General features: G+C 68.0%; 60 protein-coding genes and 1 riboswitch (1 of these 61 running past the window's edge). Of the genes, 36 read left to right on the plus strand and 24 right to left on the minus strand.

Annotated elements, in window-relative coordinates:
• Positions 1–126: 126 nt before the first annotated feature.
• Together EV650_RS30825 and EV650_RS30830 are read left to right on the plus strand one after the other, a co-directional pair.
• The gene (locus EV650_RS30825) at positions 127–1,176 is read left to right on the plus strand and encodes a LacI family DNA-binding transcriptional regulator (protein WP_238174547.1); all 1,050 of its coding nucleotides are present in this window, start codon (positions 127–129) and stop codon (positions 1,174–1,176) included.
• A 29-nt stretch (positions 1,177–1,205) separates the two neighbouring features.
• The gene (locus tag EV650_RS30830) at positions 1,206–1,943 is read left to right on the plus strand and encodes an alpha/beta fold hydrolase (RefSeq protein WP_134122460.1); all 738 of its coding nucleotides are present in this window, start codon (positions 1,206–1,208) and stop codon (positions 1,941–1,943) included.
• A 30-nt stretch (positions 1,944–1,973) separates the two neighbouring features.
• On the opposite strand, the gene EV650_RS30835 is transcribed toward EV650_RS30830, so the two are convergent.
• Positions 1,974–2,657 carry a CHAP domain-containing protein gene (locus EV650_RS30835; RefSeq protein WP_134122461.1) on the minus strand — a complete coding sequence of 228 codons (684 nt, stop codon included), beginning with the start codon at positions 2,655–2,657 and terminating at the stop codon, positions 1,974–1,976.
• A gap of 110 nt (positions 2,658–2,767) precedes the next feature.
• On the opposite strand from EV650_RS30835, the gene EV650_RS30840 reads away from it, so the two are divergent.
• A complete protein-coding gene (locus tag EV650_RS30840; RefSeq protein WP_134122462.1) occupies positions 2,768–3,451 on the plus strand; it encodes an NBR1-Ig-like domain-containing protein in 684 nt (227 codons plus the stop codon).
• A 110-nt stretch (positions 3,452–3,561) separates the two neighbouring features.
• On the opposite strand, the gene EV650_RS30845 is transcribed toward EV650_RS30840, so the two are convergent.
• Together EV650_RS30845 and EV650_RS30850 are read right to left on the minus strand one after the other, a co-directional pair.
• Positions 3,562–4,482, minus strand: a complete 921-nt coding sequence (locus EV650_RS30845; protein WP_166678322.1) for a type IV toxin-antitoxin system AbiEi family antitoxin domain-containing protein — start codon at positions 4,480–4,482, stop codon at positions 3,562–3,564.
• Between the two features lie 170 nt (positions 4,483–4,652).
• Positions 4,653–5,156, minus strand: a complete 504-nt coding sequence (locus tag EV650_RS30850) for a GbsR/MarR family transcriptional regulator (RefSeq protein WP_238174548.1) — start codon at positions 5,154–5,156, stop codon at positions 4,653–4,655.
• A gap of 97 nt (positions 5,157–5,253) precedes the next feature.
• Here EV650_RS30850 and EV650_RS30855 point away from each other — a divergent pair, with 97 nt between their 5' ends.
• The 7 genes from EV650_RS30855 (at position 5,254) to rpe (ending at position 11,608) form a co-directional block, all read left to right on the plus strand.
• Positions 5,254–6,168, plus strand: a complete 915-nt coding sequence (locus EV650_RS30855; protein ID WP_134122464.1) for an ABC transporter ATP-binding protein — start codon at positions 5,254–5,256, stop codon at positions 6,166–6,168.
• The gene (locus tag EV650_RS30860) at positions 6,165–7,763 is read left to right on the plus strand and encodes an ABC transporter permease (RefSeq protein WP_134122465.1); all 1,599 of its coding nucleotides are present in this window, start codon (positions 6,165–6,167) and stop codon (positions 7,761–7,763) included. Before EV650_RS30855 ends, EV650_RS30860 begins: the two co-directional genes overlap by 4 nt.
• Positions 7,764–7,879: 116 nt before the next feature.
• Positions 7,880–8,245: a TIGR03618 family F420-dependent PPOX class oxidoreductase gene (locus tag EV650_RS30865; RefSeq protein WP_134122466.1), complete on the plus strand. Its 366-nt coding sequence runs from the start codon at positions 7,880–7,882 to the stop codon at positions 8,243–8,245.
• A complete protein-coding gene (gene cbiE, locus EV650_RS30870; RefSeq protein WP_134122467.1) occupies positions 8,235–9,431 on the plus strand; it encodes a precorrin-6y C5,15-methyltransferase (decarboxylating) subunit CbiE in 1,197 nt (398 codons plus the stop codon). Before EV650_RS30865 ends, cbiE begins: the two co-directional genes overlap by 11 nt.
• Entirely contained in the window at positions 9,428–10,168 is a 741-nt protein-coding gene (gene cobM, locus EV650_RS30875; RefSeq protein WP_134122468.1) for a precorrin-4 C(11)-methyltransferase, read from the plus strand. The genes cbiE and cobM overlap by 4 nt, the downstream gene beginning before the upstream one ends.
• Complete coding sequence (locus tag EV650_RS30880) at positions 10,165–10,908, plus strand: cobalt-precorrin-6A reductase (RefSeq protein ID WP_134122469.1); 744 nt, start codon at positions 10,165–10,167, stop codon at positions 10,906–10,908. The genes cobM and EV650_RS30880 overlap by 4 nt, the downstream gene beginning before the upstream one ends.
• 34 nt (positions 10,909–10,942) lie before the next feature.
• Positions 10,943–11,608, plus strand: a complete 666-nt coding sequence (gene rpe, locus EV650_RS30885; protein WP_134122470.1) for a ribulose-phosphate 3-epimerase — start codon at positions 10,943–10,945, stop codon at positions 11,606–11,608.
• Here the strand turns inward: rpe and EV650_RS30890 are convergent.
• Positions 11,573–12,769, minus strand: coding sequence for an MFS transporter (locus EV650_RS30890; RefSeq protein ID WP_238174549.1), 1,197 nt, complete (start codon positions 12,767–12,769; stop codon positions 11,573–11,575). The two genes, rpe and EV650_RS30890, sit on opposite strands and share 36 nt — an antisense overlap.
• A 105-nt stretch (positions 12,770–12,874) precedes the next feature.
• On the opposite strand from EV650_RS30890, the gene EV650_RS30895 reads away from it, so the two are divergent.
• Positions 12,875–13,675 (plus strand): HAD-IIA family hydrolase, encoded by an 801-nt coding sequence (locus EV650_RS30895; protein ID WP_134122472.1) that lies wholly within the window; start codon positions 12,875–12,877, stop codon positions 13,673–13,675.
• Here the strand turns inward: EV650_RS30895 and EV650_RS30900 are convergent.
• From EV650_RS30900 to EV650_RS40765, 6 genes are all read right to left on the minus strand, one after another.
• Positions 13,672–14,406 carry a polysaccharide deacetylase family protein gene (locus EV650_RS30900; RefSeq protein ID WP_238174550.1) on the minus strand — a complete coding sequence of 245 codons (735 nt, stop codon included), beginning with the start codon at positions 14,404–14,406 and terminating at the stop codon, positions 13,672–13,674. The genes EV650_RS30895 and EV650_RS30900 overlap by 4 nt on opposite strands.
• A gap of 114 nt (positions 14,407–14,520) precedes the next feature.
• A complete protein-coding gene (locus tag EV650_RS30905; protein WP_134122473.1) occupies positions 14,521–15,216 on the minus strand; it encodes a polysaccharide deacetylase family protein in 696 nt (231 codons plus the stop codon).
• A gap of 67 nt (positions 15,217–15,283) precedes the next feature.
• A complete protein-coding gene (locus EV650_RS30910; RefSeq protein WP_134122474.1) occupies positions 15,284–16,021 on the minus strand; it encodes an amino acid ABC transporter ATP-binding protein in 738 nt (245 codons plus the stop codon).
• Positions 16,008–16,763 (minus strand): amino acid ABC transporter permease, encoded by a 756-nt coding sequence (locus tag EV650_RS30915; protein WP_134122475.1) that lies wholly within the window; start codon positions 16,761–16,763, stop codon positions 16,008–16,010. Before EV650_RS30915 ends, EV650_RS30910 begins: the two co-directional genes overlap by 14 nt.
• 2 nt (positions 16,764–16,765) lie before the next feature.
• The gene (locus tag EV650_RS30920) at positions 16,766–17,617 is read right to left on the minus strand and encodes a substrate-binding periplasmic protein (RefSeq protein ID WP_134122476.1); all 852 of its coding nucleotides are present in this window, start codon (positions 17,615–17,617) and stop codon (positions 16,766–16,768) included.
• Between the two features lie 166 nt (positions 17,618–17,783).
• The gene (locus EV650_RS40765; RefSeq protein WP_202875001.1) at positions 17,784–18,506 is read right to left on the minus strand and encodes a DNA-binding protein; all 723 of its coding nucleotides are present in this window, start codon (positions 18,504–18,506) and stop codon (positions 17,784–17,786) included.
• Positions 18,507–18,676: 170 nt separating this feature from the next.
• On the opposite strand from EV650_RS40765, the gene EV650_RS30930 reads away from it, so the two are divergent.
• From EV650_RS30930 to ribH, 7 genes are all read left to right on the plus strand, one after another.
• A complete protein-coding gene (locus tag EV650_RS30930) occupies positions 18,677–20,767 on the plus strand; it encodes a vWA domain-containing protein (RefSeq protein ID WP_134122477.1) in 2,091 nt (696 codons plus the stop codon).
• 176 nt (positions 20,768–20,943) lie between these two features.
• The gene (locus EV650_RS30935; RefSeq protein ID WP_238174551.1) at positions 20,944–21,993 is read left to right on the plus strand and encodes a serine/threonine-protein kinase; all 1,050 of its coding nucleotides are present in this window, start codon (positions 20,944–20,946) and stop codon (positions 21,991–21,993) included.
• A gap of 81 nt (positions 21,994–22,074) precedes the next feature.
• Positions 22,075–22,206: riboswitch (FMN riboswitch) on the plus strand.
• A 138-nt stretch (positions 22,207–22,344) separates the two neighbouring features.
• Complete coding sequence (ribD, locus tag EV650_RS30940) at positions 22,345–23,373, plus strand: bifunctional diaminohydroxyphosphoribosylaminopyrimidine deaminase/5-amino-6-(5-phosphoribosylamino)uracil reductase RibD (RefSeq protein ID WP_134122478.1); 1,029 nt, start codon at positions 22,345–22,347, stop codon at positions 23,371–23,373.
• Positions 23,374–24,000: a riboflavin synthase gene (locus EV650_RS30945; RefSeq protein WP_134122479.1), complete on the plus strand. Its 627-nt coding sequence runs from the start codon at positions 23,374–23,376 to the stop codon at positions 23,998–24,000. It begins immediately after the preceding gene.
• The gene (gene pnuC, locus EV650_RS30950; RefSeq protein ID WP_134122480.1) at positions 23,997–24,671 is read left to right on the plus strand and encodes a nicotinamide riboside transporter PnuC; all 675 of its coding nucleotides are present in this window, start codon (positions 23,997–23,999) and stop codon (positions 24,669–24,671) included. Before EV650_RS30945 ends, pnuC begins: the two co-directional genes overlap by 4 nt.
• Position 24,672: 1 nt before the next feature.
• On the plus strand, positions 24,673–25,899 hold the full coding sequence (locus EV650_RS30955) for a bifunctional 3,4-dihydroxy-2-butanone-4-phosphate synthase/GTP cyclohydrolase II (protein WP_134122481.1): 1,227 nt from the start codon (positions 24,673–24,675) through the stop codon (positions 25,897–25,899).
• Positions 25,899–26,369 (plus strand): 6,7-dimethyl-8-ribityllumazine synthase, encoded by a 471-nt coding sequence (gene ribH, locus EV650_RS30960; protein ID WP_134122482.1) that lies wholly within the window; start codon positions 25,899–25,901, stop codon positions 26,367–26,369. Before EV650_RS30955 ends, ribH begins: the two co-directional genes overlap by 1 nt.
• Here ribH and EV650_RS30965 read toward each other — a convergent pair.
• The gene (locus tag EV650_RS30965) at positions 26,349–27,227 is read right to left on the minus strand and encodes an NAD-dependent epimerase/dehydratase family protein (protein WP_134122483.1); all 879 of its coding nucleotides are present in this window, start codon (positions 27,225–27,227) and stop codon (positions 26,349–26,351) included. The genes ribH and EV650_RS30965 overlap by 21 nt on opposite strands.
• An 86-nt stretch (positions 27,228–27,313) precedes the next feature.
• Entirely contained in the window at positions 27,314–28,273 is a 960-nt protein-coding gene (locus EV650_RS40770; RefSeq protein ID WP_202875003.1) for a hypothetical protein, read from the minus strand.
• A gap of 62 nt (positions 28,274–28,335) precedes the next feature.
• On the opposite strand from EV650_RS40770, the gene EV650_RS30975 reads away from it, so the two are divergent.
• From EV650_RS30975 to EV650_RS30985, 3 genes are all read left to right on the plus strand, one after another.
• The gene (locus EV650_RS30975; RefSeq protein WP_134122484.1) at positions 28,336–29,301 is read left to right on the plus strand and encodes a helix-turn-helix transcriptional regulator; all 966 of its coding nucleotides are present in this window, start codon (positions 28,336–28,338) and stop codon (positions 29,299–29,301) included.
• Positions 29,302–29,370: 69 nt separating this feature from the next.
• Positions 29,371–30,009 carry an NAD(P)-dependent oxidoreductase gene (locus EV650_RS30980; protein WP_134122485.1) on the plus strand — a complete coding sequence of 213 codons (639 nt, stop codon included), beginning with the start codon at positions 29,371–29,373 and terminating at the stop codon, positions 30,007–30,009.
• On the plus strand, positions 30,009–30,497 hold the full coding sequence (locus EV650_RS30985) for an anthrone oxygenase family protein (RefSeq protein ID WP_134122486.1): 489 nt from the start codon (positions 30,009–30,011) through the stop codon (positions 30,495–30,497). The genes EV650_RS30980 and EV650_RS30985 overlap by 1 nt, the downstream gene beginning before the upstream one ends.
• Here the strand turns inward: EV650_RS30985 and EV650_RS30990 are convergent.
• Positions 30,457–31,440, minus strand: a complete 984-nt coding sequence (locus EV650_RS30990) for a P1 family peptidase (RefSeq protein ID WP_134122487.1) — start codon at positions 31,438–31,440, stop codon at positions 30,457–30,459. The two genes, EV650_RS30985 and EV650_RS30990, sit on opposite strands and share 41 nt — an antisense overlap.
• Before the next feature lie 18 nt (positions 31,441–31,458).
• On the opposite strand from EV650_RS30990, the gene EV650_RS30995 reads away from it, so the two are divergent.
• The 4 genes from EV650_RS30995 to EV650_RS31010 all read left to right on the plus strand — a co-directional run bounded on the left by EV650_RS30995 (position 31,459) and on the right by EV650_RS31010 (position 33,987).
• Positions 31,459–32,151, plus strand: a complete 693-nt coding sequence (locus tag EV650_RS30995; protein ID WP_134122488.1) for an MBL fold metallo-hydrolase — start codon at positions 31,459–31,461, stop codon at positions 32,149–32,151.
• 50 nt (positions 32,152–32,201) lie between these two features.
• Entirely contained in the window at positions 32,202–32,465 is a 264-nt protein-coding gene (locus tag EV650_RS31000) for a phosphoribosyl-ATP diphosphatase (protein ID WP_134122489.1), read from the plus strand.
• Positions 32,466–32,514: 49 nt separating this feature from the next.
• A complete protein-coding gene (hisG, locus tag EV650_RS31005) occupies positions 32,515–33,363 on the plus strand; it encodes an ATP phosphoribosyltransferase (protein ID WP_134122490.1) in 849 nt (282 codons plus the stop codon).
• Between the two features lie 165 nt (positions 33,364–33,528).
• Positions 33,529–33,987 (plus strand): PH domain-containing protein, encoded by a 459-nt coding sequence (locus EV650_RS31010; protein ID WP_134122491.1) that lies wholly within the window; start codon positions 33,529–33,531, stop codon positions 33,985–33,987.
• Here the strand turns inward: EV650_RS31010 and EV650_RS31015 are convergent.
• Positions 33,965–34,849: an aldose 1-epimerase family protein gene (locus EV650_RS31015; RefSeq protein WP_134122492.1), complete on the minus strand. Its 885-nt coding sequence runs from the start codon at positions 34,847–34,849 to the stop codon at positions 33,965–33,967. The two genes, EV650_RS31010 and EV650_RS31015, sit on opposite strands and share 23 nt — an antisense overlap.
• Positions 34,850–34,929: 80 nt before the next feature.
• Between EV650_RS31015 and EV650_RS31020 the strand changes: the two genes are divergently transcribed.
• Together EV650_RS31020 and EV650_RS31025 are read left to right on the plus strand one after the other, a co-directional pair.
• On the plus strand, positions 34,930–35,283 hold the full coding sequence (locus tag EV650_RS31020) for a YciI family protein (protein ID WP_134122493.1): 354 nt from the start codon (positions 34,930–34,932) through the stop codon (positions 35,281–35,283).
• 2 nt (positions 35,284–35,285) lie between these two features.
• Entirely contained in the window at positions 35,286–36,965 is a 1,680-nt protein-coding gene (locus EV650_RS31025) for a DUF6596 domain-containing protein (protein ID WP_369409969.1), read from the plus strand.
• Here the strand turns inward: EV650_RS31025 and EV650_RS31030 are convergent.
• Both EV650_RS31030 and EV650_RS31035 read right to left on the minus strand, forming a co-directional pair.
• The gene (locus EV650_RS31030; protein ID WP_134122495.1) at positions 36,944–37,615 is read right to left on the minus strand and encodes a uridine kinase family protein; all 672 of its coding nucleotides are present in this window, start codon (positions 37,613–37,615) and stop codon (positions 36,944–36,946) included. The two genes, EV650_RS31025 and EV650_RS31030, sit on opposite strands and share 22 nt — an antisense overlap.
• Positions 37,602–38,096: a hypothetical protein gene (locus EV650_RS31035; RefSeq protein ID WP_134122496.1), complete on the minus strand. Its 495-nt coding sequence runs from the start codon at positions 38,094–38,096 to the stop codon at positions 37,602–37,604. The genes EV650_RS31030 and EV650_RS31035 overlap by 14 nt, the downstream gene beginning before the upstream one ends.
• Before the next feature lie 179 nt (positions 38,097–38,275).
• Between EV650_RS31035 and EV650_RS31040 the strand changes: the two genes are divergently transcribed.
• Entirely contained in the window at positions 38,276–38,779 is a 504-nt protein-coding gene (locus tag EV650_RS31040; RefSeq protein WP_134122497.1) for an SseB family protein, read from the plus strand.
• Here EV650_RS31040 and EV650_RS31045 read toward each other — a convergent pair.
• The 3 genes from EV650_RS31045 to EV650_RS31055 are packed head-to-tail and all read right to left on the minus strand — an operon-like array spanning position 38,765 to position 42,426.
• Positions 38,765–41,251, minus strand: coding sequence for an FtsX-like permease family protein (locus tag EV650_RS31045; protein ID WP_134122498.1), 2,487 nt, complete (start codon positions 41,249–41,251; stop codon positions 38,765–38,767). The two genes, EV650_RS31040 and EV650_RS31045, sit on opposite strands and share 15 nt — an antisense overlap.
• Positions 41,252–41,254: 3 nt before the next feature.
• Positions 41,255–42,004, minus strand: a complete 750-nt coding sequence (locus EV650_RS31050) for an ABC transporter ATP-binding protein (protein ID WP_134122499.1) — start codon at positions 42,002–42,004, stop codon at positions 41,255–41,257.
• Positions 42,001–42,426, minus strand: coding sequence for a DUF1707 domain-containing protein (locus EV650_RS31055; RefSeq protein ID WP_134122500.1), 426 nt, complete (start codon positions 42,424–42,426; stop codon positions 42,001–42,003). Before EV650_RS31055 ends, EV650_RS31050 begins: the two co-directional genes overlap by 4 nt.
• A gap of 140 nt (positions 42,427–42,566) precedes the next feature.
• Here EV650_RS31055 and EV650_RS31060 point away from each other — a divergent pair, with 140 nt between their 5' ends.
• Both EV650_RS31060 and EV650_RS31065 read left to right on the plus strand, forming a co-directional pair.
• The gene (locus EV650_RS31060; RefSeq protein WP_202875005.1) at positions 42,567–43,280 is read left to right on the plus strand and encodes a TetR/AcrR family transcriptional regulator; all 714 of its coding nucleotides are present in this window, start codon (positions 42,567–42,569) and stop codon (positions 43,278–43,280) included.
• Between the two features lie 63 nt (positions 43,281–43,343).
• Positions 43,344–44,528 (plus strand): serine hydrolase domain-containing protein, encoded by a 1,185-nt coding sequence (locus EV650_RS31065; protein ID WP_166678323.1) that lies wholly within the window; start codon positions 43,344–43,346, stop codon positions 44,526–44,528.
• A gap of 4 nt (positions 44,529–44,532) precedes the next feature.
• Here the strand turns inward: EV650_RS31065 and EV650_RS31070 are convergent, their stop codons facing one another.
• Together EV650_RS31070 and EV650_RS31075 are read right to left on the minus strand one after the other, a co-directional pair.
• Positions 44,533–45,690: a glycoside hydrolase 5 family protein gene (locus EV650_RS31070; protein WP_134122503.1), complete on the minus strand. Its 1,158-nt coding sequence runs from the start codon at positions 45,688–45,690 to the stop codon at positions 44,533–44,535.
• 45 nt (positions 45,691–45,735) lie between these two features.
• Entirely contained in the window at positions 45,736–46,752 is a 1,017-nt protein-coding gene (locus tag EV650_RS31075) for a LacI family DNA-binding transcriptional regulator (protein ID WP_134122504.1), read from the minus strand.
• An 85-nt stretch (positions 46,753–46,837) separates the two neighbouring features.
• Between EV650_RS31075 and EV650_RS31080 the strand changes: the two genes are divergently transcribed.
• From EV650_RS31080 to EV650_RS31090, 3 genes are read left to right on the plus strand one after another with little or no spacing between them, the layout of a single operon-like run.
• A complete protein-coding gene (locus EV650_RS31080) occupies positions 46,838–48,130 on the plus strand; it encodes an ABC transporter substrate-binding protein (protein ID WP_134122505.1) in 1,293 nt (430 codons plus the stop codon).
• Positions 48,130–49,008, plus strand: coding sequence for a carbohydrate ABC transporter permease (locus tag EV650_RS31085; protein WP_134122506.1), 879 nt, complete (start codon positions 48,130–48,132; stop codon positions 49,006–49,008). Before EV650_RS31080 ends, EV650_RS31085 begins: the two co-directional genes overlap by 1 nt.
• Entirely contained in the window at positions 49,005–49,910 is a 906-nt protein-coding gene (locus tag EV650_RS31090; RefSeq protein WP_134122507.1) for a carbohydrate ABC transporter permease, read from the plus strand. Before EV650_RS31085 ends, EV650_RS31090 begins: the two co-directional genes overlap by 4 nt.
• 51 nt (positions 49,911–49,961) lie before the next feature.
• On the opposite strand, the gene EV650_RS31095 is transcribed toward EV650_RS31090, so the two are convergent.
• A complete protein-coding gene (locus EV650_RS31095) occupies positions 49,962–50,324 on the minus strand; it encodes a hypothetical protein (RefSeq protein ID WP_134122508.1) in 363 nt (120 codons plus the stop codon).
• A gap of 121 nt (positions 50,325–50,445) precedes the next feature.
• Positions 50,446–51,306: a phosphotransferase gene (locus EV650_RS31100; RefSeq protein WP_238174552.1), complete on the minus strand. Its 861-nt coding sequence runs from the start codon at positions 51,304–51,306 to the stop codon at positions 50,446–50,448.
• A gap of 88 nt (positions 51,307–51,394) precedes the next feature.
• On the opposite strand from EV650_RS31100, the gene EV650_RS31105 reads away from it, so the two are divergent.
• Positions 51,395–52,075 carry a TetR/AcrR family transcriptional regulator gene (locus EV650_RS31105; protein ID WP_202875014.1) on the plus strand — a complete coding sequence of 227 codons (681 nt, stop codon included), beginning with the start codon at positions 51,395–51,397 and terminating at the stop codon, positions 52,073–52,075.
• The gene (locus EV650_RS31110) at positions 52,072–53,166 is read left to right on the plus strand and encodes an FAD-dependent oxidoreductase (RefSeq protein ID WP_134122511.1); all 1,095 of its coding nucleotides are present in this window, start codon (positions 52,072–52,074) and stop codon (positions 53,164–53,166) included. Before EV650_RS31105 ends, EV650_RS31110 begins: the two co-directional genes overlap by 4 nt.
• Before the next feature lie 58 nt (positions 53,167–53,224).
• Here the strand turns inward: EV650_RS31110 and EV650_RS31115 are convergent, their stop codons facing one another.
• Positions 53,225–53,623: a DUF1844 domain-containing protein gene (locus tag EV650_RS31115; protein ID WP_134122512.1), complete on the minus strand. Its 399-nt coding sequence runs from the start codon at positions 53,621–53,623 to the stop codon at positions 53,225–53,227.
• A 371-nt stretch (positions 53,624–53,994) separates the two neighbouring features.
• Here EV650_RS31115 and infC point away from each other — a divergent pair, with 371 nt between their 5' ends.
• On the plus strand, positions 53,995–54,086 hold the beginning of the coding sequence (infC, locus tag EV650_RS31120) for a translation initiation factor IF-3 (RefSeq protein ID WP_238174553.1). The gene runs 553 nt beyond the window's last position; the window shows 92 of its 645 coding nt (coding positions 1–92); it begins with the start codon at positions 53,995–53,997; its stop codon lies off the right edge, out of view.

The raw sequence follows: 54,086 nt of genomic DNA on the forward strand, positions 1-54,086 counted from the left end.
CTGCTTGACTGGAGAAGTCCCTACAATCCGCTCGGGAGAAGAAGTCATCCGGCCTCCTGGACGGTAACGTTTCCAACGCTTTACTGTTGGGTGACGATGCCGTGTCCCGAAAAGGAAGTCAACCCCGTGCCCGAAACGTTTCCAACCAAGCCAGAGGTCGCCCGGCCGACGATGATCGACGTCGCTCGCCGGGCCGGCGTCGGCCTCGGCACGGTGTCGCGCGTGGTGAACGGCGGCCACGGTGTCCGGGACGAGACCGCGCAGCGGGTCCGGGCCGCGATCGACGAGCTCGGGTTCCAGCGCAACGAGGTCGCCCGGGCACTCCGGCCGGGCAAGAAGTCGACCAGTCTGGCCCTGGTGCTGGGCGACCTGACGAACCCGTTCTACGCGACGATCGCGAAGTCCTCGCTCGAGGTCGCCGGGCAGTCGGGCTTCGCCGTCGTACTGGGTAGCGTCGACGAGGATCCCGAGGGCGAGAAGCGAGCGATCCAGGAGTTGGTGAGTCGGCAGGTGGCCGGGCTGATGATCGTGCCAGACCAGGGCGATCACGCGTTCCTGCAGGGCGCCGGCGTACCGGTGGTGTTCGTCGACCGACCGGCGACCGGTATCGACGCGGACATCGTGATGGTCGACAACGAGGGCGGCGGGAAGCTGGCCACCGATCACCTGCTGGCACAGGGACATGAGCGGATTGCGATCCTGCTCGCGCCGTCGTACTACACGATCGGACGGCGGCTGCGCGGGTTCCGCCGGGCGCACCGGGCCGCGGGGATCGACGTCGACGAGTCGCTGGTCATCCAGCTGCCCGAGGGCAACGCGGAGGCCGCCGAGAAGGCGACCCGTGAGGTGATGCTGCGAGCCGATCCGCCGACCGCGATCTTTGCCTCGACCAACTTCCTCACCGAAGGTGTACTGCGGGCTCTGGGCGAGCTCGGTCAGGAGCCGGCCGTGGTCGGGTTCGACGACTTCCGGCTGGCCGACATGCTGCCGACGCCGGTCACGGTCGTTGCCTCTGACATCGCCGAGCTCGGTCGCAGCGCGGCGCGGTTGCTGCTCGACCGCGCGTCGGGTGCGGACACTCGCCCGCCGCAGCGGATCGTGCTGCCGTGCGGCCTGATCGAGCGCGGTTCCGGCGAACGCCCGCCGCGTTCTGCCGGCGAGAGAAACCCTCGCTGACTCGTCCGTCCGTCGCTAGGGTCGGTCGTATGTACTACGAGTCCTTCGGTGACGGACGGCCGATCGTCTTCCTGCCTGGCTGGGGTGGCGCCAACGGAGAAGGTCAAGACGTCCACGAGCCGCTGTTCGAGAGTCGTCCCGGCTGGCGGCGGATCTACGTCGACCCGCCGGGCACCGGGAAGACGCCGGCGGTGCCGTCGATCGTCGACCAGGACGGCATGCTTGAGGCGATCCTCGAACTGGTGGACGAGCTCGTCGGTTCCGAGCGGTTCGCTTTGGCGGGTACGTCGGCCGGCGGCCTGCACGCCCGCGGCATCGTGAAGCGCGATCCGTCCCGGGTCCTCGGTCTGCTGCTACGTGTGCCTGGCATCATCGTCGACCGCAGCAAGCGAACGTTGCCGACGGACGAGCACCTGATCAACTCCCCGGCGTACCAGGAAGCCTGGCAGGACAAGCAGCGCCGGTACTACGACCCGGCCGAGGCGCAGGCTGATCTTGAGTTCCTGGGCCGGATCCAGGGCGACGTCGCGACCTATTCGCTCCGCGAGGATCCGGCCGTACGTTTCGAAGGACCGACGCTGATCGTGACCGGCCGGCAGGACACGATGACGGGCTATGCCGATGCCTGGCCGATCCTCGACGACTATCCGCGGGCGACGTACGCCGTACTGGACCAGGAAGGTCATGACCTGCCGGTCCAGCGGATGGCTCTGTATCGCGCGTTGGTCAGCGACTGGCTGGACAGGGTCGAGCACCCGGACGCGTGAGGGGCGGGACGCGCGTCCGGGTGCTCGCGTTCAGAAGTTGGGCCAGGCCCAACCGAGGTAGCTGTTGAAGTACGGCAGCGTGCGGGTACCGATGGCGCCGCTGACGCTGGTGGCCCAGAAGGTGCCGTCTCCCTTGGCGACTCCGACGTGGCCGTACGGTGCGGCGAGGTCCCAGAAGACCAGGGCGCCCTTCGGCGGGTGCAGGTCGCCGGGATGCGCGACCCCGCGGGCGACGGCGTCGTTCCAGTCGGCCTTGGCGGAGGCCCAGATCGCGGTCTTGCCGTACGAGTTCTCGGCGGCCATCTCGCAGTATCCCTGGAAGGCGGTCGATCCGCTGCGGGCGGCGTACCAGGCGATGGCATTGTCGGCGCGCGGGTTGCTGGTGCAGAGCGGAGCGATCAGGCCGCTGCTGCCGGTGTTGACGTAGGAGTCGGTGATGTAGCCCTTGCCGGGGATGTGGTCCCAGACCAGGCTGCGGCCGTACTTGCCGGTGACCGGCTCGCCGTAGATCTGGCAGTCGATCTCGACCGGTCCGTTGGGCTGGGTGCCGACCGAGCCGAAGCCGGTGGCGTTGCCGGACCGGATGGCGACGCCTTGGCCGCTGTCGGTGACGACTGTTCCGGTGGCGGCGCTGGCGGTCAGGGTTCCGGTGCCTAGGGCGGCGGTGGTGGCCAGCAGGGTGGTGAGGGTGATGCGCATGAGGGCGGTACGCATGATGTTGGTCCTTTTCGCTGGGCGACTGGCGAAGTGACACTTATTTACAGAGAATCAGAGGGTTACGCCGTTGTCGCAGTGGGCAACGGCGTTGGACCGAGGAGTCCGCCATGAGGCCAGCACAGGCTCGCTTTGTGATCGGCTCCCGGATGCGCGAGCTCCGGGAAGCGGCCGGTGTGCCCTTGAGCCGCGCCGCCGCGGAGTCCGGCTGGGACAAGGGCCACCTGTCCCGGGTCGAGCGCGGCCACACCAAACCCAGTCGTGAACTGACCGAGTGGTACGACGCCTCGTTCGGCGCCGGCCAGTCCCTGGTGAACCAGTTGACGGAGCTGGACGCCGCCGTACGCGCCGGCCGCGACACCTCACAACGCGACCTACGCCGTCACATCCAACCGGTCCTGCTGGGCGGATCCGTCCCCATCGACCACCACCCCGACGACCGCGCCGAACTGGTGGGGGAGACCATCCCGGACGGCACCCGCGTCTGCCGGGATCAGTCCTTCGAGAAGACCTGGGAGATCCACAACAGCGGCGAACGCCCGTGGCGCGACCGCTGGCTAACCCGCCAAGGCGCCGCCGGCACCCCCGGCTGGCTCCGCTCCCCACCCCGAGCCCCAGTCCCCGACGCCGACCCCGGCGACATCGTCACGGTCACCATGTCCCTCCAAGCCCCCGCCCAGGTAGGCGCCTCCACCGCCTACTTCAAACTCACCGACCCCGCCGGCCGCCTGTACTACCCCGGCCTAGAATCCCCACCCCTCTACTGCACAATCTTCACCATCTACGAGCCCTAGCCGCCGCCCGCCGGCCAGCTCCCGTGGCCGTGAACAGGCTGTGGGGGCGGAGCACAGGAAATAACCTGTTCAAGGCCCCCAGATGGTGGTGCACGTCCCGAGATCTGTCCTCAGATCGCCGCGAGGATCCGGTCGGCGAGGGCGTCCGGCTCGGCGAGATCGGCCCAACTCACCCGGATGACGCGGTAGCCGCAGGCGCGGAGCCGGTCCTCGCGCCACTTCTCAGCCATCACGACGTCACCGACTCCGCCGTACTTCTGTGCGCCGTCGAACTCGACGATCAGCCGGCCCGCCACCAGGAAGTCGACCCGGCCGATCAACCGCCCGGTCTCGTCGCGGATCTCTGCCTGCAACAACGGCGCCGGTACGCCGTGGTTGGCCATGAGCACCCGCAGCCGCGATTCGCCGACCGACTCGCTCAGCCCGTTGGCGAACCGCGCCGCCTCTCGCGCCGCCGGCGAGCCCGGCCAGAAGGGGTGGCGATCCGCCGTTGTCACGAGCGCCTCCGGAGTAACCAGACGTTGGTGAAGTGCCGCGTCTCCGAGGACAACCCCAACTTCGTACGACGACGTGCAGGTCGTCTCGGCAATGGCACGGGCCGGTGAGACCACTCGAAGGCCGTCGACCACTGTCACCTCACCAGGCTCGAACCGGGACCGGTGCACGTCCGTCACCAGGTCGGATCGCGCCCGGCCGAGCGCTTTGGTCACCTGAACCTTGCTCAGATCAAGGCCCCAGCTGGGAAGGCCGTGCAGTACGGCGGCGGACTGATGGCTGACGACCACTCCGTCGCCCATCCTGTCCACGACTGCGCGAGTCCGCAGTACATGCAATCGTCTGGCCCGGTCCCATGACTGTTCGCCGACGGGCCAGGTATCAGGTTCGACGTACACGTCCCGGCACAGGCGCGACCACTGCCCAGCCCGCAATCGGCGCCGTAGCTCGCTGTCGCTGTAGCCGGCCGCTAGCGCGTCGGCCCGGCTGAACCAGCCACGCCTGGCGGCGGCGAGCACACTCAACTTCGGATTCATATCCGTGAACATGCCGCTGATCCGGCCCCCGGACGGACGCGAATTTCCTACCTGTGGACAGCCACAACTCGGGGCTGTGCACACCAACCGGGGGCGCAGAACAGGAAATAGCCTGTGGCCACCCCCCAAACCCTGTTCAAGCCCGCAACGGCGGGCAGGCGCGGGCGGGTTCAGGTGGGGTAGTCGGTTTGGATTTCGGCGTCTAGTTCGGCTTTGCGTTTGATCCAGCGTTCGCTGAGGCCTTTGACTTCGGAGCCGATGAAGTCGATGAAGCCCAGCGAGATGCGGATCCGGTGGTGGGCGTCGGTGCCTTCGCCGGAGGCGTCGAGGACCTTGCGGAGGGATTCCGACCAGCGGACCAGGGAGGCATCCTCGCTCATCATGGTCTGGTACCACGCGTCGTCCTGTACGACGTACACGTCGCGGCGGGTGCCAGGCTCGCGTTCGCGGGTGGCGAGGCGGAGCTGGAGCAGGTAGTTGACTGCGCCGGAGACCGCAGCGGGGCTGGCCTGCAGCTGGTCGGACAGCTCGGCGGCGGTCATCCGTCCGTCCACGCTGGACAGGATCGCGGCGAAGACCCGGCCGGCCATCCGCGGCCAGCCTGTCTCGGCGAGCAGGTTGCCGAACTGCTCGGTGTACCGCTTGACGGCGTCGTCGTCTCGGTGTGCACTCACCGCCCCATCATCTCCTCTGGGTGACCCGATTACCTGACAGGTGAACATCGTGTTAGGAAGATTCACAAACTTCTGAATGAAGTGTACGTTATGAATCATGACTTCAGCCATCGTGGTCTCTGGACTGCACAAGTCGTACGGAAGTACGCACGCCCTCGATGGTCTCGACCTGGAGGTCGCGACCGGTGAGGTGCACGGATTCCTCGGGCCGAACGGCGCCGGGAAGTCCACCGCCATCCGCGTGCTGCTCGGGCTGCTGCGGGGTGACGCCGGCGAGGTCTCACTGCTCGGCGGCGACCCGTGGCACGACGCGGCGAAGCTGCACCGGCGGCTGGCCTATGTCCCCGGCGACGTCAATCTCTGGCCGAACCTGACCGGCGGCGAGGTGATCGACCTGCTCGGCCGCCTGCGTGGCGGGCTGGACGAGAAGCGGCGCGACGACCTGCTCCGCCGGTTCGACCTGGACCCGACCAAGAAGGGCCGCACCTACTCCAAGGGCAACCGGCAAAAGGTCGCGCTGGTCGCGGCGCTGGCGTCTGACGTCGAGCTGCTGATCCTGGACGAGCCGACCTCCGGTCTGGACCCGCTGATGGAGGAGGTGTTCCGGCAGTGCATCGAGGACGAGAGCCAGCGCGACCGGACCGTGCTGCTGTCGAGCCACATCCTGTCCGAGGTCGAGGCCCTCTGCGACCGGGTCAGCATCATCCGTCGCGGCAAGGTGGTCGAGACCGGCACGCTGTCCGAGCTGCGCCATCTGACGCGTACGTCGATCCACGCCGAGCTGGCCGGAGCGCCGAACGGTATCGCCCAGCTCCCAGGCGTCCACGACCTCGATGTCGAGGGCAACCGGGTCCGCTGCGAGGTGGACACCGCCCAGCTCGACGCGGTGATGCGCCAGCTGTCGGCGAGTGGGATCAAGAGCCTGGTCGCGCAGCCCCCGACGCTGGAGGAGCTGTTCCTGCGTCACTACGAGGACGACGTGGCAGCAGAGCCCGAGGTGGCTGTGCGATGAACGACTTCGTCGGTACCGGGACCTTGGTGCGGCTCGCGCTGCGCCGGGACCGGGTCCTGATCCCGATCTGGATCGTTGTGTTCGTGATCTCGGCGGCCGGGTCGGCCAAGGCGTCGATCGACCTCTACTCGGACAAGGCGGCCCTGGTCGAGGCCGCGCGTACGTCGAACGCGTCGCCGGCCCTGGTCTCGCTGTACGGGCGCATCTTCGACGAGTCCTCGCTCGGAGAGGTCTCGTTGTTCAAGTTGACCGCGTTCGGTGCCCTGCTGGTCGGATTGCTCGCCGCGATGCTCGTCGTACGGCATACCCGCAGCGAAGAGGAGTCCGGCCGGCTGGAGTTGCTCAGCGCCGGCGTCCTCGGCCGGTACGCCGCTTTGACCGCCGCGCTGATCGTCTCGGCGTCGACCGTCATCGTGATCGGTCTGGTGACCGCACTGTCGTTGGTGGGGAGCGGACTTGACACAAAGGGCTCATTCGCGTTCGGGCTGATGTGGGCGGCGACCGGTCTCGCGTTCGCGGGTGTCGGTGCGGTGACCGCACAGGTCACCGAAAGCGCGCGGGCAGCAAATGGGCTGACCGCGATCGTCCTCGGCGTGGCGTACGTACTGCGGGCCATCGGTGACTCCTCGTCCGACGGCAGCACCCAGTGGGTGTCGTGGCTCTCGCCGATCGGGTGGGGACAGCAAGTCCGTCCGTACGCCGGTGACCGGTTCGTCGTACTGCTGGTTCCGTTGGTGTTCCTGGCGGTGCTGATCGCTGCCGCGACCGCGTTGATCCGGCGGCGTGACCTCGGGGCCGGTCTGGTGCGGCCGCGTCCCGGACCGCCACGGGCGGCCAAGTCACTGCGCTCGCCGCTCGCGCTGGCCTGGCGGCTGCACCGGGGCTCGTTCATCGCGTGGGGGTTCGCATTCCTGCTGCTCGGGCTGCTGGTCGGCAACATCGCTAGCAACGTCGACGGGTTCGTCACCAGCGACAGCGCCAAGGAGATGGTGCAGAAGCTCGGTGGCGTGGAGGGCATCACCGATGCGTTCCTGGCGACGGAGATGGGCGTGATGGGGCTGCTCGCCTCGGCGTTCGGCATCCAGGCGGCGCTCCGGCTCCGCTCGGAGGAGAGCGCGCTCCGCGCCGAGCCGTTGCTCGCGACCGGCGTCACCCGGTCGCGCTGGCTGGCCAGCCATGTGCTGATAGCGCTGCTCGGCACCGGTGCACTGATTCTGGTAGCCGGACTCGGCTCCGGGATCTCGAGTGGTGCGTCGCTGGGCAACATGGGTCGCCAGGTCCCGCGGATGCTCGCGGCGTCCGCAGTACAACTCCCGGCGATCTGGTTGGTGACCGCACTCGTCGTCGTCCTCTTCGGCTTCGCGCCGAGGCTGGTCACCGGCGGCTGGGTTCTGTACGGCGTGTTCCTGCTGATCGGCCAGTTCGGCGAGATCTTCAACCTGCCGCAGTGGATGATCAACCTCAGCCCGTACGGCCACACCCCGCGCCTGCCCGGCGGCGACTTCTCCGTCACCCCGGTCATCTGGCTGACCGCGATCGCCGCCGCGCTCACCCTGGCCGGCTTCGCCACCTTCCGCCGCCGCGACATCGGCTGACCGAGACATCGGCTGACCCGGACCGCGCTGGTCAGAGGGGTCCAGCGCCTACCGCCCGCCCGGCACGTCGCCGGGCGGGGCGGCTTGTCTACGATCGCTGGGTGTTGAGTGAGCCGATGGCTGAGTTCTGGACCGAGCGGCATCTGTGCGTGTTGAGTACTGTCCGGGCGGACGGGACCGTGCACGCGACGCCGGTCGGGGCGATGCTGGACGTCGAGGCCGGGGTGGTGCGGGTGATTTGCTCGGGTACGTCGTACAAGGCCCGGACGATCCGTCGGCTCGGGGAGGCGGCCGTTGCGGTCACGCAGGTGGACGGGCGGCGGTGGAGCACGATCGAGGGGCGGGCCGTGGTGATCGATGACCCCGACCGGGTGCGCGATGCTGAGCGGCGGTACGCGAAGCGCTACAAGGAGCCGCGGCCGAATCCGCAGCGCGTCGTCATCGAGATCGCTATCACGAAGGTCCTCGGCCATGCCGGTTGAACTCGTCACGGTTGTAGGCGTGGGCGCCGACGGGTGGGACGGCCTGTCACCGGCTGCCCGAGCAGCCGTCGAGGCGGCCGAGGTCCTGATGGGCAGCACTCGCCAGCTCGCATTGGTCCCGTCAGTCGGTGCCGTGCGAGTCGCGTGGCCATCGCCGCTGTCCGAGGCGCTTCCTGGGCTTCTGTCGCAGCACTCCGGCCGACAGATCTGTGTTCTCGCGAGTGGGGACCCGACCTTCCACGGCATCGGTACGACGCTGGTGCGCATGCTCGGCGCGGATGCGGTGAAGGTGATCCCGCATCCGTCGAGCGTGTCGCTGGCGTGTGCGCGACTCGGCTGGCCGCAGGACCAGGTACAGGTGGTCAGCCTGGTGAGCAATCCGGTCGAGCGGCTGCATCCACACCTCCAGCCTGGTCGGCGGTTGATCATCCTGAGCCGAGGTAGCCAAACGCCGGCCGAGGTCGCTGAACTGTTGGTTGCCCGCGGCTACGGTTCCAGCTCGTTCACCGTCCTCGAACAGCTCGGCGGGCCGGCCGAACGCGTCCGCACCGCGCAACCGGCCGACTGGTCACACGACGTCGACGCTCTCAACGTCATCGGGCTTCTCTGCCAGACCGATGCTCCGGTGATGTCGACCGTGCCTGGTCTGCCCGATGATTTGTACGAGAACGACGGTCAGCTGACCAAGCGCGAAGTACGCGCAGTTACGTTGTCTCGACTCGCGCCCGCGCCGGGGCACCTGTTGTGGGATATCGGTGGTGGGGCCGGCAGCATCGCGATCGAGTGGTCGCGGCACCATCCGTCCTGCCGAGCGATCGCGATCGAACGCGATCCGGACCGGGCGAAACGCCTCGAGCGCAACGTGTCGAACCTCGGCGCGGCAGTCACCACTGTCCTTGGTTCTGCACCGGCCGCTCTGGCAGGGCTCGAGTCGCCGGACGCGATCTTCATCGGTGGGGGAGCGACGGCGGCGGGCATGTTCGATGCCTGTTGGGATGCGTTGAAGCCCGGCGGCCGGTTGGTGGCCAACGGTGTCACGTTGGAAACTGAGTCGCTTATCGCCCAGTGGTACAAAGCCCGTGGCGGCGATCTCGTCCGTCTCGAGGTGCAGCGCGCCTCGGCCGTCGGCACGATGACCGGCTGGCGTCCGGCGATGCCGGTCACGATCTGGAGCCTGACGAAGTGACTGTCCACTTCATCGGCGCCGGCCCTGGTGCTGCTGATCTGATCACCGTCCGCGGCCGCGACCTGATCGCTGCCTCACCGGTCTGCCTGTACGCCGGTGCGCTCGTCCCGGTCGAACTCCTCGACCACTGCCCACTCGGCGCCCGCAAGATCGACACCGCGAACCTGAACCTCGACGAGATCATCGCCGAACTCGCGGCCGCTCACGCCGAAGGCCACGACGTCGCCCGACTCCACTCCGGCGACCCGTCCGTCTTCAGCGCGATGGCCGAACAGATGCGCCGCCTCGACACGCTGAACATCCCGTACGACGTGACTCCCGGAGTCCCCGCGTACGCCGCCGCGGCGGCAACCCTCGGCCGCGAATTGACCGTCCCCGAGGTCGGCCAGACCGTCATCCTGACCCGCATCAGCGGCAGCGCGAGCGCAATGCCCGCCGGCGAGGACCTTGGGACCCTTGGTGTCAGCCGCGCGACTCTCGTGCTGCATCTCGCGGTGCAGCAGATCGATCGCGTTGTCGCGGAGCTCGTGTCGAACTACGGCTCGGACTGCCCGGTCGCGGTTGTCGCGCGTGCCTCCCGCGACGACGAGGTGATTCTGCGCGGGACGTTGGCCGACATCGCCGACCAGGTGAAGTCCGCCGGCATCCGCCGCACCGCCGTCATCATCGTCGGAAAGGTGCTCTCAGCAACGACCTTCCGAGACAGCCACCTCTACTCAATCGACCGCCCGCGATGAAGGTTCTGCTCCTCGGCGGTACTGGTGAGGCGCGGACGCTCGCGGAGCTCCTCGTCGCTGCGGGGATCGATGTCGTCTCGTCACTGGCGGGGCGTACGACTAATGCACGCGTGCCGGTTGGCGAGGTGCGGACGGGTGGGTTCGGCGGCGCCGACGGTCTTGCGGACTGGCTCCGCGCTCATCCGGTCGACGCTGTGATCGATGCGACGCATCCATTCGCCGCGACCATGACCGCGCATATAGTCGCAGCGAGCCGCGTGACCGACGTGCCGCTGCTCGTACTTCGCCGTCCGGGCTGGACTCCTGGTCGTGGCGACAACTGGCATTGGGCGGACTCGCCGTCCGCGGCTGCCGAGCTGCTGCCGAGCCTCGGGTCGCGCGTGTTCTTGACGATCGGGCGTCAAGGCCTCGACGCTTTCGCTCGCCCTGGGAAGTCGAGGCCGGGGCTCTGGACGCTCGCCCGCTGCGTCGATCCGCCCGAACCTCGCCCGTCGTGGTGCACCCTGGTCCTCGCCCGCGGCCCGTTCGCCCTCGCCGACGAGCTGGCTCTTCTCCGCGAACACCGCATCGACGTCATGGTCACCAAGGACAGCGGCGGCCAAGCCACCTCGGCCAAACTCGATGCCGCGCGCCAACTCCACCTCCCGGTCCTCGTGATCCGCCGCCCACCCGTTCCCACCGACGTCAGAACCGTTGAGTCCGTGGACCAGGCCGTTCAGTGGGTCATGCGGACCACCTAGCGGCAGCTGGGTTGAGGCTCGATAGATTGGCTCCATGGGGATTCAGATCGCGCCTAGCATCCTGTCTGCCGACTTTGCGCGGTTGGCTGAGGAGGCGGCGGCCGTTTCGAACGCGGACTGGCTGCATGTCGACGTGATGGACAACCACTTCGTGCCGAATCTGACCCTCGGGATGCCCGTGGTCGAGTCCCTCGCCAAGGCGACCGACACGCCGCTCGACTGTCACCTGATGATCGAGGACCCGGATCGCTGGGCACCTGGGTACGTCGAGGCGGGGGCGTCGAGTGTCACGTTCCACGTCGAGGCCTGCCGGGCGCCGATCCGGACCGCGCGGGAGATCCGGGCGAAGGGTGCGCGCGCCGCGATGGCACTCAAGCCCGCCACCGCGATCGAGCCGTACGAGGACCTGCTGTCCGAGCTCGACATGATCCTGATCATGACGGTGGAGCCGGGCTTCGGCGGGCAGAAGTTCCTCGAGGTCTGCGTGCCGAAGATCCGCCGTACCCGCCAGTTGCTCGACAAGCACGGCCTCGACCTGTGGATCGAGATCGACGGCGGCGTCTCGGCCGACACCATCGAGCAGTGCGCCGAGGCCGGCGCCGACGTGTTCGTGGCCGGCTCAGCCGTGTACGCCGCCGACGACCCGAACGCGATGGTCGAGCAACTACGCATCCTCGCCGACCAGGCTGCCGCCAGCTAACCCGGGCCCAACTTCAGACTCCGTCGACGACTCAGCACCTCGTTCAGGCGGCACTCTAAGCAGCAGCAACGTCGACGCACCCGCGAGTACGGCGGCCAGCAGCCAGACGTACCGCACGCCGTACACCTCGATGATCGCGCCCGACAAAGCCGCCCCGATCGCAGCACCACCCGTCGCCGCGCTGCCCATCCACCCGAACACCTCGGTCCGCGCGACATCCGGCGTCAACGCCCCCAGCCGCCCGTACAGCGCGCCGATCGCCGGCGCCAACGTCAGCCCCGACAGCATCAACGCGACGCCCAGCGACACCGACGACCAGGTCGCGAACACGCACAGCAGCATCCCGGCCGCGACCAGAGCAGCCCGCCGCCACAAGTACGACGTACGCCGACCAGGCAACGCGCCCGCGACGGCACCTCCGACCAGGCTGCCGAACGCCCAGACGGCTTCGAAGATCCCGGCGATCAGCCGTTGACCGTGCTCGTCGGCGAACGCGACGATGCCCAGCGAGATCCCGTTGAACGACATCACCCAGAGGCCGAACGCGAGAATCAACGGCAACCGGTGCCGATGCCAGAGCAGTTGCCGCGCGGTCAGCGGCACCTCGGTGCGCTGGTCGCGCGGGAGCGGCTTGGGTTGTCGGAGCACATACCACCAGATGAAGACCGCTGACATCGCCGCCGCGAGCAGGACGCCGAGTCGTGGGCTGGCCACGCTCACCGCGGTTGCCCCGAGCATCGGCCCGACCATGAAGAGCAACTCCTGCGCGGTCGCATCCACGGAGTACGCCGTCCGCAGCGCCGGACCCTGGACCACTCGAGGCCAGGCAGCCCGCAACGTCTGCATCACCGGAGGCACGAGCGCACCGGCGATCACCGCCAAGGCCGGGAGTAATCGATGCTGAGATGCGGGCAGGAGAGCGATGGCGAGAAGCGCGACGCTCCAGGCGAGCCCGGTCACCAGCAGGACGCCCCGAGGACCACGGCGATCGGCCGTCCGCGACCAGAGCGGCCCGGCAATCGCCGTACCGATCGAATACGCACCGGCGACGACGCCCGCCCAGCGGAAGGAGCCGCTCGCGTCCTTCGCGAGGAAGGCGATCGGCACCATCGTGGCGAGCATCGGCAGCCGCGCCAGCAGCGATGACACGAGCAGCGTCATCACTCCGTGCGTTCGCCATAACTCTCGGTACCCGGACAACTCCATGGCCGCATTCTTGCGGCCGCCACCGACAGTTTCCGCGTTCTCGCGGGGCTGGCCACTACGATGAGCCGCGTGACCGAGCACAAACCGGTGGAGAGCTGGCTGACCGACATGGACGGCGTGCTGGTGCACGAGGAGCGCGCCATCCCCGGAGCCGGTGAGTTCATCACGGCGCTGCAGTCGTCCGGCAAGAAGTTCCTTGTCCTCACGAACAACTCGATCTTCACGCCGCGCGACCTCCGGGCCCGCCTGCTTGCCGCGGGCATCGACATCCCGGAGACGGCGATCTGGACCAGTGCGCTCGCCACCGCCCAGTTCCTGGACGACCAGCGCCCGGGCGGGACCGCGTACGTGATCGGCGAGGCGGGGCTGACCACGGCGCTGCACGAGATCGGGTACGTGCTGACCGAGCGGGAGCCGGACTACGTGGTGCTCGGCGAGACCCGCACGTACTCGTTCGAGGCGATCACCAAGGCGATCCGGCTGATCACCGACGGAGCACGCTTCCTCGCGACCAACCCGGATCCGACCGGTCCGTCACAAGAAGGCCCGCTGCCGGCGACCGGCTCGGTGGCCGCGCTGATCACTCGAGCCACCGGCGTCGCGCCGTACTTCGTCGGCAAGCCGAACCCGCTCATGATGCGCAGCGCGCTGAACCGAATCGAAGCGCACTCTGAAACCACAGTGATGATCGGCGACAGAATGGACACCGACATCATCAGCGGTCTCGAGGCCGGTCTCCGCAGCGTGCTCGTCCTGTCCGGCTCGACAGGTGAGCACGAGGTCGACCGATTCCCTTATCGTCCGACGCGGATCGTCGAGTCGATCGCCGACGTCGTACCGCTGGTCAGTGCGATGTCCTAGCAGGTCAGAGTGCGGAAGCCGTAGCCCTGCGCCTTCAGCGCCTTGAGGATGGTCGGCAGCGCGGCCACCGTCTGACTCCGGTTGCCGCCGCCGTCGTGCATCAGGATCACCGAACCGCTGTGCACGTTCTTTAGCACGCGTTGCACGATGGCGGTCGTGCCCGGTTTGGTCCAGTCGCGCGAGTCGACGGTCCACACGACCAGGTCCTTACCCAACGCCTTCGCCCGTTGACGGACGGTCGCGCTCACCCCGCCGTACGGCGGACGCAGGCAGGCCGGCGTACTCCCGATCTGCGCCCGGATCGCCTGGTCCGTCGACGTGACCTCCTGCCGGAACGCGGCCGCACTGAGCTTGCGGAGATCGGCGTGGGTCCAGGTGTGGTTCTCCACGCTGTGGCCGGCGTCGTGGATGCGCTTGGTGAGCTCAGGGTGCTTGCGGACGTTCTGACCGACCTCGAAGAAGGTCGCCTTCGCGTCGTACGCAGCCAGGACCTGCAGCACCTTCGGCGTGTACTCGACATCGGGTCCGTCGTCGAAGGTCAGTACGACGTACTTGGTGGGCAGTGGCGTCTTGGTCGGCGCAGCGGCAGCCGGTGCGGAGAGGGCAGGCGTAGGCGGCTTGGCGGGTGATTTCGCGGCCGCGACCACGACAGTGCCGATCACCGCACTCACCAGCATCATCATGGCCAGACCGACCATTCGGTTGCCGGTGCGCGTCAAGCGAACATCCATGCGTCCCCCAGGGCGGTGGGTGGCTCACTTCCTCCCGACCACCCTGTGCACGCCGACGCGGAAAGCCAGCACCCACGCCGCTTCCGCCTCAACAAGTCACGGATACCGGACGCTTTAGGTGCAGGACATCGTGGTGAAGCTGTACCCCCTGGCTTTGAGGGTCTTCAGGATGGTCGGCAGCGCGGCCACCGTCTGGCTGCGGTTGCCGCCGCCGTCATGCATCAGGATCACCGAGCCGCTATGCACGTTCGCAAGCGCTCGGCGCACGATCACGGAGGTTCCGGGCCGAGACCAGTCGCGGGTGTCGATGGTCCAGACGCGGACCTTCTTGCCGAGCGCAGCGGCCCGCCGGGAGACCAGCTTGTTCGTCGAGCCGTACGGCGGTCGGAGACAGCGCGGGGTGTACCCCGTCTGGGCCCGGATGTATCGGTCCGTCGTCAGGACCTGGGCCCTGAACGTCGCCGCGGAGACGTTCCGTAGGTCCGGGTGCGACCAGGTGTGGTTCTGCACGCTGTTGCCCATTTGGTAGACGCGGCGGGTCTGGGCCGGGTAGCTCTTGACGTTCTTGCCGATCTCGAAGAACGTTGCCCTCGCCCCGTAGGCGCGAAGAATCTTCAGTATCTGCGCGGTGTACGGCGAACTCGGGCCGTCGTCAAAGGTGAGATAGACGTACTTCGCCCTTGTGACGACAGCAGCTGTTTGAGGCCTCGCAGTCGCCGCAGGACCGGGCAGGGCGATCAATCCGATCGCGACTGCCCCGATCACGAGTCGGCGAATCCAGCGTGCCGCGGAACGACGGTAGATCGACATGGCTACCCCCAGGTGTAGCTGTGACCTCCATCGTGCGCCCAGGCCGACCTTTCCACCAGCGCTCTCCTCAGAGGACCTGAGCGAGGAACTGCCGCAGCCGTGGCGAATCCGCGTCGGTGAAGATCTGCTCCGGTACGCCGGACTCCACCACGACACCCTGGTCCATGAACGCGACCTGGTCGGCGACCTCGCGCGCGAACCCCATCTCGTGGGTGACCACGACCATCGTCATCCCGGTCTGAGCGAGGTCAGCCATCAATGCGAGCACGCCCTTGACCAGCTCAGGATCGAGTGCGGACGTCGCCTCGTCGAACAGCATCACCTCGGGCTTCATCGCAAGCGCCCGCGCGATCGCGACCCGCTGCTGCTGCCCGCCGGACAGTGTCCCGGGCCGCGCTCCGGCCTTGTGTGCAAGGCCGACGAGCTCGAGCTGCGCGCGAGCCGCGGACTGTGCGGCCTCGATGTCGAGCTGCTTGATCTTGCGGAGCGGAAGCGTGATGTTGTCGAGCACGCTCTTGTGCGGGAACAGGTTGAAGTGCTGGAACACCATCCCGATACGGCGCCGCAGTACGTCGGCGTCACCCCGCAGTACCGACTCTCCACCCAGCAACACGTCACCGGCATCCGGCTCGAGAAGGCGGTTGATTGCACGCAGCAACGTCGACTTCCCGGATCCCGACGGCCCGATCACACAGGCGGTGTGCCCGGCTGGTACGGCGAGGTTCACGCCGCGCAGGACCTTGTTGTTGCCGAAAGCGAGCTCGACACCGGTCACCTCCAGGCTCGTGGCCTCAATGGTTCGCATGCGCGAGCTCCTCCAGCTTCACATCTTCGGGCTCGGCCGGTCGGCCTTCGCGCAGCCGCTTGTCGAAGTGGTTCACCAAGTGAGTCAGCGGCACCGTGATGATCAGGTAGAAGATGCCGGCGAGCAGCAACGGCGAAAGGTTGCCGTTGGTCGCGGCAGCGTCCTGGCCGATCCGGAACAGTTCGCGCTGACTCGCCAGCAGGCCGAGGAAGTAGACCAGACTGGACTCCTTCACCAGCGCGATGAACTGATTCACGAGCGCCGGCAGCACCCGCCGTACACCCTGCGGGATGACGACCAACCGCATCCCATCGGTGTAGCTGAACCCGAGCGCGCGGGCCGCCTCGAGTTGCCCCTTCTCGATGCTCTGGATGCCAGACCGGAAGATCTCGCCGATGTACGCCGCCGCGATCAGGGAGAGCGCGAGGATGCCGAGCGGGTACGGGTTCGGGCCCCACCAGTGCCGGGTGATGGGGGACAGGCCCTGGCCGATCAACAGGATGGTCAGGATCGCGGGCAGGCCGCGGAAGATGTCGGTGTAGATCTTCGCCGGCCAGCGCAGCCACGGTTTGGTGGACAGGGCGAGGACCGCCACGATCATGCCGAGCACAGTGCCCAGCACGACCGAGGCGGCCGCCAGGATGAGGGTGTTGACCAGCCCGACCTTCAGCATCTCGGGCAGGACTTCCTTCATCGACCCCCAGTCGAGGAAGGTGTCGTTCAGCGTGGACCAGATGTCCATGCTCAGGCCTTGGGCGCGGTGAACTTCACGGTCCCGCTGCCTGGCTTGAAGTTCGCCGGTACGGCGCGACCCGGGTAGTACTGCTCGACCAGCTTGGTCCAGGTGCCGTCGGCGATCACCTCGTCGAGCGCCTTGTTCACCGCGTCCCGAAGCTTGTCGTTGCTCTTGGCCACCGCGAACGCCATCGGCGCGTCGCTCAGCTCCTTAGCGGCCAGGACCACGGTGCCGCCACCCTGCTCCTTGGCCATCTTCTCGCCGATCTCGGCCGGGCTCACCCACGCGTCCGCCGTACCGGCCTTGAGCTGACCGAGGGCGGCGTTGTAGTTCGGTACTCGGACCGGGTTCAGGTTCTTGCCGGTCGCGTAGTCGTCCTGGACGGTGCCCTGTACGACGACCACTCGCTTGCCCTGGAGCTGGTCGAACGACGTGATACCGGAATCCTTGGTCGTGTTCAGCCCGAGGTAGCCGAAGTCGTACCCATTGCTGAAGGCAACCGTCTTCTTGCGCGCCTCCGTGACCGTGATCGACGAGCTACCGAGGTCGAACTGGCCACCGTTCACCTGCGAGAGCAACGCGGAGAAGTCGGTCCCGACGAACTCGGGCTTCAGATTCAGCTTGGCCGCGACCGCGGTGATCAGGTCGTTGTCGAACCCGGTGAACTTGCCGTCCTTCACATACACGTTCGGCGGGGCGTCGGTCAGTGTCCCGATCCTCAGGGTGCCGGCCTTCATCAGCCCCAGATCCGGGCCGGCCGCGGCATCCTTCTGATCGCTGCCGCAGGCAACCATCGACACCGCCAGAGTGATCGCCCCAGCCACCGCAACAACCCGCCGAAAAGCGCCGAACGCGCGCACAAGCCTCTCCTCACAACGTCAACAAACGCAGGACACCCCGCCCCACAGACGCAACCCAACAGCAGGTGCGCAGGCGGAATTCCACGTCGACAAAGGATGAGACAGCAGAGAATGTCTACTCGGCTCGTGCTATATGAAGGCGTCGCCGGGCACGCCGCTCCGCCAGTCAGCCGTGGTGTTTTTCGTAGTGGGCTAGGGCTTCGGCGGTGCGGCCGGTGCCGTAGGCGAGGAGTAAGTCGGCGATCGCGGGGGATTCGGTGGCGGCTGCAGCGGCGGCTCGCTGGATCTCCTCGGCGGACGCGACTTCCCGGAACAGGTCCTGGATCTCTCGTACGACGACCCGCGCGGATGGGGGCGTGGTCACCGGGACTTCATGCCGGACCGCGGACGGCCAGGCCTGACCCGTTGGCAGGCCGGCTGACAGCTCCGCGGGCGTCGCGAACGTGACGGCCGGGACGGCGGGCTGACCGGGCTGACCGGGCTGACCGGGCTGACCGGGCTGACCGGGCTGTCCAAGTTGTCCGGGCTGACCGGCGGTCTGGGCGGCTGCTCGTGGCATTTGGGCGGTGGTGGGGTGGGTGTTGTAGGCACCAGTGGCGGCACGGATCCGGTCGAGCTCGTGGGGGATCTCGTGTTCGGCGATCTCGTTGGCGATGGCCAGGTCCGCGAGATCGGAGACGGCTCGCAGGCGTGACACCACCGCGGGGTTGCCGATCTTGACCCGTTGCGCGCTCATCAGTTGCGACAGCATCGGCGCCGACATTCCGATCACCTGCGCGAGACCGCCTTGGGTCAGGCTCAGCGGCCCGGTCACCCGCCGGACGACTTCACCCAGCGTCTCGCCGTACATCTCGATCTGCTGCTGCAGGTTGTGCGCTGTCTGGTCCATCTCGTGTCCCCTTTCGCCGGCCGCCGTGCGTGGCCAACTGCAAACATCTTCGCAGTTGCGATCGCAAATATCCAGTCGACCCGACGGCCAATCGAGATCCCAAAACTGGGTTGACATTTGCTATCGCAAACTGGGAGTGTTTGCGACAGCGAATCTCACTGGAGGAAACGATGACGGCTCTGCAGGGACACCGCCGCCCCGGAGCGTGGGCGATTGTGACGCTCGTGCTGACCGGGTTGCTGGCCGGCCTGACCGCTGGAACCGCCCAGGCCGACCCCGATCCGGGCAGCGGCAAACTGGTACTGGTGCTCGACTCGTCCGGCTCGATGAAGGAGCCGGCCGGCGACGGCCAGACCAAGATCGCGGCGGCTAGGACCGCGCTCAAGAGCGTGGTGACCAAGCTGCCCGCGGAGGCCGAGGTCGGCCTGCGGGTGTACGGCGCGACCGTGTTCAAACGCACTCAGGCCGGTGCATGCACCGATACGCAGTTGACCGTCCCGATCGGCACGAACAACCGCCCGCAGTTGCAAGCCGCGATCGCCAAGTACAAGCCGTACGGCGAGACCCCGATCGCGTACTCGCTACAGCAGGCGGCCAAAGACCTCGGCGCGAGCGGCCAGCGCACCATCGTGCTGGTGTCCGACGGCGAAGAGACCTGCACTCCAGACCCGTGTGTGGTGGCGAAGTCGATCGCCAAGCAAGGCATCGACCTGAAGATCGACGTGGTTGGCTTCCGGGTCGCAGGCAAGGCCCGTAGCGACCTGCAGTGCATCGCCCGCGAAGGCCGTGGCGACTACTACGACGCGGACTCCACAATCGACCTCGAGGCCGGTCTGGACAGACTGTCCACTCGCGCGTTCCGCCCGTTCCGCATCTCCGGTACGCCGGTCCACGGCGAACCGCAGTCGGCCGGTGCGCCTGTAGTTGCCCCAGGCCACTACTCGGACACGTTCGACCTGGCTGACAAGGTGAAGCACTACCTGATCAAGCGGACGATCGCAGGCTCGACGGTGCGGGCCGGGGTCAGCTTCCGGCGGCCTGAGGGTGCCACCAGCCTGGTGATCCAGACAGAGGTCCACTTGTCGACGCCTGACGGTGAGGACTGCGGCCGCGCGTACCCGAGGATCCAGGAGGGTGACCTTGGGTTCGCGACGGGTTCGGCGTCGAGTTGGTCGAAGTACAAGCAGGAGGCGTGCGCAGCGGCCGACCAGTTGGTGCTGACGATCGACCCGGGGAAGGACTTCCGGGAGATCGCGAACGTTCCGTTCGAGCTTCGGGTCGACGAGGAGCCGCCGGTCACCTCGACGACGACCCTGCCGGCTCGGGCCGGCAACCCGGTCTGGGCGCCGATGGCAGGCTCCACCCCACGCGAGATCGTTCCTGGTTCGAGCTTCCCGGATGCGCCGCTGCTGCAGCCTGGCAGCTACAAAACGACGCTGATGCCGGGGGAGCTGCAGCTGTACAAGATCAAGGCGGACTGGGGGCAGCGGATTCAGGCTCAGGTGACGGTGCCTGCGCTGTCCGGTGCTACCGCCGAGGCGTTGGGGATCGTCCGCTATCTCGACACCGCGGTGATCTCGCCGACCGGTGAGGAGTCGTTCTCGGTCTTCCCGAAGCAGGTGCCGGGGCAGCCTGGCGGCAAGCGCGGCGTGCTGACGAAGCGGGGTGTCAACCAGGCGGTCACGATGAAAGAGATTCGGTACATGAATCGTGAGGGCCCGAACAACGAGGACACCGGTACAGCCACGCCCGGGGAGTACTACCTCGCGGTGTCCTTGTCCAGGAAGGCGGAGGACACGGCGTTCACCGTCCCGATGACGCTGACGGTCGGCGTGCAGGGAACGGCCGGTACAGGCAAGCCGGAGTACGTCGACGGCGCGGCGCCGGTCTCGGGCGACTCGGTGACGCCGTCGCCGACCGCGGAGCCCTCGGAGTCCGCCAGCCCTGGCAGCGGCGGTGACAAGACTGAGGCCGGCGGGCCGGTCCAGGGCAACGACGACTCGGACGATGGCACTCCGATCGGGCTGATCGCGGGCCTTGGTGGAGGTGGCGCGCTGCTTCTGCTGATCGGTGTGTTCGCGGTGCTCCGCCTCCGCAGGAAGCCTGCCGTCATCCAGCCGAGCGCCGGAGGTTGGCAGCAGCACCCGAACCAGGCCGGCCCGCAGCACCCGAACCACGGTGGCCCGCAGCACCCGAACCAGGGTCGCCCGCAGTACCCGAACCAGGGCGGCCAACAGCCGCCACAGCAGCCCTACCAGTAACCAACAGTTCGCAACCCTGCGCCGGTGAGCCACCGGCGCAGGGTAAGCGAACGACCACGAAGGCCCCGGGCACCAGTCGGCTGCCCGGGGCCTTCACCCACTAGGAACCCGTGGCGGTGTCTGCAGATGCTGTGGCGTTTGGGTTGGTGGATGGGTGGGGCGGTAGTTTCTTGCGGGTGGAGGCGTTTGCAGGGCGGTATCGGCTGATCGATCTCGTCGGGACCGGCGGGATGGGGTCGGTCTGGCGGGCGTGGGATCTGCGGCGGTCGGCGTACGTGGCGGCGAAGGTGCTCGGGCAGCATGATGCGGCGGCGCTGCTGCGGTTCGTTCGGGAGCAGTCGTTGCGGATCGAGCACCCGCACGTGGTGGCGCCACACGGGTGGGCGGCGGATGACGACAAGGTCGTGTTCGCGATGGAGTTGGTGCGGGGCGGGTCGGTCGCGACGTTGCTCGGTGATCACGGGCCATTGCCCGAGTCGTACGTCGCCGTTCTGCTCGATCAACTGCTCCATGGACTGTCCGCTGTTCACGCTGCGGGCGTTGTGCATCGGGATGTGAAACCGGCCAACCTCTTGCTCGACGTGACGGGTACGGCGCAACCGCATCTGCGGCTGTCCGACTTCGGTGTCGCGGGTCTGGTCGACGAGCCGCGGATGACTCGGAACAGCACGGTCCTCGGTACGCCGGGATACCTCGCCCCTGAGCAGTTGGCCGGTGCCGACCCGGATCCACGCCAGGACCTGTACGCCGTCGGAGCCGTCGCGGCCGAACTGCTGACCGGCGAACGTCCTGGCGTGGACGGCAAGGTCCCAGCCGTCGACGGGCCGCTCGGCGAATTCATCCGCCGGAGTACGGCGGCTGACCCGGCCGATCGTCCCGGATCCGCGAGTGAGGCCGGGCGCCTGCTCGCCAGCGTCGGCGTACTCCCGCCCGCAGGCATCGCTCCCTGGGCCGACGAGCCCGACCCGCCAGAGGTGTTCGACCAGCTCCCGCCGCTGCCGCCCACCTGGTCCCCGACCGGCCCAACCAGCTCGCCCAGCCCAGTCCGCCCGACCAGCCAGGCCGGGCCGACCCGCCCAACGGGCCTGATCGGGCCGGCCGACTCAACCAAAGCTTCGCGAGCGGATCGGGTTCCCACGGGACGGGTGTTGCGCTGGACGGCTGGTGTGAGCTTCGCCGGGGCGGTTGGACTGCTTGGCGCCGCCGCTTGGCTCCTGCTCCGCTGACCCACGAGGTGACCAGGATGTGACCTGGGTCGTGGTGGGGGTTGCGGGGGAGGGCATACTTGGGGCACGAGTGAACCCACTCGCGTGCTCCGGGGTCGGTGTAATTCCGAGCCGGCGGTAATAGTCCGCGACCCGGCCGTTGCGGTTTGGCGGCTGGTTGACCTGGTGGAATTCCGGGACCGACGGTGAAAGTCCGGATGGGAGGCGCACGCGGTCGGCGGGTGCGCTCTGACGTCCGGTCGGGCGTGCGCGCGTCATGCGGCGTACGGCGAGGCCCGGACGGCGGAGCGTGGGCGTCGGTCGTCACGAGACCCCGGTAGTGCGTCCGTGACGATGAGGGACCAGTGAGCTGTGAGCGACGCGTCGCCGATTGATGTCGCCTGGATGCGACGTGCGGTCGAGTTGGCCGCCAGAGGTGTCGGCAGCACCCATCCGAACCCGGTGGTCGGTTGTGTCGTCACCGGCCGGGACGGGCATCCGGTCGGCGAAGGCTTCCATGCCGTTGCCGGTGGCCCGCATGCCGAGGTCGAGGCGCTCCGGATGGCGGGAGCACGAGCCCGTGGCGGTACGGCGTACGTCACGCTGGAGCCCTGCAATCACACCGGCCGGACCGGTCCGTGTGCTGATGCGCTGATCGAGGCGGGGATCGCCCGCGTCGTGTACGCCGTTCCGGACCCGAACAGGACCGCCGCGGGCGGTGCCGAGAAGCTGGCCAGCAAGAACATCGAGGTCGTCGAAGGCGTACTGCGGACCGAGGCCGAAGCGGTCAACAACGTCTGGCTGCACAGCGTCCGGGTCGGCCGGCCGTTCGTCACGTGGAAGTTCGCGACCACGTTGGACGGACGTTCCGCGGCGCCGGACGGGACCAGCAAGTGGATCACCGGTCCGATCGCGCGCGCCGACGTACACCGGCTGCGCGCGGAGTGCGATGCGATTGCCGTCGGCACCCAGACCGTGCTGGACGACGACCCCGAGCTGACGGTCCGCGACGAGGACGACGTACCCGCGGCGCGGCAGCCGCTCCGGGTTGTCGTCGGCGACCGGGAGATCCCGCCGACCGCGCGGGTACGCAACGACCGCGCGGAGACGTTGCTGCTGCCGACTCATGATCCCGCCGAGGTTCTCCGGCAGCTGGACGACCGGCAGATCCGGCACCTCTGGCTCGAGGGCGGCCCGACGCTGGCCGCCGCGTTCCTGCGTGCCGGGCTGGTCGACCAGATTGTCGCGTACGTGGCGCCGGCAGTGCTCGGCTCCGGGTACGGCGCGGTCGGCGATCTCGGCGCGGAATCTATCGACCACCTTCGGCGGTTCAAGCTAGCGGACGTCACCCGGTTGGGCGATGACGTCCGGTTGACCCTGGTTCCTCTGGGAGGAAAGTAGATGTTCACCGGCATCATCGAAGAACTCGGCACGGTCGAGTCCCTTGACCTGCTCGACGGCGACGCCGCGCGGCTCACCATTCGCGGGCCGAAGGTGACCGGGGACGCCGGCCACGGCGACTCGATCGCGGTCAACGGCTGTTGCCTGACGGTGGTCGAGTACGGCGATGGCTTGTTCACCGCCGACGTCATGCGCGAGACCTTGCAGCGCACAAGCCTCGGCGGCCTGGAGAAGGGCTCAACAGTCAACCTGGAGCGTGCTGTCACCGCGCACGCCCGCCTCGGCGGGCACATCGTCCAGGGGCACGTCGACGGCACCGGCACGATCGCCTCGCGCAGCCCGGGTGAGCACTGGGAAGACGTCCGCGTCGCGACGACGCCGGAAATCCTCAGGTACGTCGCCGAGAAGGGTTCGATCGCGGTCGACGGGGTCTCGCTGACCGTGACCGATGTCGACGACGCGACCGGCTCGTTCGGGATCAGCCTGATCCCGACCACGCTGGAACTGACGGTTCTCGGCCGCAACAAGGTCGGCGACACCGTCAACCTCGAGGTCGACGTGATCGCCAAATACGTAGAGAGACTACTTGCCGGAGGCAACGTGAGGGACAACGGAGGCGTGCAGTGAACCCGATCGACTGGCTGTTGCACTCCCAGGTGACGATCGCCGGGTCGCCGGTGCTCGTCCGGGAGATCGTCGGCAACGTGTTCGGTCTGGCCAGCGCCCTGTTCGGCATGCGCCGGCTGGTGTCCGCGTGGCCGGTCGGCATCGTCGGCAACGTCTTGCTGTTCACGGTGTTCGTCGGTGGGATCTTCGACACCCCCCAGGACAAGGACCTCTGGGGCCAGGCCGGCCGGCAGGTGTTCTTCGCGATCGTCAGCCTGTACGGCTGGTACCGCTGGTACCAGACCCGTCACCACGGCGCCGCGAAGGGCGTCCAGCCGCGGTGGGCGACCACGCGCGAGCGGATCGAGCTGCTCGGGATCGGTGTCGTGCTCTACGCGATCGCGTACTTCGTCCTGAAGGGCCTCGGATCCTGGGGTCCGCAGTGGGACGCGTGGATCCTGACCGGTTCGATCCTGGCGACGTACGGGATGGCGCGTGGGTTCGTCGAGTTCTGGCTGATCTGGGTGGCTGTCGACGTTGTCGGCGTACCGCTGCTGGTGCAGGCGAAGTTCTATCCGTCGGCGACGATGTACGTCGTCTACGGGCTGTTCTGCGTGATCGGATTCGCTTCCTGGTGGAAGATCCAGAACGAGGAGCGGGTCGACACGCCCGAATCAGTGGTGGTGGGTTGACATGGGTGACGTGCTGAAGCTCGACACGATCGAGCACGCGATCGACGAGATCCGGGCCGGGCGGCCGGTGATCGTGGTCGACGACGAAGACCGCGAGAACGAGGGCGACCTGATCTTCGCCGCGTCCAAGGCGACGCCGGACCTGCTGGCGTTCTTGATCCGCTACAGCTCGGGCGTGGTGTGTGTGCCGATGGAGGGTGCGGAGCTGGACCGGCTCGGCATCCCGCTGATGACGCCGCACAACCGGGAGCGGATGCGGACGGCGTACACGATCTCGGTCGATGCGCGGGACGGGATCAGCACCGGCATCTCCGCGGCCGACCGGACCCGGACCATTCGGGTGCTGGCGGACTCGGCCTCGGAGTCGTACGACCTGGTGCAGCCAGGGCACGTGTTCCCGCTGCGCGGGCGTGAGGGCGGCGTACTCGTCCGGCCCGGGCACACCGAGGCGTCGATCGACCTGGCCCGGCTGGCCGGGTTGACACCGACCGCGGTGATTTCCGAGCTGGTGAACGACGACGGCACGATGAAGCGTGGTGTCGAGCTGCGGACGTTCGCCGACGAGCACGGGTTGGTACTCGTGTCGATCGACGACCTGATCCGCTACAGGCGTCGTACCGAGTCCCAGATCGAGCGGGTCGCGACGACCACATTGCCCACGCAGTATGGCGATTTTGTTGCCCACGGCTACCGGAACACGGTGGACGGGTCGGAGCAGCTGGCGCTGGTTCGCGGCGAGATCGGGGACGGGCCGACGTTGGTCCGGCTGCACTCCGAATGCCTGACCGGGGACGTGTTCGGATCGCTGCGCTGCGACTGCGGACCGCAGCTGGACGAGGCGATGCGGCAGGTCGCGGCTGAAGGCGGTGTGGTGGTGTACCTGCGCGGTCACGAGGGCCGCGGGATCGGGCTGCTGCACAAGCTGCAGGCGTACGAGCTACAGGACGCCGGCCGGGACACGGTCGACGCGAACCTCGATCTCGGGCTGCCCGCGGACGCTCGCGACTACGGCACCGGCGCGCAGATCCTGGCCGATCTGGGCGTTAAGGAGGTGCGCCTGCTGACGAACAACCCGGACAAGCTGGCCGGCGTCCAGGGCTACGGCATCGACGTGGTCGAGCGGCGCGGCATCTCCATCGACCCGACCGAACACAACCTGCGGTACCTGCGGACCAAACGAGACCGCATGGGTCACGCCGTCCTGGCTGAAGAGAACGGAGCCGGCTGATGTCCGGTAGCGGAGCACCCACCATCGAGGTCCCCCGGGTCGAAGGCGCGCGCGTCGCGATCGTCGTCGCCCAGTGGCACCCCAAGGTCACCGACGGCCTGCTGGCCGGTGCCCTCCGCGCGCTCGACGACTCCGGCGTCACCGAGCACACCGTCGTACGCGTGCCTGGATCCTTCGAGCTCCCGGTGGCCTCGTTGCATGCGGCAAAGTCCGGGTACGACGCGGTGGTGGCCCTCGGCGTGGTCATCCGGGGCGACACACCGCACTTCGAGTACGTCTGCCAGGCCGCGACCGAGGGGCTGATGCAGGTCGGCGTCACGACCGGCGTCCCGGTCGGCTTCGGCGTACTCACCTGCGACAACGACCCCCAGGCCCTCGACCGCGCCGGCCTCCCCGACAGCCGCGAAGACAAGGGCTATGAGGCAACCCAGGCCGCCCTGTCCACCCTCCTAGCGATCCGCGAGTTGTAGACCTCCTGGGGCCCAGAGTGCGGCGACGTCTTCGCCTGCTGCGTCGCGGCGCTTCAGGTCGGCGAGGAATTCGATGAAGTCGTGCTCCGGGCGCCAGCCGAGCAGGTCGGCCGCCTCGCTGAGGTCGTGCTGCTCGACGCTGTCCGGTAGCGCGATCCCGTGGCGTTCGATCAATGCCGCTGCGCCCGGCAGCCGCGATTCCGACCACTCGGCACCGCGCTTGGCGAAGTCGGCGCGGACCTCCTCCGGCATGCCGTGGTCGCTGTGCACGATCGTGCGGAACAGGTCGAAGCGGTGCGCGAGCGCGGCCTCGGTCGCGGCAGCCGTTGCGGTCGCAATGTCGCGGACGTCGACGCCGTTGCGCAGGAGCCGCTCGCCCCAGCGCAGGTAGGGCTCGGGCACGAAGCCGTGGTAGCGCAGGAGCGCGACCGAGGCCCCGGTGGTCTCCTGGTACATCTTCCACAGGTCCTCGCCGAGGACCTTGGTGACGCTGTAGACGCTGCCCCAGCCGTACGCCATCGAGGACGCGAAGACGACGCTCTGGATGCCGGCCGCACGGCACGCCTGTACGACGTTGAACGTGCCGTCGACGTTGACCGCGAAGATCGTCGCGTCGCTGACGCCGGGGCGGTGGGCGTTGTGCCAGGCCGCGAGGTGCACGACCGCATCGCAACCTTCCACCGCCTCGAGCACGTCGGTCGGCGTGCGGGTGTCGCAGCGCACGAACTCGCCGAGGTCCGCGGGATCAGGCGAGGGGATAACGTCCGCCCGGCGCACGTGGTGGCCCGCCGCGGCGAGCCGTCGGGAGACCTCCCGTCCGGCGATGCCTGATGCTCCGGTGACCAGGACGGTGCTCATGCGGATCCTCCACGTGGCGTCGGGAAGCGCGGACGGGGGCGACCCTACTCGCCCCCGCCGAGGAGCCCGTTCCTAGGAGATGCGGCCTAGGAGATGCGCGTGTGGTTCATGTGCCAGTTCGGCAGCCAGGTCTTGCCGCCGTCGGTGGAGAAGGACTGTTCCCAGGAGGCTTTGTCGGTGCCGGGCGTCCAGAGGAAGCGGACGTCAACAGGCTGGCCTTCGATGAAGTCGGGGCCTTCGAAGGTGCCGACGCCGTCGCGGAAGGAGCCGATGACGGGAGTCTCCAGGTTGCCGCGGAGGCTGTTGATCCAGTGGATCGCCCAGGTCTTCGTGTCCGGGCTGTAGATCCGGAAGGTGGCGCCGCGGAACCCCTCGGTCGGGAACCAGCCCTCGTCGAAGCTGATGGCGCCGTCGAAGTACGTCGTGACCTCCACCGTCGCGTCCATTTCGTACCACTCGGCCGGCTCGCCGAGCATCGGCCGCCGGCGGAGGTTGTGGAAGGACCAGCGGCCGACGAGGAAGTCGAAGTCGTCGGTGACCTTCGGTACGTCGAGAGCCGGCGGCGGAGTGTCTCGCCGGGTGAAGTCCATGGTCCAGTTGGTTTCCCAGGTCTTGCCGCCGTCGCTCGAGTAGGCCTGCTCCCAGTGCGCGGTCTGCTCGGTGATGTCCGACCATTCGTAGCTGCACAGGATCGGGAACCCGTCCAGCGAGTCCTCGCCGACCAGCCGGCAGGTCTTGCCGTCCTCCGACCAGCCACCCCGCACCGGCGGGTACAGCTGCATCGTCGTGCTGTTGATCCACCAGATGCTCCACTCTTCGGCCACCGGGTCGAACAGTCGCAGCGACAGGCCGTACGACCCCTTCGTCGGGAACCGCATCTCGTCGATGCTGATCTGCCCGTCGAAGTACGTGCGCGCGGTCGTGGTGCCGTCGTACTCCAGCCACTCGTCGCAGCCGGCGAAGGCCTGCTTCAGGGTCCGGTGCCGGACGTCGAAGTACCCGTTGAGGAAGTCGAAGTCGCCGGTCGCCTTGGTCCAAGTCGTCATACCGGCAAGCTTCGCCGGTATACCTGACAGTCCATGGCAGTGTTTCGGGCTAACCTCGGACCATGCGTTCGAGCCGGCTGTTGTCGATCCTGCTGTTGCTGCAGACGCGCCGGCAGTTGACCGCGCGTGAGCTCGCCGACGAGCTCGAGGTCTCGCTGCGGACCATCTACCGCGACGTCGAGGCGCTCGCGGCCGCCGGCGTCCCGGTGTACGCCGATCAGGGCCGGGCCGGCGGTTATCGACTGGTGGAGGGCTACCGGACCAGGCTGACCGGACTGACCGAGCAGGAGTCGGCCGCTCTCTTCCTGGTCGGCCTGCCGGGTGCGGCCGCGGCCTTCGGGCTGACCGCCGAGACGAGCGGGGCCGAGCTCAAGCTGCTCGCCGCTCTCGCTCCGGACCAGCGGGATCGGGCCGGTCGGCTGAAGAACCGCTTCCACCTCGACCTGCCCGCCTGGTACCAGGACGCCGAGGACTCACCGCATCTCGCGGCCGTCGCCGACGCTGTCCTCCACGACCGTCGGGTCAACGTGCTGTATCGCCGCTGGGAGGAGCCGCGCGAGGTCGAGCGCGTCCTGGAGCCGTACGGTCTCGTCCTCAAGAACGGCAGCTGGTACGTCGTCGGCGCGACCCCCGGCGGACTGCGCACGTACCGCGTGTCGAACATCCTCGAGTTGACGCCGACCGAGGACGAGTTCGAGCGGGCCGCGGACTTCAACCTGTCGGACTACTGGCGCGAGCACCTGGACGGATTCGACCGGGTCCGTCTCACCGCCGAGGCAGTCGTACGGGTCTCGGCGGGGCTGGCCGCGCGGATGTACGACGTCTCGTTCCCGAGCCTGGTCAAGGCGGTGGCGGCGGCCGAGCCGGAGCCCGACGGGAGCGTCGTGGTGACGATCCCGATCGAGTCGGTCCCGAACGCGGCGGCCACGCTGAGCCGGTTCGGAGCGGCTTTGGAGGTGCTGGAACCCACTGAACTGCGGGCTGAACTGGCCGATCTCGGCCGTGCCCTGCTCGATCTCTACACCTGAAGCCATCTGTTCTTGTCTCATATATTATGATTCTCGTACTATATGAGAATCAGATCAGGAGGCGGGCGGATGAGGATCACGGTGTTCGGCGCGACGGGCGGGATCGGCGGCCACGTCGTACGGCAGGCACTCGATGCGGGGCACAAGGTGACGGCGGTGGTTCGGACGTCGTCGACGTTCGAGGTCGAGCATCCGTCGCTGGACGTGGTTCGGGTGCCCGGTTTGGACGCCGAGGAGCCGCTCAGAGAAGCGATGGACGGCAGTACGGCGGTCATCTCCGCGGTGGGAGCGCGCGGCCGCAAGGACGGTCCGGTCGCGTCGAGCAGCACGCGGTCGATCCTGGCCGCAATGAAGGCGTCCGGTGTACGGCGGTTTGTCGCGGTAAGCGCGGCGCCGCTCGGACCGGTCCCACCGGACGAGAGCTTCCTCAACCGGCGGGTGGTCTACCCGATGATCAACGCCTTCGCGGCCGACGTGTACGCCGACCTTCGCCTGATGGAAGCCGAGATCATGAGCAGCGGCCTGGACTGGCGGATCGTCCGGCCGCCGAAGCTCAACAACAAGCGGCTGACCGGTCACTACCGCACATTCGTCGGGGGCACCGTCCCGAAGGGGTACCTCGTCTCGCGTGCGGACGTGGCGCACCTGATGCTCGCGGTCATCGACGACCCGGCGACCGTCGGTCAGCCGGTCGGGGTGGCGTACTGATGACGCGGTTCGTGCGCTCCGTGAGCCTGCTCTTCAGCGGACTGTTCGCCGGATTTCTGCTGGCTGTGTTGGTGCTCGAGAACTCGCTGCGAGGGTTCAACGGGACTGTCTACACGCAAGTGCGGTTGGTGGAGCTGGACTCGTTGGACAAGTTGGCGTCGGCAACGTTGATCCCGGCAATGATCACTGCGGTGGTGCTCGCGTTCCGGGTCAAGGGGATCGATCGGCAGATTGTGCTGTCGGCTGTTGCATTGCTGGTGGTCGTGTTCGTGACGACCTTCGTGATCAACCTGCCGATCAACTCCGACCAGACGTCCTGGTCAGTGCAGAATCCGCCGAGCGACTGGTCCTCCGTCCGGGACCGGTGGCAGTTGGCCCACGCTGTCCGGACCGTGGTGGCTTTGCTCGCCTTCGGCGTACTGATCGTCGGCAGTCAGCGGCGGCAGATCAAGGCAGTCTCGAAGGTGCCTGCTGAGGTCCACGGCTGATCAGGTCGTGGGGTACGGCGCGGACGGTGCGGTTCTCGTAGCCGGTCGTGGTTTGCGCCATCGTGAGGGAGTTGAGGAGAGCCTCTTCGACGGACTCGGTGACGGCTTGGAACGGCGTACGAAGGTCGTGGTCCTGGTAGGTCGGCGTACGGCTGGTGGTGAAGGCGATCGCGTAGTCGCCGCTGCCGGGGGCGAAGTCGGAGCCGACGCGGCCCATCGCGAAGATCGCGCGCCGGGCGAGGCGACCGAGCTGGCGGGAGTCGAGGGGGAGATCGGTCGCGACCACGATCATGCAGGAGTTGCCGTCGGCATCGATCGGCTGAGCGGGGATCGGATTGCCCAGCACTGTGAGTAGTCCGGAGAAGTTCGCTTGCACGATCGCTCCGACAGTTCCGGCGGGGAGAGTACGGGAAGCGGTGCCGATGCCGGCCTTGAAGCCCAGGGCGCCCGTGCCGGTGCCGGCTCCGACGCATCCCTCGGCCGGGAGGTCGGACGAGGCTGTGTCCAGGGCTGCGTAGACGTGGTCGGGGGTGATCGGGCGGCGGCGGATGTCGGAGAGGTAGCCGTCGTTGGTTTCGCCGACGATCGGGTTGAGGCTGGTGGCGGTTGGGTTGCGTTCGAGCAGCCAACTCAGCAGGGCGTCCGCGACGCGGAACGTGCTGAGCGTGCCGGTGAGCAGGATCGGCGTCTCGATCACCCCGAGCTCGTCGACCTGCGTCGTGCCGATCAGCTTGCCGTACCCGTTGCCGACAGCAACAGCTGCCGGAAGCGTGCCGGCGTACCCCTCGGGCACGATCGCGGTGACGCCGGTGTTCAGGCCGTCGCCGGTGATCGTGGTCTGGCCGACCAGCACCCCGGGTACGTCGGTGATCGCGTTGAGCGGACCGGTGGGCAGGGTGCCGACGACGACGCCGAGGTCGCGGACTCTCCGGGGATTCTGCATGCGGATATCGTCGGCCACATGCTCGAGCACCTGACCGGCCGGGTCTGGCTCTACCCGCACGACCCCGACCCGGACGCGATCCGCCCGTCCGTCGCGGTGATCGCCGACGACCGCGGCTCCGTACTCGTCGACGCCGGCAACAGCCCCGAGCACGCGCGAGCGATCCGGACGGCGATCGCCGCGGCCGGGCTGCCCGCGCCGAAGTGGCTCGTCTACACCCACCACCACTGGGACCACACCTGGGGCGCCTGCGCCTGGCCCGACCTCACGGTCGTCGCCCATTCGGCGGCCACCGACATCCTCACAACCGAGGCCCAGCGTCCCTGGAGCCACCGCTATCTGCACGACCAGGTCGAGGCCAACCCCAAGCTCGGTCCGAGCTTCCGCGCTCGCGCCCTCGCCGTACCCGACTGGACCGACTTCCGGATCGTCCTCCCGGACCAGACCTTCGACGACCAGCTCACGCTGCCCACAGGCGTCGTACTGCGTCATGTCGGCGGGAAGCACGCGCCTGACTCCCTGATCGCAGTCTCCGATGGTGTCGCTCTGCTCGGCGACGCGTTCTACCCGCCGCCGTACCACCTCCGCACCGCAGACGACGGCATCGACTACGCCATGGTCAAGCAGCTCCTGTCCGAGCGGCACGCGTACTACGTGGACGCCCACTCGCCGCCGCGCCGGCTGTCCGAGGCGCTGGCGGAGTCCGGGTAGCGGACCTGGGGATGGGGACGGCGGGCAGGCCCCGTAGGCTGGGGCGCGCGATGAAGAGTTTTGAGGAGCTGTTTGCCGAGCTGGGTGAGAAGGCGCGGACGCGGCCGGAGGGTTCCGGCACCGTGGCGGCGCTGGACGCCGGCGTGCACACGATCGGCAAGAAGCTGGTCGAAGAGGCCGCCGAGTCCTGGATGGCAGCCGAGTACGAGGGCAAGGAGCGGGCTGCGGAGGAGCTGTCGCAGCTCTTCTACCATGCTCAGGTGATGATGCACGCGCTCGGCCTGGAGCTCGACGACGTGTACCGACATCTGTAGGAGCGCATCCACAGATCACCGGTTCACACCCCCAGAAAGGGCAGTCGCCATGCTGCGCGTCGCAGTACCGAACAAGGGCTCGCTGAGCGAAGCCGCCACCGAGATGCTGGTCGAGGCCGGCTACAAACAGCGCCGGACCACGAAGGACCTCACCCTCACCGACTCGGCCAACGAGGTCGAGTTCTACTACCTCCGCCCGCGTGACATCGCCGTGTACGTCGGCGAGGGCACGCTCGACGTCGGCATCTCCGGCCGTGATCTGGTGCTCGACTCGCACGCGGACGCGGACGTGATCATGGGCCTCGGGTTCGGCTCGTCCACGTTCCGGTTCGCTGGGCGGCCCGGGGTCGCGGACTCGGTGAAGGACCTGGCGGGCAAGCGCATTGCCACGTCGTACGCCGGGGTGCTGCAGGACCACCTGGCCGAGAACGGGATCGACGCCGCCGTGGTCCGCCTGGACGGCGCGGTCGAGTCGGCCGTCCAGCTGGGTGTCGCAGACGTGATCGCCGATGTGGTGGAGACCGGTACGACGCTGCGCCAGGCCGGACTCGAGGTGTTCGGGGAGCCGATCCTCCAGTCGGAGGCGGTGCTGATCAAGCGGCACGGCGTCGACACCCCGGCGAACGGCATGCACCAGCTGGTCCGCCGGCTCGAGGGCGTCCTGATCGCGCGGAACTACGTGATGATGGACTACGACATCCGCGCCGAGGCCGTCGACGCCGCGACCGCGGTCGCACCCGGCCTGGAGTCGCCGACGATCTCCCCGCTGCACCGGCAGGGCTGGGTCGCCGTCCGGGTGATGGTCAAGCGCGCCGAGGCGCAGCGCCTGATGGACCAGCTGTGGGAGGTGGGCGCCCGTGCCATCCTCACAACGGACATCCACGCCTGTCGGATTTAGAGGGCATCGTGAACCCCTGCGCCTACTGCGCGGCACTCGGCGGGCACCTCGCCGCACTGGAGCGAGGGTCACGATGCTCCGCATCGAAACCCTCCCTCCAGCGCACCGAGGCACTCCGCCGAGCACCTGCTCGCGACGGCGCAGGGGTTCACGATGCCCTCTGAAATGACCGACCGGCTCTTCACCTTCTATCCGCGGGTCCTCCCGCTGATGGCGGGGGTGATGGGCCTGTCGCTGATCGCGGTGTTCGGGGTGATCTGGTTCCGGTTGCCGGCGGACTCCAGGGACACGTTCAGCTGGTTCCAGCGGCTCACCTTGCTGGCCTTCTTCGGGGCGATCCTGTGGATCCTGTACCGGATGATCACCTTGCGAGTGACGGCGTACGCCGACGGGTTGCAGGTGCGGAACGTGTTCAAGTCGTACTCGCTGAAGTGGTCGGAGATCAGCGGACTGCGGTTCCGCTCGGGCGACGCGTGGCTGCAGCTGTTCGATGCCGATGGCAACCGGATCGGCATCCTCGCGATCCAGGCCGCGGAGGGATCCCGGGCGAGCCGCGCCGCGAAGGAACTCGCGGCGGTGGCTCGCGACCACGGCGCCGGAGCTAAACGGCCACCGCAAAGCTAGTCGTGTGGGACTCGCCGGGCTTCAGGACGACCAGGTCCTGACCCGTGATGAACGCGTCCGGTGGGCACGTCATCGGCTCGACGGCCAGCGCCGTACGCCCGACGGCCTCACCGGTGAACAGCTGCATCCACGGGGTGTCGCTGGTCAGGACCGACCGGGCGCCGCTGTCGGGATCGGTCAGCGAGACCGACCACGCGCCGTCCAACCCGGTGAAGGCGTGGTCGATCGAGGTCGATCCGATCAGTCGGCCGGTGCTGAAGTCGTACGGCGAGTCGGCGACCGGCGTGAGGCCGATCGGTTGCATGCGGTCTGCGGACACTTCAAGGCGGTCGGAGGCGGTGAACTCGAGCACGCACTCGTCGATGGCGCGTCCGACGGACAGGTAGGGGTGAGCGCCGTAGCCGTACGGCGCGTTGTCAGCGCCGACGTTGGTCGCGGTCGCCGTCACGGTGAGCCCGTCGTCCAACCGGTAGTCCAGCCGGAGATCGAGCTGGTGCAGGTACCCGGGCTGGCCGTGGAGGCGGTTCCCGACCACGAGCGCGGCCGGATCCGAGCCGTCGTCCACCCGCAGCCAGTTCGCCCACCGGGTCAGCCCGTGGATCGCGTTCTGCCGGGCCGGTTCGGTCAGGTACAGCTGCTGCGCGACGCCCTCGAACGTGTACTTCCCGTCGGTGATCCGGTTCGGCCACGGGAACAGGTGCTGCCCGATGCCCGCATGCGCCGCCTCGTCCTCGCCGTACCCGAGCAGGACCGGGCGGCCGTCGTACGTGAGCCCGCGCAGCCCACCGCCGACGCTGACCACGGTCGCCTCGTACCCGCCGCCGCGGATCGTCCACTGCTCGCCTGATGGCAAAACATTCATGGTCCAATCCTGACGGACCCTGTCCATCCCGGGCGAACCCATTCGTGGTGATGCTGTAAACACGCTGACAGGAGGCACCGATGAAATACCTGCTGCTGATCAACGCCGGAGAGCTCGACCCGGAGAACGCGCCGGTCGGATGTGAGCCGGAGGACTGGATGCGGTTCGACAAGGAGATCACCGAGTCCGGGGTGGTGGTCGCGTCCGAGTCGCTCGCCGACTTGGTGACCGCGACCCGGGTCCAGGTGGCCAACGACGGCAAGCGGACCGTGACCGATGGACCGTTCGCCGAGACCCGAGAGGTGCTCGGTGGGATCTACGTGATCGACGTACCGGATCTGGACGTCGCGCTGGACTGGGCGGCGAAGTGCCCGGGTTCGCGCGGCGGTGGGTCGGTCGTGGTGCGGCCGGTCGCGGAGTTCCCGGGGGCGTGACGATGGACCAGGTCGAGGCGGTGTTCCGGGAGGAGCGGGGCCGGTTGCTGGCTGCGCTCGCCCGGCGGTTCGGGGACCTCGACCTGGCTGAGGAGGTCACTTCGGAGGCGATCGAGGCGGCGCTGGTCCGCTGGCCGGTCGACGGTGTGCCGCCGAACCCGGGCGGCTGGCTGATGACCACAGCCCGACGGAAGGCGGTCGATCGGCTCCGACGCGACCAGGTGTACGCCGCGAAGCTCGCCGTACTGCAGGTCGACATGGACCGCGAGGCACCGCAGTCGACCGGGGACGAGTTGCCGGACGAACGGTTGCAGCTGTTCTTCACCTGCGCCCATCCCGCGCTCGCCGCCGAAGACCGGGGTGCGCTGACGCTGCGCTGTCTGGCCGGTCTGACCACGCCGGAGGTCGCGCGGGCGTTCCTGGTCCCGGCCGCGACGATGGCCAAACGGATCGTCCGGGCGAAGAAGAAGATCCGGGAGGCACGGATCCCGTTCCGCGTCCCCGGCCCGGACGAGCTGCCGGAGCGACTGCCCGGCGTACTGCAGGTCATCTACTCCGTCTTCACCGAGGGGTACGCCGCCAGCTCCGGACCGTACCTGCAGCGGCTCGACCTGGCCGAGGAAGCGATCCGGCTGGCCCGAATCCTGCACCGACTGCTCCCCGCCGAGCACGAGGTCACCGGCCTACTCGCCCTGATGCTGCTGATCCACGCCCGCCGCGACGCCCGCACCGGGCCGGACGGCTCGGTGATCCTGCTCGAGGATCAGGACCGCCGCCGCTGGGACCACTCGATGATCGAAGAGGGCCGCGAGCTGGTGGTCACCGCACTCACCGGCGGCCCCGCCGGACCGTACTCCGTCCAGGCCGCGATCGCCGCCCTCCACGACGAGGCCGTCGACTTCACCGGCACCGACTGGCCGCAGATCGTCGCGCTGTACGACGTACTGCTCGAGCTGGACCCGTCGCCGGTGGTCGCGCTCAACCGTGCGGCCGCGGTCGCGATGCGGGACGGCTTCGAGGCCGGACTGGCCTTGTTCGACGAGCTGGCCGACGAGCCGCGGCTGCGGGACTATCACCCGTTCGCCCTGGCCCGGGCCGACCTGCTGCACCGGCTCGGACGTTTGCCCGAGGCAACCGCGGCGTACGAACGTGCTCTGACGCTGGCCGGATCCGAACCGGAACGCGCTCACGCCCGTGACCGGCTGGCGTCGATGCAGCAGACTGAGCCCATGGAGACCGTTTACGAAGCGGCGGGTGGGTCCGAGGGCATGCTGGCGCTGGCGCGAGCCTGGCACGAGCGGGTGATGGCCGACGAGATCGTCAGCCACGCGTTCCACCCACCGATCGAGCCTGATCATGTCGAGCGGCTGGCGGCGTACTGGACCGAGGCCCTCGGCGGACCGCAGGCCTACACCGGGGTGTACGGCGACGAGGCGTCGGTGGAGCGCCGGCACAGCGGGAACGGCGAACACGACGAGATGAACCGGCTCGCGATCGCCTGCTTCGACCAGGCGATGACCGATATCGACCTCACCGATCCCCGGCTTCGCCAGGTCCTGCACGACTACTTCGCCTGGGCCACCTTCACGCCGATGTACCAGCACAACGACGAGGTCATCCCGGACGACCTCGCCATCCCGCGCTGGTCCTGGGACGGGATTCAGGAAGCGGCGGAGTCGTGAGGCGGTAGCGCCACCGACTTCGTGACGAGCTCGATAGCCGGGTTGAACGGGACGGTCGGGTCGCCGTCGATGATCACGTGGGCGCGCGAACGGGTCGCCTGCTCGGCGAAATGGTCGCGCTCCCAGCGCATCCACTCCAGCCAGTGGTCCCGGAGAGCCTCGCCGTCGCGGTCGATGCCGCGATCCAGGCGGACCTCGTTCGAGGTCTCGACCCACAGTCGCAACGACTGCCAGTGGGCCGCGTCCCGGTCGCAGGATGTGACGCCTTCGACGATCAGCAGGTCCACAGTGTTCGGTACGACGTGGAGCTCGGCGTACGCACCGGCGTACCAGTCGTAGCGGCGGTACCGGCCTTCACGACCGTCCGCGAGCCGTTGCAGCACGTGGTCGCGGAGCAGACCGAATCCACGCTCGGCTCCGGTCCAGCCGTCGTACAGGTCGTCCATGTGGATGACGTAGGTGTTCAGGTCGCGGGCTTCCGCCCGGGCCTGCAGGTGTGCGGCGACGGTGGTCTTGCCGGAACCGGCAGGTCCGTCGATGCCGATCAGTCTGGTCCGGCCCAGTTGAGGCGAGCCGGCCTGGACGTTGTCCAGCAGCGAGTCGATGGTCAGGGGCGATCCGTGGTCAGCGGACGTGTCAGTTGATTCCATGGCGCTTCAGAATGTCCTCGATCTCGTCGAACTCCGACGAATCCTGCTGCTTCGCCTTCCCCTTTGACGGCTTGGCAGCTTTGGCCGCATTTGATGTGGTGGCCGAGGCAGGTGCGGGACCTGTCGCGGTCAGCTCACCCGCGGGCTTCGATTTCTGTGCCTTCGGGGTGTCGCCACGACGGCTGCGGGCCAGGCCGGAGACGACGTACAGCACCACCGAGACGCCGAACAGCGCAGCGCCTGCCCAGACGGTGGGCGAGAAGATCAGGTGCGTGACCCAGCTCACCGTCGAGCGGACCACATCCCAGACCAGCTCCAGCAGACCGGTCAGATACAGCGAGACCGGCAGCAGGGACCAGGCCACACCGCGCGTGCCGGCCGCCACCCCGCGTCGCCGCCAGGCGAACCACGAGCCGATCAGACCGAGCAGCGTGAGGCCAACGCAGAACGGCAGCAGCGTCAAATCGTTGAAGTCAGGCACATACCCAGGCTCGCACAGTCCCGCCCGGAACCAAGAGGGGAACAGCCCTGACAGGACCCTGAAAGCTCGATTGCGGACCGCCAGGCCATCACAACCGGGACCCTGACCCCCGGCTCAGGCGTGGCGGGGCCGATGGGGCGCGATTGTGATGGTTTGGCAGTCCGGACAATGATGTGGCTATGGAACCAGAGAAGCGCTTGGCCTTCACCGGGTTCGACAACGACGACGGGTCGGCGGATCCTGCGCTGGCGACCGCCCTGGCGGAGAGTAACGGGGGAGCGGTACTCGCGGCGCTGACGCAGGCCCGACTGCTGGTTCCGGTGGTGGCGGTGCTCGGCGAGGTCGAGCACGACGACAAGGGGCTGGCGCACGACAAGACGTCGGACATGGCCGTCGCGCTGCTCCAGGGACAGGACGGGCGGAACGCGTTGCTCGCGTTCACCAGCACCGAGAGCCTGGCCGCGTGGAGCCCCGATGCTCGCCCGATGCCGGCCCAGACGCAGCTGATCGCGACCGCGGCGATCCAGGAAGGCGCGGCCGCGATCGTCGTGGACATCGCCGGCCCGGCCGCGGGTGTGGTCGAGACCGACGACGTCCGCCACCTCGCCGCCGGTCATCAGGTGATCCGCCTCGAGGACGGCAACTACGCCTGGGTCGAGCCGGGCGAGTCAGCCGACGGCTGAGCTGAGGGCGTCCATCGGCTTGGGTCGCATCGCGATCCGGCCTGCGATGGCGACCGTCGGGACGACCAGGAGCAGTACGACGGCGATCCAGGCGAGCAGGATCCAGACCGGGCCGGACGGGATCGGCCAGCCGCGGGTCGCCAGCGCGATCGGCAGCACGGTGAACGCGGCCGTGATCAAGCCGGTCACCAGACCCAACCCCGCGATCAGCAGGCCCTCCAGCCCCAGCATCCGCAACACGTCACGCCTCGTCGACCCGGTCAACCTCTGCAGCCCGAACTCCCGGCGTCGGTCCAGCACTGCGACAGCGATCGTATTGACCGAGGCGATCGCCGTGTACGCGACCGCGATCGCTGCCAGCAGGTACGCGATCCACGCGTCCACTCCGAGCCCGGTGTCCAACCCGTCGGCGAGCAGTTCACGCCCACCGATCGTCGTACCAGGCCACTTCGAGAGGTCCGGGTGCAGCTTCTCGTTGGTCTTCAGCACGAGCTGACTCGGCAGGCCTGTCGTTGTGTGGGAGGCCAGTAGTTGCGCGGGGAGTAGGAGGGACTCGTAGCCGGATGGTCCCTCGGCGAGCGCGACCACCTTGACCTTGACCAGTGCGTCGTCGCCCAGCCGCAGTCCGATCTCCGAGCCGACGTCGACCTTGAGCTTCTTCGCCGTACCGGGTGGCAACGCGACTGTGTCACCGGTCAGGTCGTCCAGCGAACCCTTGGTCACCTTGTCTTTGTAGATCGGGCCGCTCAGACCGAGCAGCGGCCAGGCGTCGCTGGTGTGTGAGGTGTCGTACGGCTCCTCGATCCAGCCCTTGCTGCGGACGAGTTCGGACGAGGCGGTGACGCCGGGCAGGGAGCTCGCGGCCTTGGTGAGGGATGCGGGGATGCCGCCGGTGATGACCACGTCGCCGGCCAGGTTGCCGGTGAAGGCGTCGACAGCTGCCTTCTGTTGGGTGGTCTGCGAGTAGATGTTGCCGATGGCAATCGCCGTGGCGATCGTGATCGGGATCAGGATCGCGCCGAACTGCACCGCGCGTACGCGCAGGTTGATCACGGCCAGGACTCCGCTGGTACCGCGCTGCTCGACGAGTCGCGTGATCCGTGGGATGAGTGCGCGTTGGATCACCAGCGGGGCCAGGATCGCGGTGGCGATCGAGCCGGTGAGACCGGCCGGGCCGCCGATCGCGGCAGCGTTGGCCGGACCCATGAACGGTGTCGACAGGGCGATCGCGACGGTGGCTCCGGCGAAGACCAGGCCGATGATGACGCGGATCCGGCTGAGTGCCACGTTGGGTACGGCGGCCTCCGCGAGGGCCTGGATCGGACGGATCCGGGACGCCCGGCCGGCTGCGAATCCGACAGTGATCCGCAGTACCAGGAAGGTCAGGATCGCCGCGCCGGCGAACGGGAGCGGGCCCTGGTCGAAGCGGAGCTGCGAGGGCACGATGCCGCCGTCGGCCAGCATGCCGAAGATCCAGGTGCCGGCGAACCGACCGCATAGCAGGCCGAGTGCCAGGCCGATCAGACCGACCGTCATCGTCTCGGCGATCACCATCTTGCCGACCTGCCGCGGGGTCGCGCCGCTTGCCCGCAGCAACGCCAGCTCACGGCGACGTTGCCGGACCGACAGGCCGATCGTCGCCGAAACGACGAGCGCCATCACCACAGCCACCATCCCACCGAAGACGCCGGACATGATGATCAACGGCAGACTCGTCGCGATCCCCTGGAACTCAGCGACACCGCGATCGTCGCCCGTGTACGCCTTCACACCGGTGGGGAGCTCGAGCCGCTTCGCCAGGTCGCGAGCCGACGTACCGTCCGAGGGGAACACTCCGATCGCATCCACGCCGACAGGCACATCCGCATCCGCGAAGAACACTGCGGGTACGTCGACCTGGTGCTGGGCGGCTGCGATCCCGGCGAGCGTGTAGGTCCGGGGCTCGCCGCCGACGGTCACGGTCACGTGGTCACCGGGCTTGGCTGATCCCGCCAGCCGCTCATCCAGGACGACCTGCCCGCTGCGCGGGGCCCGTCCTGCGGTCAGCCCGTACGGCGTCAGCCCCGCTGCCGACCAACCGTGCCCGGCAAGCGCCGTACCAAACGGTTTGGTATGGCCCGGCAGTTCATCCGCCGTCGGCGAAGTCAAGTTGACCTCCGCCGGGAAGGAGCCGTCGGCGATTGTCTTGGCCACGCCTGGGGTGCTGGCGAGTTTGGTGGTCAGGTCTGGGTGTACGCGGTGGCGTTCCGGGAACGCTGCGGAGCCGCTGCCGTTGGGTGGGTGGTAGGCGGGGTCGCCGGTGACGATGATCGGGGCGGCGGCGAGGCGTTGGGGTGGGGCGTTCAGGCGCAGGCCGGTCTCGAGCAGGCCGCCGGCCGCGCTGAGTAGCGCGCCGCCGAGCAGGACCGCGATGAAGATCGCGAGGAAGGCCGCGGTCCGGTACCGCAGGGTGGTGACGGCGAGGCGGAACATGGGTCAGCTCTCCGTGGGTGAGAAGCGGCCGGCGCTCAGCTGAGCGAGCTCCGCGGCGACGGCCTCGGCGGTGGGGTGGATGGCTTCGGACACGATCCGGCCGTCGACCAGGAAGACGACGCGATCGGCGTACGACGCGGCGACCGGGTCATGGGTGACCATCACGATGGTCTGGCCGAGTTCGCGGGACTGGTCGCGGAGGAGCGTGAGCACCTCGAGCGCAGTGGTCGTATCCAGCGAACCGGTCGGCTCGTCGGCGAACGTGATCGCTGTACGTCCAGCCAAAGCGCGGGCAATGGCGACCCGCTGCTGCTGGCCGCCGGACAGTTCGCTCGGCCGGTGCTTCGTGCGCTCGCCGAGTCCGACGCGCCGGATGACCTCGGTCACCCAGGCGTCGTCCGGTGACTTCCCGGCGAGTGTCAGTGGAAGTACGACGTTCTGCCGGACCGTCAGCGCGGGCATCAGGTTGAACGACTGGAAGACGAAGGCGACCTGTTCGCGACGCAGCTCGGTCAGCGTGGTCTCGTCGAGGCCGAGGAGCGACCGGCCGGCCAGGTGGACGTCACCGGCGGACGGAGTGTCCAGTCCGGCTGCGCAGTGCAACAGCGTGCTCTTGCCGGAGCCGGACGGGCCCATCACCGCGGTGAAGGTGCCTGCCTCGAAGCCGTAGGTGACACCGGCCAGCGCGTCGACCGCGCCGGAGCCGGTGCCGTACACCTTGCGTACGTCGGTCAGCTGTACCGGTGTGTTCACGGCTCCACCAGTACGTCGGACTTGCGGTGATAGGACTCGTTGGTCCACCAGAGGATCGCGACGACCGCACCCAGACCGAGGTCCGACCAGAGCCACCACGGCCCGTCGAAGTGACCGAAGATCGCCAGCGCCACCCAGACCACGAACTGCACCACGCAGGTGACCAGCCAGGCGCCAGTGACGACGCGCAGTGCCGTGGTCAGGCCGCGGGGCGGGGCCGCGTCGGCGACGCCGGCCATGATCCTGCGGAGTTCGCCGCGAGTCTGGGCGGTGAGGAGCTGCAACTGCCGGTCGCTTGCCTGCGACGGGCTGAGCGCGGCCTGCCGTACGGCGCTGTCGAGCTTGGCAACCGCGGCACGGCGGTCGGCATCGGTCAGCTGGACCTGGTCGGGAGTCAACAGAGGTTCGAGCAGCGTGTTCATGATCGGTCCTTTCGGGGGAGTTCTGATGAGAAAAAGCGTATGGGTTGAACAGTTTCGGCCGCGCGGTGCTCAGGACCCGTTTCGAGGGTGGTGCTAGCACCCCTGTCACACCGCGGGCGGCGTACGTCAGGATGGGAGACATGACCGAGGACCGCGGAGAACTGCCGCCGGGGCTCGCCCTGTCCTGGGGTGTGCTGCCGGTGCAGCGGCGCGGGCCGAAGCCGGCGCTGTCGATCGAGCAGATCGTCGCCACAGGCATCGCGTTCGGCGACAGCGACGGTTTTGAGGCGATCTCGCTGCAGCGGATCGCGGCGCACCTCGGAGTCACCACGAACGCGATGTACCGGTACGTCCGGTCCAAGGAAGAGCTGATCGTGCTCGTGCACGAGAAGGCGGTCGGCCTACCACCCGAGCTGCCGGAGGGCTGGCGTGCGGCCGCGATCGCGTGGGTGGACGCCCAGGTGAAGTTGTACGCCGAGCGTCCGTGGCTGCTCGACGTACCGATCCGTGGCGCGCCCGTGACGCCCAACCTGCTCCGCTGGGTAGAAGCCATGCTGCAGGCGCTTGCCGGGACCGGACTCAGTCAGCACGACAATCTCGGCTGCCTGATGCTGCTGGACGGGTGCGCGCGCAACTACGCGAATCTCGCCCGGCAGCTCGGAGCAAGCGACAACACTCCGGTGCAGGCGGAGCAGGTCGGGCAGTTCCTGGTGCCACGGCTGATGGAGGGCGACTACCCGATGCTGACCGCGATGTACCTGAACCAGGAGTACGAAGACGGTCTCGACGACGACCTGGAGTTCGGCCTGGCCAGAATCCTCGACGGCATCGAAGTACTCATCGCCAAGAGCTAACGCCGGGGAAACAGCCTGGCGAGTTGGATCTCACTGGTCATCGATCACGTGAGGAGAACTCCCTTGGCAATCCACAGCAGGCGTTCGTTTCTGGGCCGGACCGGCCTGGCCGTCGCTCCGGCGGTCGTTGCCGGCGGTGCCTGGACGGTTCCCGCCGCGGCGCAGGGGACCGGCGGCGGGACACCGGCCGCGTTGCGCCCCGGCGGCGAGCTCGACAAGTACCTCGACAAGCTCGCGGCTGACGACTCGTTCTCCGGCACGGTTCTCGTGGTCCGCGACGGCCGCGCGGTGGTGTCGCGCTCGATGGGCTACGCGAACAAGAAGAAGGGTGTCCGCAATCGGGCGGACACCAGATACTGCCTCGCCTCGGTGACGAAGATGTTCACCGCGACGGCGATCGCCCAGCTCGCACAGCGTGGTTCGCTGAGCCTCGTCGATCCGATCGGCAAGTACCTCACCGGATTCGCCGCCGCGGTCGCGGACAAGGTCACGATCCACCACCTGCTCACCCACACGTCCGGCCTCGGCGACTACATGCAGCTCGCGGGGTACTTCGAGGAATCGTCCACCTGGACGACGCCCCGGCAGATGATGGACGGCACCTTGCGCTACATCCGCACCGAGTCGCTCGCGTTCGCGCCGGGCACCGACAGCAAGTACAGCAACTCCGGCTTCCACGTGCTCGGCAGCATCGTGGAGAAGATCTCCGGCGAGTCGTACTACGACTACGTCCGCAAGCACGTGTTCCGCCCGGCCGGCATGACCTCGGCCGACTTCACCACGCGGACCCAATGGCGGACTGACAGCCGGTTCGCGCATCCGTACCCCACTGATGCATCAGGGCAGCGGTACGACGCCACCGATGGCGACATGTACGGCTTCATCGGCACCCCGGCCGGCAATGCCTTCGCGAATGCGGCCGATCTGGTCCGATTCGTCCGGGCCTTGAACGACGGCACGCTGCTGAGTACGACGTACCGCGATGTCTTCGTCACGCCGAAGTTCGCGATGCCGACGCTGCCGGCCAAGCCTGGGCTGCCGGAAGTGATCAACTTCGTCGGGTACGGAGCGGACAGCGCCATCGTCAACGGCACGCTGATCACCGGTCATCTCGGCGGCGCACCGGGTGTGAGCACGAGCACCGAGTGGTACCCGGGCCGCGGCTGGACCGCCGTACACCTGGGTAACTACGACCCGACCCCGGGCGCGAACGTCAACCAGGAGTTGCGGCAGGTCCTGAGCAGCTGATTGATCAGGGCAGGACGATCCGCACCGGACCGTTGCCTCGGGCCTCGACCCACTGCAGGTGGAATTCGCTGCCGGGGGCAACCTCCGCGCGCCGGGCCGGCTGGGTGCGGAGGTTGGCGGGCGCGGTGAGCGTGGTCGCGGTCGCCTGCTCGGGTGCGCCGTTGGCGATGACGTCGGCAAGAGCCTGCGCGGCCGGCTTGCGTTGATGGTCGACGGTGAACAGGCCGAGGTCGTACTCACGATCCGGGAAGTCCAGCAGGCGGCGGTCGATGTCGTGCGACGACCACCAGGTCACGCCGTACAGGGCCGGGTTCGGCAGGACGGTCTCGAGGGTACGGCGGGTGAACTCGGCCTGCAGGTCGACCGGGATGTCCGGCCCGGGTACGCCGATCTCCTGCAACCACACGGGTCGACCCGGGTCGAGTGCCGTGGCTCTGGCGAGCTCGACCAGGTAGTCGGCGTGCGTGAGTGTGGCCGGGCCGAGGGGACCGTCCACCCGTGAGACCCCGTTGAATACCCACGAGTGGACGGTGGTCAGGTCACCCAGGTCCACCGCGTCAACGGGGTGGAACGGGTGATCGGGCTTGTACCAGGCGTCGTCGAACACCGAGTGCAGCGCGAGCACGTCGGGTGCTGCCTTCTTCAATGTGGTCAGCAGGTCCTGCGCCCAGGCAGTCGACGCTTGGGGAGTGGTCGCGCTGTCCGGCCAGAGATTGTTGACCTCGTTGCCGAGGGTGATCGCGAAGACGTTCGGCTTCGTCGCGACCGCACGGGCCACGGCATCGACGTACGCCGTGAGGCCGTCGCGGACCGTCGAATCCTCGAACAGGCTGGTCTTGTGCCAGGTGAGCACCCACGACGGGAGGAAGTCGAAGCTCGACAGGTGCCCCTGGATCAGGTCGACCGCGACGCTCAGTCCGTGTTCGGCGGCCGCGTCGACGGTGTCGAGCAGGTCGGCGATCGCGCGCTCGCGGATGATCGAGCGGTTCGGCTGGATCCACGGCCAGACCGGGAACACCCTCACATGGTCCAGGCCGATCCCGGCCAGATCCGCGAAGTCCCGGCGTACCGCGGCGCCGTCGTAGTCCAGCCAGCTGTAGAACCATCCCGCCGAGGGAACGTAGTTCGCGCCGAACCGGGGCGTGACGGTCTGCAGAGCCATGCCGAGGATGCTAAATCGGTTTAGGCCAGACAAGCAACCGCAGGGTCAGGCCGGGGGTGCGGTGGACTCGCGGACGGTGAGGACGGGGTCGGCGGTGCGGCGGTTGATGACCGGGATGGGGCTGGCGATGGTCTCGAGCAGGACCTCGGCCGCCTGGCGGCCGAAGTCGAAGGTGTCGCGAGAGAGCGCGGTCAGGGCGGGGTGCATGAGCTGGGTCAGGATCGAGTCGTCGAAGGCGACGATGGACAGGTCGCCCGGCACCGAGACGCCCATCTCCATCGCGACGCCCAGCCCGGCGACCGCCATCACGTCGCTGTCGTAGACGATCGCGGTCGGCCGGTCCGACTGGGACAACAGCTTCCGGGTGATCGCGGCGCCTTCGGCATCGCTGAAGTCCGTCGTGAGCGACGGCGCGTCGACCAGGCCGAGCCTCGGCGCGGCGTCGCGGACGGCCCGGATCCGCCGCTGGGTGTGCTGGAAGTTCGGCGTACCGGCCACGTGGGCGATCCGCCGGTGACCGAGCGCGGCGAGGTACTCCACGATCGAGAGCATGGCGTCGCGGTCGTCCGCCCAGACCGAGGGCAGCGCGCCCTTCCCGCCGCGCCCGCCGATCATCACGGCCGGCAGCTCGAGTGTTTTGAGTGCGTCGACCCGCGGGTCTTTGACGGTCAGGTCGACCAGGATCACGCCGTCGACCCGGTGCTCCGAGGCCCACCGCCGGTACACCTCGATCTCGGCCGCGGTGTCCTCGACGATCAGCAGTTGCAGCGAGATCGACTCCGCCGAAAGGCCCGACTGCACGCCGGACAGCAGGTGCGCGAAGAACGGCTCGACGCCGAGCGTCCGGGCCGGTCGCGCGATCACCATCCCGACCGAGTCGACCCGGGACGCACCGAGCGCCCGCGCCGCGCTGTGCGGGCGCCAGCTCATCTGCTCGGCGATCTTCAGGATCCGCTCCCGGGTCGCGTCGCTGACGCCGGGCCGCCCGTTCAGCGCGAACGACACCGCGCCCTTGGACACCCCGGCCCTGGTTGCGATATCCGCGATCGTCGGTCTGGCCACGTGTTCCTCCCTCACCCTTGACAGCGGATTCTACGATCCCCGATAGTGCAGGAGCTATACCGGTTTATCAACCCAGGAGATTTCCATGCGTAGACGCCGTCTGGCGCCGGTGGCCGCCCTTGCCGCCGCAGCACTCACTTTGGCAGGTTGCGGCCTCGGATCCGATGATTCGGGCAGCGGCGGCGCCAAGCCGACCGTCGACGCGAATGCCAAGGTGACCGGGGAGGTCAGCTTCCAGACCTGGGCGCTGAAGCCGAAGTTCACGTCGTACGTCGAAGGCGTGATCAAGGCCTTCGAGGCGAAGTACCCGGGCACGCACGTCACCTGGCTGGACCAGCCCGGCGACGGCTACGACAAGAAGGTGCTGAGCCAGGCCTCGGCCGGCCAGTTGCCGGACGTGACGAACCTGCCGCCGGACTTCGCGCTCCCGCTGGCCAAGCAGAACATGCTCCTCGACGTCGCGGCCGCGGACCCGAAGCTCAACGACGAGTACGTCGAGGGCGGCGTGCAGGCGTACCAGTACCAGGGGATGAGCGGGACCTTCGGTTACCCGTGGTACCTGAACACCGACATCGACTACTGGAACGCTACCAAGTTCGCAGCGGCCGGCCTGGACGTGAAGAACCCGCCGAAGACCTTCGACGAGCTGCTCGCGGCCGCCAAGGTCATGCACGACAAGACCGGCGGCAAGGAGTACCTGATGAGCCGCCTGCCGGGCATCGGTGACTTCACCAACGCCGGCATCAAGATCCTGTCCGACGACGGCAAGAAGTTCACCTTCAACACCCCCGAGGCCGCCGCGCTGCTGGACAAGTACCGCGACGCGTACAAGGCCGGTTACATGCCGCGCGACATCCTGACCAACGAGTACCTGGGCAACTCCAAGCTCTTCACCCAGAACAAGGTCGCCTGGACCACCGGCGGCGGCAACGCGATCCAGGACTTCCAGAAGGACAACCCGTCGCTGAAGGGCAAGGTCGTCCCGTCGCCCGCGCTCGACACCCCGCCGCTGTACGTGCAGGGTCTGTCGGTCTCGGCCAAGACCAAGAACCAGGCGGCCGCGATCGCGCTGGCCCGGTTCGTCACCAACGCCGAGAACCAGGCCGCGTTCGCGAAGATCGTGAACATCTTCCCGTCCACCAAGGCCTCGGCCCAGGACCCGTACTTCTCCAAGAGCGACGGTACGCCGGAGAGTGACGCCAAGGTGCTCGCGTTCCAGTCGCTGGCGAAGGCGAAGAACCTGCAGCCGCCGGTGATCAGTGGGGCGACCAACGACTTCATCGGGCAGCAGATCTCGCTGGCGATCTCCGGCAAGATCTCGTCCCAGGCAGCCCTCGACGCGGCGGTGGCGAAGGCCAACCAGCTCCTTACCCAGTAATGCGATACAACCGTTGGTTCACCCCGTGGGTGCTGGTCATTCCAGCACTCACGTGGTTGCTCGTCTTCAACCTGTGGCCGTCGATCAACACCGTCATCCTGTCGTTCACGAACGCCAGGCCGATCGGCGGCGGCCACTTCGTCGGGCTGAAGAACTTCGAGACCCTGCTGCACGACGAGCAGCTGCGCTGGGCGTTGCTGAACAGCGTCATCTACATGGTGGTCTGCCTGCCGTTCCTGACCGTCCTGCCGCTGCTGCTTGCCGTACTGGTCGAGAAGAAGCTGCCCGGGATCACGTTCTTCCGTACGGCGTTCTACACGCCCGTAGTGGCGTCCGCCGTTGTGGTCGCGCTGATCTGGCAGTGGATCCTGGACGACCGCGGTCTGGTCAACGGGCTGGCCGAGAAGCTCGGGGTGATCTCCGGGCCGTTGCCGTTCCTGTCCGACCAGTGGCTGTTGTTGCTCAGCGCAATCAGTCTGACGATCTGGAAGGGGCTCGGGTACTATATGATCATCTACCTGGCCGCTCTCGGGAACGTCGGGCGTGAGCTGCACGAGGCGGCCGCGGTCGACGGAGCCGGGCCGTTCCGGCGGTTCGTGCACATCACCATTCCCGGCGTACGCGGGACGATGATCCTGATCTCGATCCTGATCTCGGTGTCGGCGCTTCGGGTGTTCTCCGAGTTGTTCATCCTGAGCGGCGGCAAGGGTGGTCCTGGTGGACGGGACAGCTCGGTGGTGATGCTGATCCAGCAGTACAGCCAGGGATTCGAGGGCAACCTCGGGTACGCGTCGGCGTTGTCGATCGTGCTGTTCTTCGTCACCGTCGTACCGATGCTGGTGCTGGCGCGTCTCAACCGTCGAGGGGCTGAAGCATGACCACTGTGACGGAGCGGCCGGCCCAGGTGCAGGACGGTACGACGCCTGCCCGGCGGAAGGGTTCGTTCGGGTTCAACTCGGTCTCGCCGCGGGAGAAGGTGGTTCGGTACCTGCTGCTGGTGTTCGTGCTGCTGATCACGATCGGGCCGTTCCTGTGGCAGCTGTCGACGTCGCTGAAGGGCTCCGGGGAGGACATCTACACCCGGATCCCGCAGTTGCTGCCGTCACAGCCGACGTTCCACCACTACAAGGAAGTCACCGACACGATCCCGGTCTGGGACTACGCGCGGAACTCGCTGCTGGTCGCCGTACTGGTTGTCGGCGGCAACGTGATCGGTGCGTCGCTGGCCGGGTTCGCGATCTCGCGGTTGCAGTTCCGCGGCCGTCGCATTGTGCTCGGGCTGTTCCTCGCCACCCTGGTGCTGCCGGGTGAGGTCACGATCATCTCGCAGTACGTGACGGTGCGGGAGCTCGGACTGGCGAACACACTGTTCGGCGTCGCGCTGCCGGGCATGATCGGCGCACTCAACGTCTTACTGATGTACAACGCGTTCCGCGCGCTGCCGCTCGAGGTCGACCAGGCCGCCATCGTCGACGGCGCGAACGCCTGGCAGCGGTTCGTGTACATCGGTCTGCCGTCGGTGCGCGGGACCGTCAGCGTGATCGCGATCTTCGCGTTCATCGGCGCCTGGGACGACTTCCTCTGGCCGCTGATCGTGCTCACCGACCCGAACAAGTACACCCTGACCGTCGGCCTCCAATACCTGTCCGGCACCTTCAGCAACAACCCCCGCCTGATCGCCGCCGGCACAATGATCGCCTTCATCCCGATCGTCATAGTCTTCGCCACCCTCCAACGCTTCTTCTTCAAAGGCGTCGAAGAAGGAGCCGTCAAGGGATAGCGAACAGCCGGCTCCGACCCCTGGTGCGGGTCGGAGCCGGTTCTCTTGCTGCTACTTCACGAGGACGATCGAGTTGATCGGGGTGAAGTCGTACGGTGCGTACGCGCCGGTGAAGCGGTGCACCGGGTAGCAGTTCGTGCCGTTGTAGCCGGTGCAGATCTGGAAGCCCGCGCCGCCGGTCTGGCTGTTGATCAGGACCTTGGTGCCGATCACGTTCGACAGGTTGTGGGCGCCGTAGCTGTACCAGATGTTCTTGCTGAGGATGCTGCCGTTCGGCTCCTGCAGACACACTGCCCCCGACGGGCACGTCGCCGTTGTGCCGGTGGTCGCCGCGTTGGCGGTCGGTGCCAGTGCCACGCCCGTACCGATCACAGCGGCAGCGATTCCAGCGGCAGTCATAGCGATCTTGCGCATGCTTTCGTCCCCTCTTGTGTGGATGGTCCTCGGTCGAAGACCACACCTCGAAGTTAGGAGACATCCGGGACGTCGTGGGGCACTCCGGGTCCATTTCGGTCTGCACCGAAACGGGTTGCGTTCAGTTCATCCGCGTCTCGGCGAAGTTCAGCCAGGTGGTGGTGTCGGCTGGCGTGTGGTGACGGATCGACCAGTCGACCAGACGCAGGCTCATGTGTGCCCAGTACAGCCGCAGTACGGCGGGGGAGAGCACGTTCTCGAGGAGTTCGTCGTACCACGTGAGGTCGCCGGGGAGACGTACGTGGGCGTCGAATCGCAGTGTGACAAGGCCGAATCGCTGGTCGCCGCGGCCGATGCCGTCCCAGTCGACGATGCCGGTGAGCTCGCCGGCGTCATCGACCAGCACGTTGCCGGTGTGGAAGTCGAGATGCACGAGATCGTCGCCGGTCATCCCGCTCGGCTCGTCCCGCCCGACCTCGTGGACCCATCCCAGCAGCCGTCGCGTGCGGTCGTCGTACCGCTCCAAGGACTCGTGCAGACAGAAGCCGGGTCCGCTCTCGAGCAGGTACATCGACGGGACCGGCAGGTCGGCGGCCAGTCCTGAGAAGCGATCGGTCAACGCGATCATCGATTCGAGCAGCGCGCGGTCGATCACCGTCGGCGGTCGACCGGGCAGCCGCTCCTGGACCACGCCGACTCCGCCAGGTACCTCGACGAGCAGCTGGTACTGCGGAACTGGCAGTCCGTGCTGTCGCGCCGCGTCGAGGACTCCCGCCGTACGCCGAAGGTCCGAGAGCGACCCGAATCCGCGGGTGAGGACGCCGTCCCGCCCGTCCGGCCAGCGAACGAACGCCGCACCGACCTGCCCGTCCGCTGCCCGCCCGACGAACTCCAGCCCGGCCCCGCTGGCCTGATTCACCTCGAGCAGCAACTGCTCAGCGTCGAGCTTCGGAACAGGGGGCGGAACGGCTTCAGCAGTCACAGCGACAGACCGTACCGGCCGGGCACGTACTAGCCGACTGGATTTGACGAACTTGTTCGTAACGAACATGTTCGTTACAGTGGATCGCATGATGGATGAACCCAGGAGCCGGCGGGAGCGGCCGGCCAAGGCGGCGCTGACGCGGCGCGGGATCGTGGCGGCGGCGGTCGAGGTGATGCGGGCCGAGGGACTGGACCGGGTGACCATGCGGCGGCTGGCGAAGGAGCTCGACACCGGGCCGGCCTCGCTGTACGTGTACTTCCGCAACACCGCCCAACTGCATGTCGCCGTGCTCGACGAGCTGCTCGGGTCCGTCGACCTGGCGCCGGTCAAGGCTGCCGGGGACTGGCGAGAGCGGCTTGAGGCGGTGCTGGCGTCGTACACGCTGATGCTGTTCGAGTACCCGAGTCTGGCCCAGTCCGCCGTCACCGCGCGGCCGTCGGGCGAGAACTATCTGAAGCTGGTGGAGTCGATCCTCGCGCTGCTCGACGAGGGCGGCGTACCGCCACAACAGGCCTCCTGGGGTGTCGACCTGCTGCTCAAGGTGGCCACCGCGACCGCTGCCGAGCACGCCGGCGGTGAGGACCCCGAGCAATGGGACGAGGTCGGCGCCGCGTTGCGTGCGGTCCGGTCGGAGACCCATCCGCGGATCGCCGCGCTGGGGGAGGACTTGCTGAGTGGTCCGGGCCCGGCCCGGACGTCGTGGGGCATCCGCGTTCTGATCAACGGAGTGATCGCCACTCCACGCACGGGAGGAAAACAGTCATGACCACACACCATGAGATCGCGATCATCGGAGCCGGCCTCGGCGGTTTGACGCTGGCCCGAGTTCTGCACGTCAGCGGCATCGAAGCCGCTGTCTACGAGCTGGACGAGTCGCCGACCGCCCGCACCCAGGGCGGCATGCTCGACATCCATGAAGAGTCCGGCCAGCAGGCGCTGCGCGCAGCGGGTCTGTACGACGACTTCGTCAAGCTGATCCTGCCGGGCGCCGAGACGATGAAGATCTACGACCAGCACGCCGTACTGCGTCTCGACGAGGATCACGAGGAGACCGGCCGGCCGGAGGTGCATCGCCGGGACCTGCGCGACCTCCTGCTCGGAAGTCTGCCGGAGGGCGTCATCCGCTGGGGCTCGAAGGTCGTCGAGATCTCGGACGACCGGGAGGTGCGGCTGGCTGACGGGAGTACGTTCACCGCCGACCTGCTCGTTGGTGCGGACGGCGCGTGGTCGAAGGTGCGACCGCTGGTTTCGGATGCAAGCCCGGCGTACCTGGGCCTGTCGTTCGCCGAGCTGAACCTGCTCGACCCCGAGGTGCGGCATCCGGAGAGCGCCGAGCTGATCGGCGGCGGCATGATGATGGCCCTCGGCAACGGTCGCGGCTTCCTGGCCCACCGCGAACCCGACCGCCTGCACGTGTACGCCGCCGTGCGAATGGACGCGGAATGGGCGGCCGACGAGGTCACCAAGGAGACCCTGCTGGCCGAGTTCAAGGACTGGGACGACCGCTTCTTGAAGCTCGTCCGTGACGCCGAGGGTGACCTGACTCCGCGGGCGATCCACGCCCTGCCCGTCGGTCACCGGTGGGATCGGGTCCCCGGCGTCACCCTCCTCGGAGACGCCGCCCACGTGATGTCGCCGTTCGCCGGTGAGGGCGCCAACCTGGCGATGCAGGACGGAGCCGAGCTGGCCGCCGCCCTGGTGGCCGAGTCGGACACCGAGACCGCGCTGGCGACCTACGAGGCGGCGCTCTTCCCACGGGCCGAAGCGTCCGCCGCCGAATCCACCGAGAACCTCGAGATCTCCTTCGCCCCGGACGCCCCCGCCGGCATCCTCAACTTCTTCAACTCGATGCCCTGAGCGAGCCCGCTTTTCGGAACTTAGTTTGCGCTGGGCGGCAGCAATGTTCCGGAAAGCGTCACTGTGGGCGGGCGGCCGCGGGGGAGACGGCGCCGGTGTACTTTTCGCCGGGGCCTTGGCCGGGGTCGTCCTGGATTTCGCTGGCTTCGCGGAAGGCGAGTTGGAGTGAGCGGAGGCCGTCGCGGAGTGGGGCGGCGTGGTGGTGGCCGAGGGATGGTGCGGCTGCGTCCAGGAGGCCGGCCAGGGAGTCGATCAGGGAGCGGGCCTCGTCGAGGTCCTTGTGCTCGGGCAGGTCGGCGGCCAGGCCCAGGTTGACGGCGGCGGCGCTCATCAGGTGGAGTGCGGCGGTCGAGATGATCTCGACGGCGGGGACCTCGGCGATGTCGCGGGAAGCGGTCGACAGCGGATCGGGCCGTTCGGCGTCGTCGGTCTGCGGAGTGGCATCTGCGTCGGTCATGCTGTTACTCTTACATGGCGACCGACCAGGTCCGATGGTGACCCCTGAGCGGAATACTCAAGGGCCGGCAAAGGTTCTGGTCTAAGCGGAGGGCCACCTCCCACCCAGTCGATGAACAGTCGGCGGGTCCCGGTCACGTCGAGGTTCCGGAGCGATCCGGTGCCGAGGCGATCGTACGGCGAACCTTCCCGGAAGGTTGGAGCGCCGTCGATCTGGGAATTGGGCCTTCGTGTACACGCACGAGGGCCTTTGTCGTTTCCAGCGACAGTCCGGGTCCTGGGCGGGTACGAGGGTGGCACCAGTACTAGTTCAATCCAGGAGGACCCATCACCACTGATTTGCGCGTCAACGAGCGCATCCGCGTTCCCGAGGTGCGACTGGTCGGACCGAACGGTGAGCAGGTAGGCATCGTCCGGATCGAGGACGCACTTCGGCTGGCCCAGGAGGCCGATCTCGACCTGGT

This window comes from Kribbella kalugense (assembly GCF_004365875.1).
Lineage (GTDB): Bacteria > Actinomycetota > Actinomycetes > Propionibacteriales > Kribbellaceae > Kribbella > Kribbella kalugense.

What these genes read in the sequence shown, in the direction of transcription:
- EV650_RS30865 (WP_134122466.1), top strand. Translation starts at nt 7,880, where the DNA reads ATGGCTGAGTTCTGGACCGAGCGGCATCTGTGCGTGTTGAGTACTGTC.
- hisG (WP_134122490.1), top strand. Translation starts at nt 32,515, where the DNA reads ATGCTGCGCGTCGCAGTACCGAACAAGGGCTCGCTGAGCGAAGCCGCC.
- EV650_RS30855 (WP_134122464.1), top strand. Translation starts at nt 5,254, where the DNA reads ATGACTTCAGCCATCGTGGTCTCTGGACTGCACAAGTCGTACGGAAGT.
- EV650_RS30900 (WP_238174550.1), bottom strand. Translation starts at nt 14,406, where the DNA reads ATGGATGTTCGCTTGACGCGCACCGGCAACCGAATGGTCGGTCTGGCC.
- EV650_RS30890 (WP_238174549.1), bottom strand. Translation starts at nt 12,769, where the DNA reads ATGACGCTGCTCGTGTCATCGCTGCTGGCGCGGCTGCCGATGCTCGCC.
- EV650_RS31105 (WP_202875014.1), top strand. Translation starts at nt 51,395, where the DNA reads ATGATGGATGAACCCAGGAGCCGGCGGGAGCGGCCGGCCAAGGCGGCG.
- EV650_RS31000 (WP_134122489.1), top strand. Translation starts at nt 32,202, where the DNA reads ATGAAGAGTTTTGAGGAGCTGTTTGCCGAGCTGGGTGAGAAGGCGCGG.
- EV650_RS31015 (WP_134122492.1), bottom strand. Translation starts at nt 34,849, where the DNA reads ATGAATGTTTTGCCATCAGGCGAGCAGTGGACGATCCGCGGCGGCGGG.
- EV650_RS40765 (WP_202875001.1), bottom strand. Translation starts at nt 18,506, where the DNA reads ATGGACCAGACAGCGCACAACCTGCAGCAGCAGATCGAGATGTACGGC.
- EV650_RS30860 (WP_134122465.1), top strand. Translation starts at nt 6,165, where the DNA reads ATGAACGACTTCGTCGGTACCGGGACCTTGGTGCGGCTCGCGCTGCGC.
- EV650_RS31070 (WP_134122503.1), bottom strand. Translation starts at nt 45,690, where the DNA reads ATGGCTCTGCAGACCGTCACGCCCCGGTTCGGCGCGAACTACGTTCCC.
- EV650_RS40770 (WP_202875003.1), bottom strand. Translation starts at nt 28,273, where the DNA reads ATGACGACTTGGACCAAGGCGACCGGCGACTTCGACTTCCTCAACGGG.
- EV650_RS31095 (WP_134122508.1), bottom strand. Translation starts at nt 50,324, where the DNA reads ATGCGCAAGATCGCTATGACTGCCGCTGGAATCGCTGCCGCTGTGATC.
- EV650_RS31110 (WP_134122511.1), top strand. Translation starts at nt 52,072, where the DNA reads ATGACCACACACCATGAGATCGCGATCATCGGAGCCGGCCTCGGCGGT.
- EV650_RS30995 (WP_134122488.1), top strand. Translation starts at nt 31,459, where the DNA reads ATGCTCGAGCACCTGACCGGCCGGGTCTGGCTCTACCCGCACGACCCC.
- EV650_RS30910 (WP_134122474.1), bottom strand. Translation starts at nt 16,021, where the DNA reads ATGCGAACCATTGAGGCCACGAGCCTGGAGGTGACCGGTGTCGAGCTC.
- EV650_RS30880 (WP_134122469.1), top strand. Translation starts at nt 10,165, where the DNA reads ATGAAGGTTCTGCTCCTCGGCGGTACTGGTGAGGCGCGGACGCTCGCG.
- EV650_RS31115 (WP_134122512.1), bottom strand. Translation starts at nt 53,623, where the DNA reads ATGACCGACGCAGATGCCACTCCGCAGACCGACGACGCCGAACGGCCC.
- EV650_RS31010 (WP_134122491.1), top strand. Translation starts at nt 33,529, where the DNA reads ATGACCGACCGGCTCTTCACCTTCTATCCGCGGGTCCTCCCGCTGATG.
- ribH (WP_134122482.1), top strand. Translation starts at nt 25,899, where the DNA reads ATGTCCGGTAGCGGAGCACCCACCATCGAGGTCCCCCGGGTCGAAGGC.
- EV650_RS31025 (WP_369409969.1), top strand. Translation starts at nt 35,286, where the DNA reads ATGGACCAGGTCGAGGCGGTGTTCCGGGAGGAGCGGGGCCGGTTGCTG.
- EV650_RS31030 (WP_134122495.1), bottom strand. Translation starts at nt 37,615, where the DNA reads ATGGAATCAACTGACACGTCCGCTGACCACGGATCGCCCCTGACCATC.
- EV650_RS31020 (WP_134122493.1), top strand. Translation starts at nt 34,930, where the DNA reads ATGAAATACCTGCTGCTGATCAACGCCGGAGAGCTCGACCCGGAGAAC.
- EV650_RS30905 (WP_134122473.1), bottom strand. Translation starts at nt 15,216, where the DNA reads ATGTCGATCTACCGTCGTTCCGCGGCACGCTGGATTCGCCGACTCGTG.
- EV650_RS31060 (WP_202875005.1), top strand. Translation starts at nt 42,567, where the DNA reads ATGACCGAGGACCGCGGAGAACTGCCGCCGGGGCTCGCCCTGTCCTGG.
- EV650_RS31080 (WP_134122505.1), top strand. Translation starts at nt 46,838, where the DNA reads ATGCGTAGACGCCGTCTGGCGCCGGTGGCCGCCCTTGCCGCCGCAGCA.
- EV650_RS30955 (WP_134122481.1), top strand. Translation starts at nt 24,673, where the DNA reads ATGGGTGACGTGCTGAAGCTCGACACGATCGAGCACGCGATCGACGAG.
- rpe (WP_134122470.1), top strand. Translation starts at nt 10,943, where the DNA reads ATGGGGATTCAGATCGCGCCTAGCATCCTGTCTGCCGACTTTGCGCGG.
- EV650_RS30945 (WP_134122479.1), top strand. Translation starts at nt 23,374, where the DNA reads ATGTTCACCGGCATCATCGAAGAACTCGGCACGGTCGAGTCCCTTGAC.
- EV650_RS30990 (WP_134122487.1), bottom strand. Translation starts at nt 31,440, where the DNA reads ATGCAGAATCCCCGGAGAGTCCGCGACCTCGGCGTCGTCGTCGGCACC.
- EV650_RS30845 (WP_166678322.1), bottom strand. Translation starts at nt 4,482, where the DNA reads ATGAATCCGAAGTTGAGTGTGCTCGCCGCCGCCAGGCGTGGCTGGTTC.
- EV650_RS31040 (WP_134122497.1), top strand. Translation starts at nt 38,276, where the DNA reads ATGGAACCAGAGAAGCGCTTGGCCTTCACCGGGTTCGACAACGACGAC.
- EV650_RS30965 (WP_134122483.1), bottom strand. Translation starts at nt 27,227, where the DNA reads ATGAGCACCGTCCTGGTCACCGGAGCATCAGGCATCGCCGGACGGGAG.
- EV650_RS30980 (WP_134122485.1), top strand. Translation starts at nt 29,371, where the DNA reads ATGAGGATCACGGTGTTCGGCGCGACGGGCGGGATCGGCGGCCACGTC.
- EV650_RS30985 (WP_134122486.1), top strand. Translation starts at nt 30,009, where the DNA reads ATGACGCGGTTCGTGCGCTCCGTGAGCCTGCTCTTCAGCGGACTGTTC.
- EV650_RS31090 (WP_134122507.1), top strand. Translation starts at nt 49,005, where the DNA reads ATGACCACTGTGACGGAGCGGCCGGCCCAGGTGCAGGACGGTACGACG.
- EV650_RS30930 (WP_134122477.1), top strand. Translation starts at nt 18,677, where the DNA reads ATGACGGCTCTGCAGGGACACCGCCGCCCCGGAGCGTGGGCGATTGTG.
- EV650_RS30830 (WP_134122460.1), top strand. Translation starts at nt 1,206, where the DNA reads ATGTACTACGAGTCCTTCGGTGACGGACGGCCGATCGTCTTCCTGCCT.
- EV650_RS30835 (WP_134122461.1), bottom strand. Translation starts at nt 2,657, where the DNA reads ATGCGTACCGCCCTCATGCGCATCACCCTCACCACCCTGCTGGCCACC.
- EV650_RS30895 (WP_134122472.1), top strand. Translation starts at nt 12,875, where the DNA reads ATGAGCCGCGTGACCGAGCACAAACCGGTGGAGAGCTGGCTGACCGAC.
- cbiE (WP_134122467.1), top strand. Translation starts at nt 8,235, where the DNA reads ATGCCGGTTGAACTCGTCACGGTTGTAGGCGTGGGCGCCGACGGGTGG.
- EV650_RS30975 (WP_134122484.1), top strand. Translation starts at nt 28,336, where the DNA reads ATGCGTTCGAGCCGGCTGTTGTCGATCCTGCTGTTGCTGCAGACGCGC.
- EV650_RS31085 (WP_134122506.1), top strand. Translation starts at nt 48,130, where the DNA reads ATGCGATACAACCGTTGGTTCACCCCGTGGGTGCTGGTCATTCCAGCA.
- EV650_RS30840 (WP_134122462.1), top strand. Translation starts at nt 2,768, where the DNA reads ATGAGGCCAGCACAGGCTCGCTTTGTGATCGGCTCCCGGATGCGCGAG.
- EV650_RS31055 (WP_134122500.1), bottom strand. Translation starts at nt 42,426, where the DNA reads ATGAACACGCTGCTCGAACCTCTGTTGACTCCCGACCAGGTCCAGCTG.
- EV650_RS30915 (WP_134122475.1), bottom strand. Translation starts at nt 16,763, where the DNA reads ATGGACATCTGGTCCACGCTGAACGACACCTTCCTCGACTGGGGGTCG.
- EV650_RS31045 (WP_134122498.1), bottom strand. Translation starts at nt 41,251, where the DNA reads ATGTTCCGCCTCGCCGTCACCACCCTGCGGTACCGGACCGCGGCCTTC.